The sequence below is a fragment of the Actinophytocola sp. genome (genome assembly GCF_009379765.1).
Taxonomy (GTDB): domain Bacteria; phylum Actinomycetota; class Actinomycetes; order Mycobacteriales; family Pseudonocardiaceae; genus Actinophytocola.
Window position 1 is genome coordinate 1 of record NZ_WHTD01000021.1, and the last position, 56139, is coordinate 56139.

Consider the following 56139-nt stretch of genomic DNA (forward strand, 5'->3'; position numbering starts at 1 on the left):
CGGGGCGCCCGGTGCCGTGGCCCGTGCGGCCCCCGGCGTGGTCGTCGTGGTCTCCGGCCACGTGGCGATGGTGTCGTTCACCGAGCATCCCGGGCGGGTCGACCTGGAGACCGTCGAGCGGGCGTTCCCGGACCTGCTGCCCGCGCTGGTCGACCATGCCGGGGTCGGCTTCGTCCTGGTGCGCAGCGCGCGGGGCCCGCTCGTGCTCGGTCGCGACGGGGCACGGCGGCTGGCCGACGACACGGTGTCGGGCACGGACCCGCTCGAGGAGTACGGCGAGCACGCCGCCGACCTGATCCGCCGCACCGACGGGTTCGCGCACTGCCCGGACCTGCTGGTCAACAGCCGCTATTCGAGCGGCACCGACGACGCCTCGCCCTTCGAGCCGCACGTCGGCTCGCACGGCGGTCTGGGCGGCGGCCAGTCCCGCGGCTTCCTCATGCACCCCACCGACCTGCCCGCGCCCGGCGAGATCATCGGCGCCGAGGCACTGCACCGCGTCGTGCGCGGCTGGCTCACCCACCTCGGCCACCCGGAGCCGAAGCCGGCGGAGGCGCCGACACCGTCCACAGGGGACGTCACAGCACGATCCGCGCGGAGCTGATGACGTCGGCACGCCGAGTCGTCCCCCCACATCCCCATGTCGTCCCCCCACATCGCTGAGTCGTCCCCCCACATCGCTGAGTCGTCCCCCCACATCGCTGAGTCGACTTGCTGCGGCATAGCGTGAGCGCGCACGGCACTGCGGAGCCGGCCGCATGGGCACCGCCAGGCGTCGGCATCACCACCGGACGACACGACTACGTGACCGGACGACACGACACCACCACGGGTCGACACGGCGACGTGAGCGGACGACACGGCGACGTGAGGGGGCGACACAGCCGGCCGGTCAGCGCGGGGCGTTGCCGTCATCGGCGCTCGGTGCCTCGCTTGCCGAAGCTCGCGTCGTGCCGGCGCAGCTCGGTCAGCGCCACGGTCCGCTTGTGCACCTCGTCCGGCCCGTCGGCGATCGCCAGCGCCCGCGCCTGGACGAACATGTGCGCCAGCGGGAAGTCCTCGGTCATCCCGCCCGCGCCGTGGACCTGGATGGCGCGGTCGACCACGCGCTGCAGCATGGCCGGCGCGGCGATCTTGATCGCGGCGATCTCCACCCGCGCCTCGCGGTTGCCCACGGTGTCCATCAGCCAGGCCGCCTTCATGGTCAGCAGCCGGGTCCGCTCGATCTCGATGCGCGCCTCCGCGATCCAGTCCTGGACGTTGGACCTGGCCGCGACCGGCCGGCCGAACGTCACCCGGGACAGCGCCCGCTCGCACATCATCGACAGCGCCCGCTCGGCCATCCCGATCGCCCGCATGCAGTGGTGGATGCGGCCGGGGCCGAGCCGGGCCTGGCTGATCATGAACCCGTCGCCCTCCCCCGCCAGCAGGTTCGTGGCCGGCACGCGCACGTCGGTGAAGGTGATCTCGCAGTGCCCGCCGTGCTCCTGGAGGCCGAACACCGGCATGCTGCGCACGACGTGCACGCCCGGGGTGTCGATCGGGACGAGGATCATGCTCTGCTGGCGGTGCGCGGGCGCGTCGGGGTCGGTCTTGCCCATCACGATGAGGATCCGGCAGTTCGGGTGCGCGGCGTTGGTGGCCCACCACTTGTGGCCGTTGAGCACGTAGTCGTCGCCGTCGCGCTCGATACGCATCTCGATGTTGGTGGCGTCGGAGCTCGCCACAGCCGGCTCGGTCATCGCGAACGCGGACCGGATCTCCCCTGCCAGCAACGGTTCCAGCCATTCCTTCTGCTGTTCGGCGGTGCCGAACAGGGTCAGCACCTCCATGTTGCCGGTGTCGGGCGCGGAGCAGTTGCACGCCTCGGCCGCGATCAGGCTGTGGCCGTGGATCTCCGCGAGCGGCGCGTACTCGACGTTGGTGAGGCCGGGGCCCCACTCCGGGTGCGGGTGGAAGAGGTTCCACAACCCGCGGCGCCTCGCCTCCGCCTTGAGCTCCTCCATGACCGGTGGCTGGAAGTTCGGGTCCCCGGCGGCGCGGAGCTGCTCGTCGTACACCGGCTCGGCCGGGAGGACGTGCTCGTCCATGAACGCGAGCAGGCGGTCCCGGTAGTCCTTGGCGCGGTCGGTCGGCGTGAGGTCCACGGTCAGCTCCTCGCTGGTAGGGATTTCCCGAGCATCGCCGAACTTGAATTCGACGTCAAGTACGGTCGCGCAGGTCCTCGATCTGCTCGAGGGCGGCCCGGAGCTGCGCGGCGGTCTCGTCGAGCGCGCGGCGCCGCCCGTCGGGCGCCTCGGTCGTCCGGGGGACCCGCAGCGCGTTGACCCACAGCGTGGTGAGCGTCGTGACGAGGTCGTCGAAGTCGACGGCCGGGCGCAGCCCGAGCGCGAAGGTCATGTACGCGTCGCGCGAGACCATGCAGGACAGCGCGTCCGCGACCAGCTCCGGGTCGAGCGTCGGGTCGGCCTTGCCCTCTCGTTGCAGCCGGCGGATGCCGCGCACGTTGCGCTCCTCGAACGCCCGCGCGCGCCGCAGCCGCAGCTCGCGGAACCGCTCGTCGATCACCGACACCTGCTCGAAGACCCGCATCAGGGCGGCGTTGTCGCGGTAGGACTCCAGGTAGGCGCGGGTGGCCTCCTCGATGACCGCCACCGGGTCGGAGTGGTCGAGGTGCGCGTCCTGGATGCCCGGATGCAGCATCTCCTCCTGCAACTCCTGGTACAGCGCCACGAAGATCTCGTACTTGTCGGTGAAGTGCGTGTAGAACGAGCCGTTCGCGACGCCGGCCGACTTGGCGATGCTGGTGGTCGTGGTGGCGATGAAGCCGTCGCGGGCGAAGACCGCACGGGCCGCGGCGAGCAGGGCCGCCCGCGTCTGGCGGCCCCGCTCGGTGTGCGGGAGCGGTCGCTCCGGGGTCGAGGTGTCGCTGCTCATGCGCCCATCCTAATTGAAGTTGGATTCAAGTTCGGATAAGGTCCGACCATGAGTCGCAACCGGCAGGTCCGGCTCGGCGCACGCCCCGTCGGGCAGCCGAAGCCGGAGGACTGGCAGCACGTGACCGAGGCCGTGCCGGAGCCGGCCGACGGCCGGTTCCTGGTGCGCACCGAGTACATCTCGCTCGACCCCGCCATGCGCGGGTGGATGAACGATGTCCGGTCCTACATCCGGCCGGTGCGGATCGGCGAGGTGATGCGCGCCGCGGCGCTCGGTCGCGTGGTCGCCTCGAAGCACCCCGACTTCGCCGAGGGCGACCACGTCACCGGCACCTTCGGCGTGCAGGAGTACGCGGTGTCCGACGGCCGCGGCGTGCTGCGGGCCGACCCGGCGCGCGCGCCGCTCACCGCCTATCTCGGCGTCCTCGGCCTCACCGGGCTGACCGCCTACTTCGGACTGATCGACGTCGGGAAGCCGCGCGAGGGCGACACGGTCGTCGTGTCCGGCGCCGCGGGCGCGGTCGGCTCCGTGGTGGGCCAGATCGCCAAGCATCTGGGCTGCCGGGTGGTCGGGATCGCCGGCGGCGCCGAGAAGTGCCGGCTGCTCACCGAGGATCTCGACTTCGACGCGGCGATCGACTACCGGGGCCAGGACGTCCGGGCCGGACTGCGGGAGCACGCGCCCGACGGCGTCGACGTCTACTTCGACAACGTGGGCGGCGAGATCCTCGACACCGTGCTCGCCCGCCTGACGCTCGGCGCGCGGGTCGTGGTCTGCGGCGCCATCTCCCAGTACAACGCGACACAACGGTCGCCGGGGCCGGCGAACTACCTGTCGCTGCTGGTGAACCGCGCCTCGATGACCGGCATGCTGGTCTTCGACTACGAGCCCCGCTACGCCGAGGGCATCGCCGCGCTGGCCGACTGGCTGGCGGCGGGCGTGGTGACCCCGCGCGAGACCGTCGTCGACGGCACGGTCGACGACTTCCCCGAGGTGCTGCGGAAGCTCTTCACCGGCGAGAACGTCGGCAAGCTCGTCCTGCGCGTCTCCGGCTGATGCTCGACGTAGGCCGGTCCGACCTGCGCACCACCCGGCTGGTGAGTGGCGAGCCACCCGCGCCGCTTCTCGGACACCGACCCGCTGTACGACGCCGAGCACGAGGACGAGCTGTTGCTGTTCCTGCCGGTGTTCGTACTGTCGTTCCTGCTCGACGCGTTCCTGGCCGAGCAGCGGTTGTTCGGCGCGCGCACGGTGATCGTCACCAGCGCGTCGAGCAAGGCGTCGCTCGGCATCGCCCGCCTGCTCGCCGCCCGGGGCGTCGACGTGACCGCACTCACCTCGCCGCGCAACGCCGCGTTCGTCGAGAGTGTCGGCTCGTATGCCGGGACGGTCACCTACGACCCAGGTCGCCGCGCTTCCCATGGCGCCAGCGGTTTTCGTCGACGTCGCCGGTGACGTGGCGCTCCGGCGGGCGGTCCATACGCGACTCGGCGACCAGCTCCGGTACAGCGCGATCGTCGGCGCCACGCACCGGGGCGCGCCGGCAGACAGCACATGCGGGACCGGATCGGCAGCTGGGGCGCCGCCGAGTTCGACCGCCGGTTCGGCGTGGCGCTGCGCGGGTTCGCCGGGTGGGCAAGGGAATGGCTGACGATCGTCCACTCGGCCGGCGCCGACGCGATGCGCTCGACCTATCTCGAGGTTCTGGCCGGCGCCGCGAAGCCCGCGGAGGCCCACATCCTGGTGCCGGAATAATCGGCGGGCCGGAGCGCGTTGGTCACGTAGAATGAGTGGGTGGCGCGCGCGTTGCGCTTCCGCTCGTTCCTCTTCTGCGTCCTCGGTGTGAGGCGCAGCCCACCGAGAAGTCGCTCGCAGGTTCATTCCTGCGCGCGCCCGACCATGCCCCGATCGGAGGCGGCACCTGATGAACGACAACACGATCAGCGACTGGCGGCACCACGCCGCCTGCCGGGACGAGGACCCCGAACTGTTCTTCCCGGTGTCCGACATCGGCCCCGGCGCACGGCAGGTGGCCGAGGCCAAGGCGGTGTGCGCCCGCTGCCCGGTACGCGCGCAGTGCCTGGACTACGCGATGACCAACCTCCTCACCGACGGAATCTTCGGCGGCACGACGGAAACCGAACGCCGGGAGCTGTCCCGCCGCTCGCACGCCGCCTGAGTCGCACAGGAAAGATGCCCTCGCGTCGCACGCACGCGAGGGCATCTCCCGTAGTCCGCGGTGCTGACGCTGATGGGCAGGTGCGCGGCGATCTCCGGGTCGGTCGCCCGTCCCGCGCGAGCGTCGCCACCGTCGTCTCCCGCGGGATGAGGTTCGTCGCCGGCCCGCGCGACCAGAGTGTGGGCGCCGTTGACACCGACCCGGCCGGTCGGGTCCGATGAGTCCGTGCCTCCCGCCGGGCTGACCAAGCGGCGCCACGTGAACCACGCGCTCGTGGCGGCCCAGGGTTGTGCCGGTTCCCGCCATCAGGTCGATCCCCCGAACCAGGCGAGGAACCCATGCTGTCCTACCCGCGACCGGCTCCCGCCCGGCTCGTCGTCCAGCTGACCATCGACCTCCCCGACACACCGGCGGCGGTCATCGCGCTCGCCGCGGTGCTGCACACGGTCGCGGCGCTCCCCGACGCCACCGTGCCGGTACCCGAGCTGCTCCCCCGACCTCGGGTGTCCACACAGGACGTACAGGAAGACCTGCTGGATCGTTGTCCAGGGCGCACTTCGAGGAGGCCGACAAGGATCGACCGGACACCGGCCGGGGCACCGTGCCGACCGGTGTCGCGGTGTTCGCCGACGACTTCCTGTCCATCCGCCGGTTCGCCGAGCGCGACCACAACGTCGTGCACTGGCCGGAGTTCGACCGCGGCGGGCACTTCTCCGGCACCGACGCCGCAGACCTGCTCACCGGCGACCTGCGGGCGTTCTTCTGGGCGTGACTTCGGAAGCTTGTGTTGAATGGTGCGGGCCGCGCTCTCGTCGGGTTCGGCGGGCTCGAACGGGCGGACCTCCAGGTGGTTCACCGGAGCGTGGCGGTGAAGGTCCGCCCGTACGCGTGGCGGGTGTCCGCCTTGACCAACGTGCCGCCGGGGACCCGGCTCACCTGAACGCCGTCGTCGGCCGAGACCAACCTGACCGGCGCTCCCCGGATGATGACGGAGACCTGGTCGCGGCCCATGGTCGGGTCGGACACGGCGACGGTCACCACCCCGTCCGGCCGCGTCCGCAGGATCGCGGAAGCCGGTCCGTGAACGGCCAGCCGTGCGGCGCGCTGCCAGCCGTCGGCGAACACGTTGGCGGCGGTCAGCCCCAGCCCTGCGTGGTCGACCGCCTGGACCCGGCTGTTGTTCGCCAGCACGGTCAGCGGTCCTCCCGCGTACGCCCTCAGCTGCTCGTCGCCGGCGTTCGGCACGAGCGCGTACGCCAGCGCACCCTGCCCGTCCCGGGCAGGGTGCTCGCGCGAGACACCGAAGACGTTCCTGGTCACCGCGGTGTCCGGGTTCGAGGTTCGGACGACCCGCCGGCTGCGGGTCACCTCGTCCAGCCCGACCGTCACCGCTTGCGTGCCGAAGAACGCGTAGCCCACCGCCGTACCCTCACCACGGTTCGCGTAGCGCAGCCAGCGCAGGTCGGCGGAGCCGGTGCCCGACCAGCTCGCGCCGTCGCACCGGGCACCCGTGATCACGACCTCGTCCGACGGCGCGGCGATTCGACTGTCGATGGTGGTGACGACGTCCCGCCCGGCCGGATCCGAGATTCCCGCGGCCAGCACCACGATCTCGTCGTCGAGCATGAACCAGGACTTGGTCGACCGCGCGTTCTGGTACACGACGAAGTCGTCCGGCAGCACCCCGGCCTGCTTGTCGACATAGGGGACGTCGTCGGACTGGACCATTCCGGCCGCACCGTACGCCCCCAGGGTGGCGCCGCCGGAGAACTCGTTGGTGCCGCGCGGGAAGTAGACGTAAGTGTTCTGCGACTCCGACGAGGAGGTGAACCCGAGCGGGTGGCCGGGGTTCTCGTACCAGAACCTCCCGTACAGCTCGGGAATCGTCTGCCGCTGCGTCACCGGCGAGGTGACCCCGGCGAGCCCATAGGGCGACACCGTCGTGTAGTGGTCCACGCCGAAAGCCTTGGTCTGGTCCTGCCCGGACAGGTAGAGGTGGTACGCCCCGTCGCCCTGGAACCACGGCATCAGGTTCTCGCCGTTCATGTACTCGTACTTGCTGATCCGACTGGAGCTGCGGGCCAGGGCGAAGGCGTAGCCCGGCCGCAGGTGCACGGACCTGTCCATCGCGTTGAAGGCGACGCAACGCTCCGCCGGGTTCAGGTCGCCGGCCGGGATGGAACCGTCGGCCACGATGTCGGCGTACCGCACCACGCTCGCCGGCGAGACGAAGCCGGCCGGGTCGAGTGTCTCCCGCGAGGTCGACCTGATGAACTTGACATATCCCTTCAGCGCAACGGCATCCGCGGCCCCGACGTAGTCCGCGAGGTCGACGACCGCCTCCACCACCACCGCCACGTCGGCGTACCCGGTGGTGGTCCGCGACACGGCCCGTCCCTTGACGATCTCCATCATCCAGCCTTCGAAGATCAGCGGCGCGAACCCGTTCACCACCCAGCCCCGCACCACGTCGACGAGCTCGGCACCGCCGCCGTAGGAGGTGCCGTCGAGGATCTTGACCGCCTGAACCACCCGGGTCAGCAGGGCTTTCCCGTACGAGCCGGTGTAGGCGACCGAGTGGTGCTGGATGAACGACCCGTCCGCGTAGTAGCCGTCGGTCACACCGTGGTTGAGGTGGTAGGGATCGATCGTGGCGAACACGGTGCCCTGGTCGGCGACCGCCTTGCCGATACGCGTGTCGTCCGCGAGCAGCGCCCCCTGGAGCACCCGGTTGGTGGTGACGTCCGCCAGGTTCGCGCCGGTGTGGAACCGGGAGTCGAGGTCGACGTCGCCGTCCTTGCCGTTGCGCAGGTAGGCGTCCATCGAGGCGACATAGGTCCCGGTCAGCTCCGGCCGGTACGCCTCGAGTTGCTGGGCCAGCAGCACCAGCGTCTTGCTGACATGGGTGGAGATGCCGATCTCCCAGTTGAACCAGTTGCCGTAGTAGCCCGCGCCCTGGTCGCCGTAGTAGTGCTCGTGCAGCCGGACCAGCCCGTCGATCACCCGGCGCTGCACGGCGACGTCGTCGACGAGGTCCGACTCGACTCCCGGTGTGCGGGTCGCCAGCGCGATCTCGTACAGGTTCTGGTAGGACCGCGTGAGGTTCGGGTCGCTGGTACCCAGCGGCAGACCGGCGAAGAGCTCGCCGTCGCCTGCGGTGTCCATGGCCGCCAACCGGTCCCGCGCGGTCCGGTCGATCACGGCCAGCTTGCCGGCGGCCTCGGGGCGCGCGTTCGACTCGGCGGTGCCGGCGAAGATCGCCTCGGTGTTGGCCAGCAGCCGGACGAGGTCGGTGCCGGTATCAGCGCCGGCCAACGCCGGCCTGGCCATCGCGAGCACGCCCGCGGCGGGTATCAGTGACAACGCTCGACGACGGGAGAGCTCCACCTTGCGACTCCTCGAACGGCGCGATGGATCGACGTCACGATTCAAACATGCCTCCGGGTGTTCTGGTCAGCGGTCACAGGTCTGGATGGCCGGGATCCAGCGGCAGGCGGTCGCGGCGAAGCCGCCGTCGGCCACGACGGGGATCCGCAGGGTGTCGCGGGTGACCACGCGCCGGTCCCGGACCAGGCCGTTCGGCCCGTCGCTGATCGTCTCCACCAGCCAGCGACCGGGCAGGAACTCGAGCGGCACCTCCAGCGTGCGGGCGGCACCGGACACGCCACCGCCCACGAACCAGCGGTCGCCATTTCGGCGGGCCAGCACGACGCTCTCGCCGGGACCGCCGGCCAGCAACCGGGTGTCGTCCCACACGGTCGGCACCTGCTCCAGGAACCGCACTGCCTCCGGCCGCTCGTCGTAGGACGCCGGCGTGCCGGCCAGGTTCTGCAGCCCCGACTCGAACGTCACCGCGAGCCCCAGCTCGTGCGCATCGGACGTCGGGCGACCCGCCCGGTGGAACCCCATCGGGGTGTAGTCCATCGAGCCGACCATGTTCCGGGTGAACGGCAGCGTCGTGATGTGGCTCGTGGCGACCTCGCGCTTCTCCGCGCCGTGCACGCCTTCCATGGTCATCACGTGCGGCCAGGTGCGGTGGATGCCCTTCGGGATGTTCGAGCCGTGGAAGTTGACCAGCAGCTCGTTCGCCGCGGTCGCCGGCAGGATCTCGTCGTACCAGCGCAGCCGCTCCTGTGCCTCGGAGTCCATGAAGTCGACCTTGACGCCCTTGACGCCCCACCGGTGCGGCGTCGGCAGCCACCGGTCGCGCTCCTCCTCGGTGTCGAGGTCCCGGAAGTGGATCCACACCAGGATGTCCACGCCGCGGGCGTCGCCGTAGGTCACGAGCTGTGGCATCCAGCTGTTGGTCTGCCAGTTCGGGTCGGTCACGTCCCACTGCTGGGGATCGAAGTACCAGCCGGCGTCCACCGCGACGTAGGGCCAGCCGCGCGCCGAGGCGTAGTCCACGTACCCCTTCTGCATCTCCAAGCTCTGCCCTGCCGGCCGGCCGCCGGCGAGCCAGGTCCACAGCACCTGACCCGGCCGGATCCACGACCGGTCGGCGACCCTCGACCGGGGCGCCAGGTCGTCCACGAAGGTCGATTCGGTGACCGTCGCGAGGTCACCGACGACCATCGCACGCCATGGGGTGGCGAGCGGGCCGTCCACCTGAACGGCCGCGTCCCACAGGCCGATCCGGTAGGTGCCGGTGCCGGTCTCGTGCACCAGCCGCGAGCCGGAGTACCGGCCGTCCACATCGGACTCGGCGACCGCGAGGTAGCTCTCGCCGACCCGGAACAGCGCCAGGGTCTGGAACTCCGCGGTCGGCGCGCTCGCCGCGGTATAGGGCAGGAACGGGTTCTCGTAGTCGCGCCGGTGCCGGGCGAGCCAGGCCGGCGCGTCGGCCGGCACGGTGAACTCGGACGCCTCGCCGAGCACCGCGCCGAGATCGTCCGGCAGAACGTACCGGTACGCCACCCCGTCCGGGGAGGCGCGAACCACCAGGTCGAGCCGGGCGCCGCCGGCGCCGGCGAACCGGAACCGGGACTCGGTCATCGCCACCGCGCGGACCCGCCGCTTGCCGACGGTGGTGGTGTAGAAGCCGTGGATCCGGTGTTGGGAGCGGCCGAGGTATGCGAGGCCGGTGGTCAGGTCGGCCCGCTCGGTTCGGATGCCGACCTGGCTCGTTCCAGGACCGTCTCCCTGCCGCGGGTCACCGACACCGACACGGTGCCGCCTCAGCCGGCCGAACGTGCGCCACCGGGTCGCGGGCCGCGGTGCCAACCGTCCACTCGCGACTTTCGGCGGTCGCGGTGGCCGGCGCCGTCAGAGCCCCCGCGAGCAGGGCGCCGACCATCAACAGGGCGCTCCTCATCGGTGGTCCTCCCTGCCGATCCGGGCGCGCAGCTGTGCCTCGTAGAGGTTCGCCGGCAGCACCTGCTCGTCCAGCGCGTCGACCACTGTGGACAGCTCGCCGGTGAAGTCCTTCGGGTGGTCGGTGGGGGCCAGAGGTCCCCCGGATGCCGACCATCGCGCTGTACGGGGCGTGCTCCTCCAGCCGGATGCCGTGCGCGCGGCCGCCGAGCACGTCGATGTTCCAGTGGCAGAACCGGGCACCCCAGCGCGGTCCGGCGTCGCCCGCACCGCCGGTGACGCCGTTGTTGGTGACCGTGATCGCGGTGCGCACGCTGTCGAACGGCAGCGCCCGGTGCGAGTCGAACGTGCCCTCCATGACCCCGTTCGACCACACGTTGCCCGAGCCGAAGCCCTCGGTGTTGAGGCCGTGATGGGCCGCGCCGGTCGCGACCGGTGTGGTGGCCTTCGGGATCTCGAAGTCCTCCACCAGCATGTCGTGCGACTGGACGCGGCAGATGAACGTGTGGTGCCGGGCCCGGCCGCCGACCCGCACACCGGTGAGCGTGACGCCCTTCGACGTGGTCAGGCCGAACCCGTTGTCGCTGTGCCACAGGTCCACGTCGCGCACCCAGCAGTTCAGCGCGGCCTGGAAGTGCGGGCCGTTGAAGCCGGGATCGAGATGATGCGGGGTCTGCTTTCCTGGCCTTCGGGGCGGCCCGCTCACCCGTTCGGGCCGCTCGACCGAATCCGTCCGGCCGGAGTGCGGGAGTGTCGGAGGGGGGAGACCCGCGTGCGCAAGCACGTCCACCCGAGTCCCAGAAGGACGCCAACCGCGCCCACGCCCAACTCAAGACCTGGCGCGTGCTCCGCAAAGCTCAGGTCGGCCACCGACCTCGCTCCCGCGGATCGGGTGGGAGGTTCGGAAGCACGCTCACGTCGGTGCGACCGGCGATGACGAGCGGCGGGCGGCCCATCCGTGGCCCGGCCGCGAACCCGCCGCCGCCTCGGACAGCAGGTGTGCCATGTCCCGCCGGTCTGCCGGGGCGTAGGTGATCCAGGTGGCGCCGCCGCCCTGCCCGGTCCTGCTGTAGCAGACGTAGCGGCCACGATCGGTGTCGAACCAGTTCAAGTCGAAGGGCACCGCCCGCGAGCCGCTGACGGACAGTCGACCGAACGCCGTCCTCGGGCGGGTGAGACAGGACCTGGCGAGTGCCTTCTCGGACCGCGCTCCGGGGCCGGTGGAGATCGTGACCGACTGCCCGATCCCGCGGCGGATGTCCGGCAGCAACCCGAGGAGCGCCTCGACCAGGTTGCTCGGCCGCGGGTGGTCGATCGACAGGTGCTGCCCGTCCTGCACGGCGAGTACGGCTCGCTCGTGGGTGGACACGGCCAGCGCCAGCAGCTCCCGGCCGGCCGCCATGCCGATCGCGCTCACCGACACATCGGGCGCGGCCATCGTCGTGAAGGCCGCCGCGACCCGCGGTTCGACCCGACCATCCCGCGCGAGCCCCCGCCGCGCCAGGTCGTCGAGCACCGCGGCGCGGATCGCGGCGTGCTCGTCGTGGGCGATGCCGCTGCGCGGGACGTCCAGCGGGTACACCGGCACCCCGAGCCCGAGGTCCTCCCAGATCACGTCGACCGCGGCCAGGGACAACGTGAACGGCGTCGTCATGACTCACCGATGACGGGCCGGACCGTCTGCTCGTGCACGCCGAAGAGCCCGTCCGGATCCGGCTCCACCAGGTAGTCCGCCGTCTGATGCTCCTCGTCCTCCTCCGCCGCGCGGCGGCTCCCCGGAGGCATGCCGCCGTCCGGTGCACCGGCTCCCCGCGCACCCAGCCGGCCAGGCACGGGACCCGCGCTGCCGGCGGGTGCCGGCGCTGTGCCGGGCGTGGCGGCAGCGAAGGGATCCGCGTTCGGTGCCGCGTGGGGCGTCGCGTACCGGCTCCCGCCCCCGCCGGCACCGCCTGCCGGTCCGCCGCCGGTGGCGACCTGCCCCTGGTTTGCGGTCGTCGCCTGCTGGCCGGTGGTCAGCTCGGTCGGCCCGATCGGGTCGACCGTCGGTGCCGACGGACCCGGTGTCGGGCCGGACGGACGTGGTCGGCCGGGCCCGCGCGGGTCCACCCCGGGGCCCTGGGACACGGTGGCCGGCCCAGCGTGCTGATCGGTCCCGGACACCGCGGACCAGCCGGTGGGCGACCCGTCCGCGGCACCGGGTGGTGGTGGCGGCGGGTCGAACGCCGGCATCGTGGCGCCGTACTCCGCCATCCGCCGGTCGTACTGCTCGACGATCATGGCGGCTTGGTGGTGCGCGTCGCGTCTGGCCCGGTCCCGCGACTCGACGGCGCCCATCGCCGCCGGGAAGGCCAGCGGGTCCGTCTGCTGGCCCGCCGCCTGGAGCTCGGTCAGCCGGTCCGACCCGACCGGCTCCGGCATCGTGTCGCGGGCCCACGCGGCCACCTCCGCCTGCCCTGCCAGCCGGTTGCCCGCCAACTGCGCGTGCCGGCCCGCCGACGCGAACCATGTGCCGACGTCGGCGGTGACCGCGCGCGCCCGGTCGGCGGTCGCGCCCGTCCAGTGTTGTCGGCTCGCGAGCAACGCCTTCCACAGCGCGGCGTCGAACTCGACGAAGCTGGCGCCGACATCGTGCCAGGCCGACCCCAGCTCACCGACCTGGCCGGGATCGTTGCGCTGCTCGACCATCGACTTCAGCTCCTCGTGGGAGAACGCGAGATAGCGCGGGCTCGGCATCTCGGGCATGTCCATGAAGGTGGCCTGCACCTGCAGCCACTCCCCTTGCGCGTCGACGAAGCCGGGGTCGCCGCCCTGCTGCGTCGCGGCGTTGACGTCCACCTCGACGACGGGGATGACGTTGCCGTTCGAGTCGAGGTGCGCGCCGGGGCCGGTGGGCACCGCGTTGCCGTCGACGTCGAGCTGTGGTGAGTCGTCAGCCGTCATGGCGCGCCGCCCCCCTGATGTCCTGTTCGACGCGACGATCGGTGTCCTGGTAGGCGGCCATCCCGTCGCGGACTGCGAGCTCGATGTGGTCGAGCACCACCTCGGCCTGCGCCAGCACGGTGAGCAGCGACCGCGGATCGCCGGCCGCGACCCGCCGGGCGTGCCGGGAGAGGAACTCCGCACCCGGTGAGCTGCCGAGCATGGGCGGCTGGGTGAGTGTGTCGAGGGAACCGCGACGCTCGGCGAGCTCGGTCCGGAAGCCCGCGATGATGTTCATGACCTGCCTGCCGCCGGTCTCGTCGACGAAGAAGCCGTCAGCCATGTCTCTTTCCCCATTTCTCCATAGAATTAGGCCGTGCCAGAGCCGATTCCCGTCGACGCCCTCCGGCGTGCCGCCCAGCTGCCGGGCGCGCCGGCGCGCCTGACGAACGTCGCCGACGGGGTGCTCGAAGGCAGGTTCACATGGGCGGAGGTGGCCAGCGGCCGGTGCTCGCATCCGCTGGCCCAGGCGCTGTACACCCCACGGGCACAACGTCTACTGGCGCCGATTCTCGAGCATCTGGTGCGGACGCGCGAGGTTCCGGAGGTGCCGGCGGACCCCGCGCCCATCCCGGGACCGTCACCGCGGCGCCGGGCCGCAACCGACGATCGCGACTTCTCCGACGACGACAACGTCCGCCACGACGTGTTCGAGACCCCGGGCGAGGTGCGCAGGCCGCCACCGATCCGGCGCCGTTGACCGGTCAGTCGTGGCCTTCCGTCTCGCCCTCGGACGGCGGCGTGATCGCACTGGTGTCGATCGAGCCCGAGGCGTGGATCGCGTCGAACTCCGGGCAGTCGTCCGGCGCGAACTCGCCCGGATCGAAGTCGGCCCCTGGCCGGACCACGCCCGCGGCGACCTCGGGCGGGACATTCTCCGCGAGATTGTTGATGATCTCGGTGAAGGCGTCGACGAACTTCGGCGCGTCCTGATCGAGCGTCTGATAGATCTTCTCCAGCGCCGCGGCACACGAATCCACCAGCTCCTGTAGTTTTCCGCCCCCGATGAAGACCCAGTCGACCCCCTCATTGACGATCTTGCCAAGTGCCGCGACCAGCATGAGCGGATTCTTCGTCCCGGCGTCGATCGCCGATGCGACCGCGTCGAATATGTTGAGCGTCCGCCTGATCCCGGTGATCTCGTTTTCTTCCCCGTACTGCGTCAATACCGCCATGGCGTCGTCGATCACGTTGTACGCGTCGGCGCGGGCCGCGGCGAGCATGGCCGAATAACCTTCGAGGCAGCGCGCCAGTTCCGCCGCGCCCGCCTCGTAGAGCGACAGCGCCGTACCGACCTTGCCCCGGTAGGTGGCGAAGCGAACGGCGGCGTCGCCTTCCCACTCGACGAGCTGGTTCTCGGTCTCCTCCATCAGGTCCAGGTTGAGTGTCAGTGCGGCCACGACGTCGCGGAGCTCGTCGGCGTCCTTCGTGAGGGCCACGGGGTTGCCGCTGATGATGGCGGGGAGCCAGGAGGTGCTCACGGCAATCGGGACCGTGATCGCCTCGTGGGGCAGAGTGACCTGGTTCGTGTCGCCGGGAAGAACCTGAAAGGAATTGTCCTCGTCCTTGAGCCGGCTCGCCTTGTCCACCATCTCGTGCCAGTAGTCGGTGATTTCCTGTGGTGTCGGCGCGTCCATGTCGTTCCTCGGTCAGATCTGGTTGAGCTGTTGGATGGTGGCCCGCTCTGCCGCCAGGTAGCGGTTGTGCACCTCCTGCAGGACGAGGCCGCAGTTCTCGACCGACTCGAGCAGCGCCTGCAATCCCTCCGCGAGGCTGTTCTTGGCCTTGAGGAACTTGACGCCCTGGGGTGCGTTGAGCTCGCCGGAGAACTCACCGAAGTCCTCACTCGCGACAGCTTTCGTGTCGTCGAGGATCGGCTGGAGATCGCCCACCGCGTTCGGGATGTGTGTCGTGACAACCTTCTGCAAATCCGCCAGGTTCGCGGCGAAGCCCTCTGCCAAGGAACAACCTCCCTGTCTGTGTGTGGACACCGTCGGGCAACCGGCTGACAAGTCCCTGACGAGTGGCTGACGATGATCACCACCGTGATCCACAACGGACCGGTATGCGGCGGGAACTCAGCGCTACCGTTACCGTCCAACGAACACGTGCACGCGTCAGCCTGGGGAGGTGCCGGTCTTGTTCCGAGTACTCGGAGCGGTGGAGGCCGACGCCGCGGCAGCTGGGCTCGGTGGGCCGAGGCAGCGGTGCCTTCTCGGTCTGCTGCTGCTCGAGGCCGGCCGGGTGGTTCCGGCTGGCCGGATAGCCGAGGCCATCTGGGGTGACGATCCGCCGGCGAACTCGCGCAACTCGATCCAGGCGACCGTGTCCCGGCTGCGCCGGGTGCTCACCGGCGTCGGGCTGGTGGCCCGCGGCGACGGCTACGCGCTGGAGATCGATCCTCGGCAGGTCGACCTGCACCGGTTCCGCGAGCTGGTCGGCCTCGCCCGCGAGGCCGCCGAGTCGGACGGCGAACGTGCCGCCGCGCTCTACGAGCAGGCGCTGGCGCTGTGGCGGGGTGCTCCGCTCGCCGACGTGAGCAGCGACCTGGTCCGGCAGCGGCTCGCGCCGGCACTGGAGCGGGAGCGGCTGGCCGCGCGCCTCGACCAGCACGACGTACTCCTGGCGCTCGGCCGGGCGGCCGAGCTGGCGTCGGTCCTGCTCGAGCTGGTCGATGAGCATCCCTTCGAGCAACGGTTGTGCGGCCAGCTGATGCGGACACTTGCCGCGGTCGGTCGACCGACCGAGGGGTTGGCCGCCTATCAGGCGCTGCGCGCCCGGCTGGCCGACGAGCTCGGGCTGGATCCCGCCGAGGAGCTTCGCGAGCTGGAGGTGGCCATCCTGCGCGGGGAGCCACAGCCCGGCGGCAGACAGGTCGTCCCGCCCGCGCAGCCGCCACCGGCCGCCACCGACTCGCCGGAGCCGCGGCCAACCCCGGCCCAGCTGCCGGCGGACGTCGCGGACTTCACCGGGCGCGCGGCGGTCGTGTCGAGCATGCGGGCTCTGCTGACCGAACCGGCCGCGGCCAGCCGCGTCCTGGTCATCAGTGGCCCCGGCGGCATCGGCAAGAGCGCGTTGGCACACCATGTCGCGCACCAGGTCCGCGGCCACTACCCCGACGGACAGCTGCACGCGACGCTGCGCGGGGCGACCGCAACGCCGGTGGACACCGGCGAGGTCATGGCGGGATTCCTCCGTGCCCTGCGGGTGTCCGATATTCCCCAGGACCTGTCCGAGCGGGAGTCGCTCTACCGATCCGTGCTCGCGGACCGGCGGGTGCTGATCGTGCTCGACGACGCTCGGGACGCCGCCCAGGTGCGTCCGCTGTTGCCCGGCGCCACCGCGTGCGCGGTGCTGGTCACCACCCGGCCGAGCATGGCGAATCTCGTCGAGGCCAAGCACGTTCCGCTCAGCCCGCTCACCCCCGGCGAGACGACCGCGCTGTTCGCGAGCATCACCGGGGCGCCGAGGGTGGCGGCCGAGCCGGCGGCCGCGGACGAGGTGGCGGCCGCGTGCGGCGGCCTGCCGCTGGCGGTCCGGGTCGCGGCGGGTCGGCTCGTCGCCCGGCCCGCGTGGGGCGTGGCGACGCTCGCGACGCGGCTGCGAAACCGCCGGCACCTGCTCGACGAGCTCCGGCTCGGCGACCTCCAGGTGCGCGTCACCTTCCAGGTGAGCTACCAGGTGCTGCCGGAACCCACCGCACGCGCCTTCCGCACCCTCGGTGTGCTCGACCATCCCGAACAGGACCTGCCCGCCGTCGCCGCGCTGCTGGGCCTGGACCTCAGCACGGCGGAGACAGTGCTGGAGGAGCTTGTCGACACCTGTCTCCTCGACTGCCCGGCGCCCAGCCGGTACCGGCTCCACGACCTGCTGCACGCCTTCGCCCGCGAGCTCGCCGAGCAACGGCTGTCGGCCGAGGAGCGCGCGGACGCCCTGCATCGAGTGGCGGACTTCGCCACGGCCACGGCGCTCAACGCGAACCGGGTGCTCCGGCCGCTGGCGGCGGCGCGGCTGCACGTGCGGCCCCCGGAAAGCCCCGTCGCACCAGACTTCGCCACCCGTGACTCGGCGATGAGCTGGTACCGCTCCTCATGGACCGCACTCCTGTCGTTCGGCGAGCAGTGCCTCGGTGCCCGGGCGGTGCCGAGCCTGGCGATCGCCCAACTGTTCCTCGCTGTGTCGGAATTTCCCTTTCTCGAGGGAAACTGGACCGGCGCCGAGCTCGTGGCCCGCGCCGCGTTGCGGACCGCCGAGGCGGCGGACGAGCCGGTACTCGTCGCGCACGCCAACGACTTCCTGGCGCGCAGCCTGATCGGCCAGCGGCGCGACGCCGAGTCGACGCCACACCACGAGGCCTGCCTACGGGAGTACCGGTCCCGCGACCTGGCGGCGCTCGAAGCCAATGTCCTCAACAACATGTCCGTGCGGCTCATGAACGAGCGCAAGCATGAGCTGGCCAAGGACCATGCGAAGCGATCGGTCGAGCTTGCCGCGGCGGTCGACGACGAGGAGATCGAGGCGTCCGCGATGGGCAACCTCGGCCTCGCGTTCCAGATGATGGGCCACTACCAGGAGGCGAACGAGCTGTACCAACGCGCCCTCGTCCGTTACACCGACCTCGGCGATACCCGCGCCAAGGCCAACGTCTTGAACAACTGCGGCAACGTCATGCTCGCGCAGGGCGACTTCGAGAGCGCAGTCGCCTACCAGACCGAGGCACTCGACCACGCAAGGGCCACCGGGCAGCGGGACTACAGCGCCGAGGCACTCCTCGATCTCGCCACCGCGTACCGGCTGCTGGGCCGGCTCGACGACGCGGCGCAGGCCGCACTCGAAGCACTGGCCGAGCGCCGGGACATGCGCGGTCGACACGGGGAAGGGCTCGCCCTACTTGAGCTGGGCAAGGTGTCCGTGGACCAGGGCGACACCGACCGGGCGTGGACGCACTGGACCCACGCGAAGGAGATCTTCGTCGCGATCAGCGCACCGGAGGCCGCCGACACCACCGCACTACTGGCCGGTCTCCCCAAGATGCCCCGGACGGACGTTGGCGCGGCACCCTAGAAAACTGTTCCGACATACGCGGTATTCATGGTGAGCCGCACCTGTGCGGATTTCAGACAACGCTCCTGTTCAGCTCTCAGCCGCCAACTGACCGCACGCAGCGGCGATCTGTCCGCGTAGTACCTGGCGGCCTCCAGTACCTCGTCCACCCGACCACCGCGGTGCCGTTACGGCACATGCCGGCCCGACGGTGCTGACGATGATCGTCAGCCGCTTGTCAGCGGCTCAGGACAACGTATGGCTGACGTCGGCTGCCTGGCTGACGAATACAGGAGGTGGCCGGTGGCCCAGCTGAACCCCGAGTCCGAGCCGGTAGCCGGCTTGGGGACACCCGAGCTTTTCAACAACACTGTGCGGTTCCAGGACTTCTTCCGGCGCCTGGTGCCCATGCTCGTGATGTTGTTCCTGTTCTCGACGCTGATCTGCGGGCTCGTCCTCGGCTACACCGGGATGGGTGCCATTCGCTGGTTGTTGGCCGCCCTTGTGGCGGCGGGTTTCAGCTATTTCCTGTATCGCGGGAAGAAGCGGCAGTTCGAGGCCACCTGGCCGAAGTCCACATTGGAGCTGTCACCGCACGGCGCGGTCTCGGTCAGCGGGGGTGTCCGCATTGACCTGCCGTGGTCCCGGATCCATGAGATCGGGAAGTCGGACATCATGGGGCCCCTTCGGGTAGGCGTTGGCAGCGAGCTGGCGACGCTGGCCGCGTCCGCCGCCGCGGCGTCCGTGCGCCGGTCGGAGGACGCGCTGATCGGCGCGGGCACTCTCACGCTGAGCCCGGAAACGTCTGCCATAGTGCGGGCGCAGGTAGCCCAGCACGACAAGGGGCAACAGATCCACCCGGAAACCGGTCAGCCTACCCGCGCCATCATCCTGTCCCACTTCGACAACGACTGGCGTAGCAGCCGAATTGGACAATGGATCACGGCATACCGCCCTGACCTGACTTCCTGAGTGAGGTTGTCAGCCGTGTTCCGCATTGTGTACTGGCAAGTAACCGCCACAGGGATCGGAGAGGTGCGATGACCGACGGGTTCGAGGTTCAACTGGACGAGCTGACACAGGTGGCCACGGTGCTCCTACCGGCCATTGTGGACGGAGATGGTCAGACGGGCGGGCTGGTGCAGGCGTTGGACGACCTCGGCTCGGTGGCCGGCGGCGACAACTCGATCGCGTTCACGGGCGGGCTGTACACGCCGAGCGGTGAGCTGGTCAATGAAGCCACCTCGCTGATGCGCACCAAGGTGGCGGTTCTCGTCGACTCGCTGGAGGCGGCCAGTTCGGCGCTGAAGGAAGTGCGGGACCGGTACCTGGCCGCCGACCAAGCCTTCCAGTGACACGCCAGCAAGCCACGACGACAGGGACGACATGTCAGACATTTACGCGGACTGGAACACGCTCCGCGACCGGTTCACCGGATTCCAGATCGACTCGGATTGGATGGCGACCACTGCCGACACAATCCAGCAGATCGGTTGCACTGATAACCAAGTGAATACGCCTTACACAATCGAGGAATACGCCAGGCGACTCGCCAATGCGGCCGCCGTTCTAGCTTCGTACGGCGAATCGGATACCGCTGACGGACTGCAGTCCCAGTTCGCGGTCGCCGCGTTGACACTTGCCGACTGGCAGGGCTCCGCCGCGGACGGCTTTGCCGCGTACCTGGCCGGCGCCACCGAGATGTCCACCGTGCTGTGGCAGGCATCGGGTGAGCTTGCCGCATTGCTCGCGGCCTACCAGGCCATGATCGATGAGGCGACGCGAGGTGTCTCCGATGTGATCGCCGCCGCCAACCATGCGCTGGACCTGCTGGACTCCGGAGAGATGTCCCAGGATGTGATCCGGGGGACGGTCTCCCTCGCGACAAAGCTGCTGGAGCGCCTCGACTCGATCAAGGCGGTCCCGCAGTTCAAGTACGCCAGGATCGTGGTCAGCGCGAGCGCCGCGGTCGTCGACTGGCTGGTCGGTGGCCCGGACGGGCGGCCGATCTTCGACAGCTTCTGCGACGGCATCGGCAAGGTGCACACCGAAATGGTCGGCCTTATCCACGGGGCATTCCTGCCGGACTTCAACGCGATCATCGCCGCGGTCGAGGCGGTCGCGCCGCCGTCGGTCAACGCCGCCGGCCCCGATCTTGCCACCGCGGCCAGCTTCAACTACGAGACCTTCGCCCCGAGCGCCGACATCGCCGGCCTGCTCGATCCGGCGAGCATCTCCACGGCGCCGCTGACCGAGGACGTCGCCCAACCGACCGAGCCGGTGCCGGCCGGGCAGACAACGGAACCCTCCCCGGACAGCGTCAGTGACGGCTCGAACTCCGCGATCGCGATCTAGGGAGGCCTGACCAAGGACGGCCGCTGTTCTGCGCCCGCCGCGGCTCGTGACCCGTACTTGGCCGGTGCCGGTCGCCTTCGGAGTGCTCGGGCCGGTCCGTGTGGTACTCGACGGAACCCAGGTGAAGCTCGGCGGGCTCGGCAGCGGTGCGCGCTGGGAGTGCTCGCGCTGGAGCCAGGCCGGATCGTGCCGGCGGACCGGCTCGTCGAGGCCGTTGTGGGGCACCGCGATGCCCGCAGGCACGGGAAACGCCTTTCAGGCGGTGATCTCCCGACCGCGGCGCGCCCTGGTCGATCTTGCCGAGGTCCAGTCGCTTCTCGATGACCTCGGCGGGTGACAATGGCTCGGGGACCACGCCGGACGTTGCGCATCGCTCGGGATTCGCCTGCGTCGTGGGGCGGCCCAACACCGGGAAGTCCAAGCTGACCAACGCGCTCGTCGGCGCCAACGTCGTGGGGCCAGCTGGTCCGAAGTGGACATCGCGGGCCGCTGCGTCCCGGCGAAACGACAGTGACCAGTTACCGATGCCCTATCTGCATACGGCTCACGATGAACACCACGCGAACGACCACCGTCGGGCGCCGGTCCAACCCTCCGCGGCGAGCTGACCGCACGCGGCGGCGATCTCCTGCCCCCCTCGTGTCGGTGACCGTGCCCACCGTCGACACCGTCACCGAACGCTGCGAAATACCCAGACCCGACGGCGCCGGCTCAGTGATCCGGCGAACCGCCTCCACCACACGCTTGTAGTTGGCCCGCGGCTCACCCCTGGCAACAGACTTACAACTCGCTAGAGTGACAGCGTTCCTTACGCCTGAGAGCAAGGAATGCCGCTCGTAGGTGTAAGCTTTGCTGCATGGAGATGGTCCGAGCGCTTGAACTGCTCAGTGGGTACACCGCTGACCAGTGGGGCCTGGTGACCACTCGGCAGGCACTGCTGCTCGGAGTCGACGATGTCACGCTGCACCGCCTCAAGGCGGCGGGCCTGCTGGAGACAGTCCGGCGCGGAGTACACGCAGTAACCTCGTCCGTCGCGTCCGAAGCGCGCCCAGAACAAGCAGCCTGGCTGAGCCTGCGCCCCGAGATCGCGGCCTGGGAACGCCCAAAACTCGATCGAAACGGCGGCGTAATCTCTCACCAGTCAGCCGCCCGACTACATGGCCTTGGCGACCTGCCGAACACTCGCGTCGAGATGACGATTCCACGCAGACGCACGATGCGCGATCCAGGCGTCTGGCTGCGCATGGCGGAACTGACGGAGCCCGAGGTTACGGTGCTCGACGGGTTACCGGTCACCACCCCCATGCGCACGATCTGCGATCTGCTCGACCGGCATAGTGATACAAGCCACGTCGCGACCATCATCAGGCAGGCCGTGGAAGCTGGTCTGGTCCAACTCGACGAGCTACCCAAACGGATCTCACCTTATGCGCGAGGCTACGGAGCCACGCCTGGAGATGGGCCGGAACTTCTGGCCCAGCTTCTCGCACAGATCGGGCTTTCTATCCACGACCTCGCGATACGGCCTTCGGGAGTTGCTTGGGGACAGCTGAGCAAGCTCAAATGGGCAGATCTCGAGAACATGAACGTCACGTGGGGGCAACTTGCCAACGCCTCACCAGAGCTCGCTCAACGGCTGCTGCGCAGCGTGGCCGAGCAGGAACCTGCTGCCGAACCGAACGACGGAACATGACACCGAAACCGCCGCTCAATCCACAGGCTTTCACCAGTTCGCTGAAAGCTCGTGCTGCCAATACATCGAAGATCACCGGTGTTCCTACCGGCGAACTCCTGGAGCGCTACCACCATCGTCGCTTGTTGGCCCGGGTCTTCCACGCCGACAACGAGAGCTGGGTCCTCAAAGGTGGCCAAGCTCTGTTGGTGCGGTGGCCCAAGGCCCGGTACTCAACGGACATCGATCTGTTGCGAACTGTCGATGAAGCCACCGTTGACGAAGCCGTGTCCGCATTGATCACTGCGGTCTCGATGGACTGCGACGACCATTTGCGCTTCGACCACCACGACACGTCCCGCGAAACGGCTGCGAACAGACCTTCCCGGAAAGTGCGATTCAAGGTCATGTTCGGCCTCAAGCAACTGTCCATGGTGAGCGTCGACGTCGTGGTGGCCGGACTTCAGCCTCAGGGAGAAACCCTCGTCGAGCAACTAACCCCACCATTCACGTCGACTCCGGGCCGTGGCCGACGGTGCGCATATGGCCGTTGGAAGATCACGTCGCAGACAAAGTCGCGGCGATGTACGAACGCCATGGCGAGCGACTACTCCCGTCGACCAGATTCAAGGACCTGGTCGACCTGGTGCTCATCGCGAACAAGTCCTCGTTGAACGGCGCGACTACCCACGCAGCACTGCATGCGGAGGTGCGCCGACGAGAAGCCGCCGGCACTCACCTGATCCTTCCCGAAATCTTCGTCGTCCCCAGTCCCGCCTGGCCGGCCGGATATCGCGCCGAAGCCGCCAAAGCTCATGAACTACCTGTTCACTACCGGACTCTGGACGGTGCGACCACGTTGGCCAACGCATTCATCAGTCCGCTACTGCGACAAGACAGCCCTCCGGGAACGTGGGAGTTCGAGCGACGCGAGTGGAGTTGAGCTCGATTCAGCCCTCGGCGGCGAGTTGACCGCAGGCGGCGGCGATCTCCTGGCCACGGGTGTCGCGGACCGTGCACGCCACGCCGCCCTCGTTCACCCGGCGAACGAACTCCCGCTCCACCGGCTTCGGCGCAGCGTCCCACTGCGAACCCGGCGTCGGGTTCAGCGGGATCACGTTCACGTGCACCAACTGGCCCAGGTGCTTCCGCAGCCGCTTCGCCAGCAGACCCGCCCGCCACGGCTGATCATTGATATCCCTGATCAGCGCATACTCGATCGACACCCGACGCCCCGACGTGTCCGCGTAGTACCGCGCCGCCTCCAGAACCTCGTCCACCGACCAACGGTTGTTCACCGGCACCAGCGTGTTCCGCAGCTCGTCGTCCGGAGTGTGCAACGACACCGCCAGCCGCACCTGCATCTTCTCGTCCGCCAGCTTGCGGATCGCGGGAGCGAGACCCACCGTCGACACCGTCACCGAACGCTGCGAAATCCCCAGACCATTCGGCGCGGGCTCGGTGATCCGCCGAACCGCCTCCACCACACGCTTGTAGTTGGCCAGCGGCTCACCCATGCCCATGAACACGATGTTCGACAGTCGGCCCGGCTCGCCGAGGTCGCCGTCGCGCATGGCGGCCGCCGCGGCGCGGACCTGGTCGACGATCTCGGCCGTCGAGAGGTTGCGTTGCAGGCCGCCCTGGCCCGTCGCGCAGAACGGGCACGCCATGCCGCAGCCGGCCTGGCTCGACACGCACAGCGTCACCCGGTCCGGGTAGCGCATGAGCACGCTCTCGAGCAGCGTGCCGTCGTGCGCGCGCCACAGGGTCTTGCGCGTGGCGTCGTCGTCGCAGCTGATGTGGCGGACCGGCGACAGCAGCGGCGGCAGCAGGGTCTCGGCGAGCCGGCCCCGGCTGGCGGCCGGGATGTCGGTCATCAGGTCCGGGTCGGCGGTCAGCCGGGCGAAGTAGTGGTGGGAGAGCTGGTTGGCGCGGAACGGCTTCTCCCCCAGCTCGGTCACCGCCGCACGCCGCTCATCGGCGGACATGTCGGCGAGGTGGCGAGGCGGGAGGCCGCGGCGCGGCGCGTCGAAGACGAGGGGAAGTGCGGTCATAACCCGTTCATTCTCCCATGCCGCCGATTGAGGGAATGCCGTTGCATCGCGATACGTTCCGATATATCGTCAACGTATCGCGATACCACGCGATGCCCACAGGGAGGAACTGATCATGCGTCCATCATTCGGACATCGAGAACATCACCATCGCGGGCGGCCCGACTTCGGCGCCCCGCACGAGGCCTTCGGGCCGGAGGACCTCGGGGCCTTCACCCCGCCGCAGGCACACGGGCCGTTCCCGCCGCCACCGCCGCAACCGCCGTTCGGGCCCTGGCCCGGCATGCCGGGGTTTCCCGGCTTCCCTGGCGGACCGGCCGGACGCCGCGGCGGGGGTCGGCGGCGCGGCGGCCCCGGGGGTGGCCGGCGCAGCAGGCGCGGCGACGTCCGGGCGGCGATCCTCGCCCTGCTCGCCGAACGGCCGATGCACGGCTACGAGATGATCCAGGAGATCACCGAGCGCAGCGGCCAGATCTGGCGTCCCAGCCCCGGCTCGGTCTACCCGACGCTACAGCTGCTCGCCGACGAGGGCCTTGTCTCCAGCACCGAGGGCAGCGGCGGCAAACGTCGCTTCGAGCTCACCGAGGAAGGCCGCGCGGCCGCCGAGAAGCACGCCACCGCGCCGCCCTGGGAGGAGATCGCCCAGGACATCGACCCGCACGACGTGAGTCTGCACAACGCGATCGGCCAGCTCATGGGCGCCACGATGCAGGTCGCGCACGCGGCCACGGACAGCCAGAAGCAGCGCGCGATCGAGGTGCTCAACGAGGCTCGCCGGGAGGTCTACGCCATCCTCGGCGAGGTCGAGCCGCCCGCCGTCCCCGACGACGAGGAGGAAGAAGAGGACTGATCAGGGCCTGAGCAGTCCGGTCGGCTTGCGCCGGTGCAACACCCGGTAGCCGACCGGCAGGCTCAGGCCCACCACCTCGGCGATCGCCCGCGCGGCGACCCGCGCGGAGAACTCGATCCGCAGCACCGCGGCCAGGTCGGCGCGGTCGGCGAACCGCCAGACCGTCTCGACCTGCCGGGCGGTGAACCCCGTGAGGTCGAAGAACGTGTCGACCTCGACGGTGTCGTAGCCGGGCATGTCCGCGCGCATCCAGTCGCCGTAGGGCTTGTGCCGCACGTCGAGATCGACGATCACCAGCAACCCGCCGGGGCGCAGCACCCGGTCCGCCTCGGCGAGCCCCGGCTCACAACCGGGGCCGAAGAAGTACGCGGTCCGCGCGTGCACGAGGTCCACGCTCGCGTCCGGAAGTGGCAGCCGCTGCGCCGAACCGGTCAGCACCTCGACGGTGGCCAGCTCGAGCACCCGGGCGCGAGCGCGGCGGACCAGCGGCAGGTGCGGCTCGACGCCGACGACCCGGCGCGCGGTCGCGGCGAAGCGAGGCAGGTGGAAGCCGTCACCGCAGCCGATGTCGACCACGTCCTGGCCGGTCCAGTCGACGAGCCCGGCGAGCATCCGCCAGACGTCGCCGTCCACGTCCTGCGCCGTGTTCTCGATCTCGTAGACGTCGGGCCAGTGCCAGATGTTCGGGCTCGGCAGCGTGTCCACCCCGCGCCGGACCGCGGCGAGCCGCTCGCGCGCCCGCGACATCATTCCCACATCCACCAGCAAACCAGGCTCAGTGCGGCACGAACAGGCGCAACAGCAGCCAGGACACCACCGCGGACGGCAGCAGCGAGTCGAGCCGGTCCATGAGCCCGCCGTGGCCGGGCAGCAGGTGGCCCATGTCCTTGATCTTGAGGTCGCGTTTGACCAACGACTCGACCAGGTCGCCGCTGGTGGCGGTGCACACCAGCGCGGCGCCGAACAGCGCGCCGTGCCACCACTGCCCGTCCAGCAGGAGCGTGACCGACAGGACGCCGGCGGCGATGCCCGCGACCATCGACCCGGCGAAGCCCTCCCAGGACTTCTTCGGGCTGATGACCTTGGCCATCGGGTGCTTGCCGAACCACACGCCCGCAGCGAACCCGCCGGTGTCCGAGCAGACCACCAGGATCATGAAGCACAGCACCCGCGCCGCGCCGTCCTCGGGCACCACGAGCATCGCCGCGAACGACGCCATCAGCGGCACGTACGCCGCCGAGAGCACCGACGCGCCGAGGTCGCGCACGTAGTCCTCGACGCCGCCACGAAAGCGCCACACCATGCACGCGAGCACCGTGAGCACGAACGCGGCGATCAGCCCGTTGCGCCCGAACGGCCAGGACAGCCACACCATCGCCTGCCCGCCGACCAGCACCGGCGGCAGCGTGACCCGGATGTCCGCCGCCCGCTTGAGCGCGCCGGCCAGCTCGTAGGTGCCGATCGCGACGGCCACCGCGACCACGCCGACGAAGATCTGCCGCACGGTCAGCAACGACACAAGTACGGCGGCGCCGAGCACCAGGGCGACGGCGATCGAGACCGGCACGTTGCGCCCGGCGCGCGAAGGCGCCACGGCGGCGCCACCGGTCGTCACACTGCTCCCCTCGGTCGGCTCAGGCTGTTCCGCGGCCGCACCGGCCACGTCACCGGGTAGGTCACTGGGCATGTCGCTCGTCACTTGGTCGAACGTCTCAGACGTCGAGCAGCTCGGCTTCCTTGTGCTTGACCAGCTCCTCGACCTGCGTGACGTACTTGTCGGTGACGTGCTGGAGCTCCTTCTCCGCGCGGCCGACCTCGTCCTCGCCCGCCTCGCCGTCCTTGGCGATGCGGTGCAGCTCCTCGTTGGCCTTGCGGCGCACGTTGCGGATGGAGATCTTGGCGTCCTCGCCCTTGTTCTTGGCCACCTTGACCATCTCGCGGCGGCGTTCCTCGGACAGCTGCGGGATCACCACGCGGATGATCGTGCCGTCGTTGGACGGGTTGACCCCCAGGTCGGAGTCGCGGATCGCCCGCTCGATCGCGTTCAGCTGGCTCATGTCGTAGGGCTTGACGATCGCCATCCTGGCCTCGGGGATGCTGACCCCGGCGACCTGGTTGAGCGGCGTCGAGGCGCCGTAGTAGTCGACGACGATGCGCGAGAACATCCCCGGGTTCGCGCGGCCGGTGCGAACCGTGCCGAGCTCCTCCTTGGCCACCGACACGGCCTTTTCCATCTTCTCCTCGGCGTCGAGGAGTGTCTCGTCGATCAAAGCTGCTCCTGTTGTTGTCTCCCCGGCCGCTGTCAGGGAGTGCTGACGACCGTGCCGATCCTCTCACCACGCACCGCACGCGCGATGTTCCCCTCGACCAACAGGTTGAAGACGATGATCGGCATGTTGTTGTCCATGCACAGGCTGAACGCCGTCGCGTCGGCGACCGCCAGGCCCCGCTCGAGCACCTCGCGGTGGGTGATGCGCTCGAACTTCTTCGCGTCCGGGGTCGTCTTGGGGTCGGCGGTGTAGACCCCGTCGACCGACTTGGCCATGAGCACGACCTCGCAGCCGATCTCCAGCGCGCGCTGGGCGGCGGCGGTGTCGGTGGAGAAGTAGGGCATGCCGACGCCGCCGGCGAAGATGACGACCCGCCCCTTCTCCAGGTGCCGCTCGGCGCGCCGCGGGATGTAGGGCTCGGCGACCTGGCCCATCGTGATCGCGGTCTGGACCCGGGTGTCGATGCCGAGCTTCTCGAGGAAGTCCTGCAGCGCCAGGCAGTTCATGACGGTACCGAGCATGGCCATGTAGTCGGCCCGGTCGCGGTCCATGCCCCGCTGGGAGAGCTCCGCGCCGCGGAAGAAGTTGCCGCCGCCGATGACGACGGACACCTGCACGCCGTCGCGCACGACCTCGGCGATCTGGCGGGCCACGGTCTGCACCACGTCGGGGTCGACGCCCACCTCGCCGCCACCGAACATCTCGCCACCGAGCTTGAGCAACACTCTGCGGAACCCGTGTCCAGGGCCTTCCATCACGACGTTCTCCCTCGCGTGCTGTGACTACAGGACTGTGCCCCGCCCTCGGCGATAGCGAGGGCGGGGCACCGCCTGGGATCCGGGTTCCGGGATCAGGACTGGCCGATCTCGAACCTGGCGAACCGGGTGACCGTGACGCCAGCACCGTCGAGCAGGGCCTTGACGGTCTTCTTGGAGTCCTGCACGGAGGACTGCTCGAGGAGCACGGCGTCCTTGTAGAAGCCGTTGACCCGACCCTCGACGATCCTGGGCAGCGCCTGCTCCGGCTTGCCCTCCTCGCGTGCGGTCTCCTCGGCGATCCGCCGCTCGGTGGCGATGACGTCCTCGGGGATCTCGTCCCGGGTGACGTAACGCGGCTTCATCGCGGCGATCTGCATGGCCGCCCCGCGCGCCGCCTCGGCAGTGGCATCGGCAGTGGCATCGGAGCCGTCGCCGGTGAACTCGACCAGCACACCGACGGTGGGCGGCAGGTCGGGGTCGCGGCGGTGCAGGTAGGTGGCGACCGGTCCGTCGTACGCGACCACCCTGCGCAGCTCCAGCTTCTCACCGATCTTGGCGGACAGCTCCTGCACGGCGTCGGTGACCGTCTTGCCGTCCAGGTCGGCGTTCGCCAGCGCGTCGACATCGGCCGGCTTGACGGCCTTGGCGACCTCGATGACCTGGTTGGCAAGGCCCTGGAAGTCGGCGTTCTTGGCGACGAAGTCGGTCTCGCAGTTCAGCTCGACCATGACGCCGCCGTCCGCGGCGACCAGGCCGTTGGCCGTGGTGCGCTCGGCCCGCTTGCCGACATCCTTGGCGCCCTTGATACGCAAGATCTCGACCGCCTTGTCGAAGTCGCCGTCGGCCTCGTCGAGGGCCTTCTTGCAGGCCATCATGCCGGCGCCGGTGAGCTCACGGATCCGCTTGACGTCGGCCGTGGTGTAGTTAGCCATCGTGGCTCTATCCATCCTTCTTTCGGTATGTGCGCGCTTGGTTCAGGACTCGCTCGGCGCCTCGGCCGGCTTGGCCGGAGCCTCGGCGCCACCACCGGCGGGGGCGTTCTGCCCGACCAGCAGCTCCTGCTCCCACTCGGGCAGCGGCTCGGCGGTGGCGACGGCCGGCTTGTCCTCGCCGTCCGGCACACCGTTGCGCACGCCGGCGCGGGCCATCAGACCGGCGGCCGCGGCCTCGGCCACGACCTTGGTCAGCAGTGCGGCGGAGCGGATCGCGTCGTCGTTGCCCGGGATCGGGTAGTCGACCTCGTCCGGGTCGCAGTTGGTGTCGAGGATCGCGACGACCGGGATGTTGAGCTTGCGCGCCTCGCCGACGGCGATGTGCTCCTTCTTGGTGTCGACGATCCACACCGCGGAAGGGACCTTCGCCATGTCGCGGATACCGCCCAGGGTCCGCTCGAGCTTGTCCTTCTCGCGGGTGAGCATCAGGATCTCCTTCTTGGTGAGACCCTGGAAGCCACCGGTCTGCTCCATCGACTCCAGCTCCTTGAGGCGCTGGAGACGCTTGTGCACGGTGGAGAAGTTGGTGAGCATGCCGCCCAGCCAGCGCTGGTTGACGAAGGGCATCCCGACCCGGAGCGCCTCGTTGGCGATCGCTTCCTGGGCCTGCTTCTTGGTGCCCACGAACAGGATCGAGCCACCGTGCGCGACGGTCTCCTTGATGAACTCGTACGCGCGCCCGATGTAGGACAGCGTCTGCTCGAGGTCGATGATGTAGATGCCGTTGCGCTCGGTGAGGATGTAGCGCTTCATCTTCGGGTTCCACCGGCGGGTCTGGTGCCCGAAGTGCACACCGGAGTCGAGCAACTGCTTCATGGTGACGACGGCCATGGCCTGCTTCGCACCTCTTCTGTCTGCGCGCCGGGTGTCCGCCTCGACGCGATGTCGGTTGTCGCTCCCTCTGCGTTTTGCGAGGTCGCCCTGGTGTCAGTGCCGACAGCCGGACCCAACACAACGTCGTTGCCTCAGGACCGCCGGATGCCGCTGATCGCCGCTCTCGCCGCGACTGGTGCACTGGCACGCGAAGTCGATCCGTGTTCCCACGGACCGCGTCTGGCAGTCTACGCTGTTCGGGGCGCCTGCCTTCGACCAGGCCACCCCTGCGCTGCCAGTTATCCACAACCCATCCGGTTGTCCACAGATTCCCCTCGCCTCGCACCCGCCACGGGCCCCTCCCGGCAGGGTTGACGGCATGCACCCGCACCCACCCGCTCCCCCGAGTCCCCGCATGTCCACCGTCGTGCTCGCCCTGGTCGCGGGCTTCGCGTCGGTTGTCGCGCCACCGCTGTTCGGCGTGGCCTCCGCGCCGACCCGCCCTGCCGTGGCCTTGCCGGGCACCTCACCGGAGCCGGCGCGAGGCTCGGCCGGGTCGGCCGACGCCGCGGTGAGCTCAGCCGGGTCGGTCGCGGTGGCCGAGGCGAGCTCCGCGGTACCGCGGGCCGGACCGCCGGCTCCGTCGGCTTCTTCGGCGCGGCAGCCGAACACGCCGGCCGAGCGGTTCGGGTGGCCGCTCGCGCCACCGCACCCGGTGGTGCGCCCGTTCCAGGCGCCGTCCTCGCCGTACGGGCCCGGCCATCGCGGCGTCGACCTCGGCGGGTCGACGGGCGAGCCGGTGCTGGCCGCGGCGGCCGGCGTGGTGGTGTTCGCGGGCGACCTCGCCGGGCGGGGCGTGGTGTCGGTCGACCATCCGAACGGCCTGCGCACCACCTACGAGCCGGTGGCTCCCGCGGTCGAGGCCGGTCAGCGGGTGGCGGCCGGCGCGGTGCTCGGCCACCTGCGCCCGGGCCATCTCGGGTGCACGGGTGCGCCGGCGTGCCTGCACTGGGGTGTGCGACGCGGCGAGGAGTACCTGGACCCGCTCGCGCTGGTGTCCACCACGGGACGAGTGCGGCTACTGCCGTGGAAGGAGGAGAGCTAGACCAACAAGTCCCAACTGGTCAGTGGTGGTCGTAGGCGAGCGGTGAGCGGGTGATGGGATGGCCGGTGGCGCGGTTGTGTCAGATCGCGGCAGTCAGGGTGAGCAGGCGTTGGGCGATCGGCGAGGTGGGCGTCGGGCTCCGCAGCCGTTGTCGGTGCTGATCAGCCGGGCGTGGGTGCTCGAGCAGGACGGACGGGTCGTGGTCGAGGGTCGTCATGATGACGTGGCGTTCGTCGGGTTCGGGGTGGCCGGTGCCCAGGTGATCGGGAGCCCGGCCGGGGTGCGGATCGGGCGCGGGCGCAGGTCCCCGGAGGCAGCGTGCGTGGCTGGCGCGGTAGCCGTAGCCGGCCCGGCCGGCGAGTTCGGATCGCGTGGCGGCTTCGCGGGAACGACCGCATTGGACCGGGGTGGAGTCGACCACCCGGGATCGGCGCCGGGGTAGATGACGGGGCAGGAACGGCGAGGGTTCGTCCTCAGGCACCCACCCAGACTTGGGACTTACTCGTCCAGGAGGAGCTGACGGATCAGACCTCGGTCTTCTCGAGCAGCTTCGCGCGCAGCCGCAGCACCGCCCTGGTGTGCAGCTGGCAGACCCGCGACTCGGTGACCCCGAGGACCCGGCCGATCTCCGCGAGGGTCAGGTTCTCGAAGTAGTACAGGGTCACCACGACCCGGTCCCGCTCGGTGAGGTGCGCGATCGCCTCGGCGAGCTGGCGGCGGTTGTCCTGGTCGACCAGCAGCGCGACGGGGTCGAGCGCCTCCGGGTCCTCGAGGATGTCGGCGAGCGGGGTGGAGCCGCGCCCGGCCGCGGCCAGCTCGTCCAGCGCGACCACGCTGGTGAGCTGCAGCTGGGCGTAGACCTCGCTGAGCTCGGCGACACTCAGGCCGAGCTCGTCGGCCAGCTCGGCGTCGGTGGGTGTGCGGCGCAGCTGGGCACCGAGGCGCTCCAGCGCGCGCTCGACCTCGCGGGCCCGGCCACGGACCGATCGCGGCACCCAGTCCTGGGCACGCAGGTCGTCGAGGATGGCGCCGCGGATGCGCTGCATCGCGTAGGTCTCGAACTTGAGGCCGCGCTCGGGCTCGAACTTCTCGATGGCGTCGACCAGGCCGAAGATGCCCGACTGGATCAGGTCGGCCACCTCGACGTGTGCCGGCAGACCCGTGCCGACCCGCCCGGCGACGTACTTGACCAGCGGCGCGTAGTGCAGCACGAGGCGGTCGCGCAGCCGCTGCTCGCGCCGCTCGCCGAAGGTGCGCCACAACGCGACGATGCCCGCCTCGACGTCGTCGAAGGTGCGCTGGTCACCGGGAAGCACGCCGGCGGTCTCGCCGACACCGAACGTCACGGCATGCCCGTTGGTCACCGCTGCCGGCGTGCCGGTGGGCGGCCCCGGTTTCCCCGATCCTTCTCCAGGATCATCGGGAGCGTGGGTGGGCTCGGTCATGGATTGCCTTCAGCCGTTCGACGGTCACGTGTGTGTATAGCTGGGTGGTAGCGAGCGTAGCGTGACCAAGAAGTTCCTGGACGCTGCGAAGATCCGCACCACCTTCGAGCAAATGCGTCGCGGCGGAGTGACGCAGCCCATGTGGCCCCATGACGGGAGCACCCGGAACCGCACCCAGCGCTCCGTGCACGATACGTCGAACGCTGGCGGGTTGGAACCGGCCACCGCGCGCACCCAGCAGGAGTGCAGGTGGCGACATCGGTCGCGCCAGTGCCGGTCTACCGTGCGCCAACCACTCCCGCACGGCCCGCGCGGCCGGCTCGCCGAACGGCACGGTGCGCTCCTTGGCGCCCTTGCCGAGCACCACCACGACCCTCCGGTCAAGGTCGACATCGGCCACGTCGAGCCCGCTCAGCTCGGACACCCGTACCCCGGTCGCGTACAGCAGTTCGAGCAACGCGTGGTCACGCAGAGCAATCGCGTCCTGCTCCTTGGCGCCCGACTCGGACGCCTGCAGCAGATCGCTCGCCTGGTCCTGCCGAAGCACCGACGGCAACGTCCGGTGCGGCCGCGGCGACGCCAGCCGCGCGCCCGGGTCGGTGGCCAGGTGTCCGCGCCGGTGCGCCCAGGCGGTGAACGTGCGCGCCGCCGCCGACCGGCGCGCGAGCGTGGTCCGGCTGACCCCACCGGTCCGCAGCGCGGCGAGCCACGCCCGCAGCACCTGGAGGTCCAGCGCCTCGAGCCCGCGCCCGCTGCCCGAGCCGCCCGCGCCGCTTGTGCCCGCGGTGTTCGAGGCCGCACGACTCGAGGCCGCGCCGCTCGTGCCGGCGCTGTTCGAGGCGTCGACGGTGTCGATGACCGGGAGTCCGTGCAGGAACCCGAGCACGGACACGACATCGCCCACGTAGGCCCGCACGGTGTGCGGGGACAGGCCACGTTCGAGCGCGAGGTGCCGTTCGTAGGCGAGCACGACCTCGCGGACCAATGGCGGCAGCTCGTCCCGGACCCGGTGGAGATCGACCCGTTTCCGGCGAGCGGCGGAGTGACCAGGCACGTCCGCGACGCTGCGCCATGACAGGGGACCGAGTCAAGCACCGCCACGCCGCGTTGTTCCCCCGCGGAATCATGAGCCCGGCGCTTGGCGCCATCCCTCCTCACATCGTTCGGCGAGCCCGGTGAGCTCCAGTTCGGGCAGGAGCGCGCGAACCCGATCGAGCGACACCCCGGACTCGACGGCGACCTGGGCGGTGCTCCGCGCCGCCCGCCGGTGGAGGGCCTCGTAGACGCGGAGGGCGGCTTCGCCGAGCCCGTCGGTATGGCGGCGTGGTCCGTCGGGCCGGTCGACCAGGTGCTCGCCGACAGGGCCGACGGCTTCGAGAATCTCGGCCACCGAGCCGGCGAGGAGCGCGCCACCGGTGCGGAGGAGGTCGTGGCAGCCGACGGACATCGCGGACGTGATCGGCCCCGGCACGGCGAGCACGACCTTGCCGAGGCCGGCTGCCGTGGTGGCCGTGTTGCGCGCGCCGCTTCGCACGCCGGCCTCGACCACGACGGTGCCCGAGGAGAGGGCCGCGATCAGCCGGTTGCGTACCAGGAAGCGGTACTTGGCCGGTGTTGTGCCGGGTGGGTACTCGCTGAGCACGAGGCCGCGGTCGGCGATCCTGTCGAGCAGCGTCGTGTGGCCGGCCGGGTACGCGTGGTCGACACCGCAACCGAGGACCGCGACGGTGACCCCGTCGGCACTGAGCGCGCCGCGGTGAGCCGAGCCGTCGATGCCGTACGCGGCCCCCGACACGACGGTCATGCCCGCGGCGGCCAGCCCGTACCCGACCTCGGTGGCCACGTGCTCGCCGTAGCTGGTGGCCGACCGTGCCCCGACGACCGACACCGCGCGGTCGAACATGTCCGCCATCGAGGCCGTGCCGCGCGCCCAGAGCCCGAGCGCGGAGCCGGCCCACCGCTGCCCGCGGTCGGACGCGGCGGACAGGCACAGCAACTGCCAGCCCGGCCACTCCTCGTCCTCGGGGATGACCAGCCGCGCACCCAAGTGCGCGGCGTCTGCCAAGTCGCTCTCGGCGAGATCGAGATGCCGCCGCGAGGATGTCTCGGCAAGCACCGCGGAGGAGACCTCGGCGGCACGCACCCTCGCCGCGGCGGCCACCGGCCCGACCGTGTCCACGAAGCCGAGCAGCGCCGTGGCCGGCGGCTCGGCGACCCGCATGAGGTAGGCCCTGGCGAGCCGGAGCTCCTCGCCGAAGGGCTGGGTCGCGTCGGGCGCCGCGGTCGGCTCCGACGGCCGGGAGGTCGAGCTCGTGACGCCGCCCGGCTCGCCGGGCCCGCCGTCCGCGGGACCGGGCACCGGCGGCTGGCCGGTGACGGCGCATCGGGTGGCCAGGACGTGCTCCGCGACACCGGCGGCGGACCGGGCACCGGGGCTGGGCGCTCGCGGCTCCTCGGAGTGTGCCGCGGCGGTCGCTTCGACCGACGTCTCCCCCATGGGCGACTCGGGTGGGGTGCGTACGGCGCAACAGGTGGTGCGGAGGTGCTCGGCGGTCGTGGTCGGGGTGGGGTCGGTGGTGGTCATGCGGCTCTCCGGTCGCGGAACTCGAGGGCGGCGGCAAGGTGGTCGGCTTCTGGGTGGTCCGCCTCTGCGAGGTCGCTCAGGGTCCAGGCGACTCGGAGGCACCGGTCGGCGCCCCGCGCGGTGACGGCACCGGTGTCGAGGCCGTGGTCGAGCAGGGCGGTTGCCTTGCGGGGTAACGCGAACTCGCGGCGGAGGATCGGGCCCGGGGCCTGGGCGTTGGTGTGCCAGCCGTACTCGTGCCACCGTTCCGCCGCTCGCTGCCGGGCCTTGTCGACCCTGGCGCGGACCTCCGCGGTGGACTCCGGGGTGACGATGTCGGCGCGCGACATCGCGGTGATCGGGCGCGTGCGGACTCTCAGGTCGACGCGGTCGAGGAGCGGACCGGACAGGCGGTTCATGTATCGGCGCTTCTCATACGGGGAGCACGTGCAGTCGAACTCGCGCGCGGGCGCGCACGGACACGGGTTGGTGGCCATGACGAGTTGGAAGTTGGCCGGGTAGCGGGCCACCCCGTCCCTTCTGGCGAGCCTGATCTCTCCCTCCTCGAGCGCGGTTCGCAGTGCTTCCAAGCGGCTGACCGAAAACTCGGAGACTTCATCCATGAACAGCACGCCGTGGTGGGCGTGGCTTATCGCGCCCGGCTTGGCCATCCCCGCGCCACCACCGATGAGGCCGGGCACCGACGTGGAGTGGTGCGGCGCCACGAACGGGGCGGTGGTGATCAATGGGGAGTCCTGCGCCAACGAACCGGCGATCGAGTGGATCGCGGTGACCTCCAGCGCCTGTTCGTCGGTCAGCGGGGGCAGGAGGCCGGGGAGGCGCCTGGCCAGCATCGTCTTGCCCGTACCCGGTGGGCCGGTGAGCAGCAGGTGATGTCCGCCCGCCGCCGCCACCTCGAGCGCCCAACGGGCTTCCGGCTGACCTATGACGTCGATCAGGTCGGGGATCTCGGCGGCGGTGGAGGCTTGGCGGGATCCGGGATGCCGGCGCAGGTCGGACCCGCCCCGGAGCCACGACAGGACGTCGAGGAGGGTGTCCGCCGCGCGCACCTCCACGCCGGTGACCAACGCCGCCTCGGGCAATGCCTGGACCGGGACCACCGCGCGGCGCAGGCCGGCGCGGCGGGCCGCGAGAAGGCCCGGAAGCACGCCGCGAACCGGGCGGATGCGGCCGTCGAGAGCAAGCTCGCCGAGGAGTGCCAAGCCCGCCAGGACGTCCGGCGGTACGCGGTTGGCCGCGGCCAGCACGGCGCATGCCAGCGCCAGGTCGTAGCCGGAGCCGCCCTTGGGCAGGGCAGCCGGGGACAGCGCGAGGGTCACGAGCTCGCCGGGCCATTCCTCGTGGCTGTTGCGGATGGCGGCGCGGACGCGTTCCTTGGCCTCGTTGAGGGAGGCGTCGGGGAGGCCGACGATCTGGGTGCGTGGCCGGCCGCCGCCGATGTCGGCCTCGATCTCGACGGCCACACCGTCGACGCCGAACAGGGCGACCGACCACGCACGGGCCAGCGGCATCAGAACGCACCCTTCAGGTGCTGGATGCGCGGTACCTCGCCGCGGGGCCAGACGATCGAGATGATGTCGAAGCGTTCTCGGCACCAGCCGATGTGGTGCGTCGTTCGCCAGCGTCTCGACAGGCGGCGGATTCGGTTGGCCTTCTCGTCGGTCACCGCTTCCGTGGGGTGGCCGTAGTTGGTGCTGGTGCGGGTCTTGACCTCGCAGACGATCAAGGTTCGGCGGTCCGTGGCGATGAGGTCCAGCTCGCCTTCCGGGCAGCGCCAGTTGCGTGCCAGGACCACCAGGCCTTGGCTCTCCAGGTAGCGCGCCGCCAGCGTCTCGCCGCGATCGCCCGTGCGTAGGTGCGGGGCCGTCGGGTGTGGGGTCGGGTCAGCCGTCATGGCTTCGACGTTCCCGGGTGGGGGCGGGGGGTGCCACCGGGAGGGCGCCAACTGTGGACAGGTGGGCGAGTTGTGGACAACCGGGGGCGAGGGGTGCGCTGTCGGCAGGGACTGTCGGATGGGCGTGGTATCAGGCGCCGAACGGGCCCTCTTCGGGCAGCCGGAGCTCCGGCTTGTCGAGCTCCTCGACGTTGACGTCCTTGAACGTGATCACCCTGACGTTCTTGACGAACCGCGCCGGCCGGTACATGTCCCAGACCCAGGCGTCGGACATCCGCACCTCGAAGTACACCTCGCCGTCGGAGTCGCGCACCTGCACGTCGACCCCGTTGGCCAGGTAGAACCGGCGCTCGGTCTCCACCACGTAGGAGAACTGGCTGACGATGTCGCGATACTCGCGATAGAGCTGGAGCTCCATCTCGGTCTCGTACTTCTCGAGATCCTCCGCACTCATGACTCCCCCTCGCAGGCTCGGTCGAGCCGCTCGCGGTCGCCCTGTGTCATTGACTCGCTCGCAAGCTCGCTCATGCGGTAACGCGTTCCTCGGGATCGACGGGGGTGGATCCCCCATTCTGAACCACGGCGGCCGCGGCCACACTCAAGGCCACCGGATGTGGTGCGCGCAGCCCGTGCGCCAGCCCCGCCGCGGCCACGTTCACGAACGACCACCGGTGCACGTCACTCGGCCCGTGGTCGGCCAGCGCGGCACTGTGCACGCCGGTGCAGTAGCCCTTGTGCTCGTCGAACCCGTACATCGGCAGGTCCTCGTGCAGCCCGGTCATGATCCGGTCCCGGGTGACCTTGGCGAGCACGGACGCCGCCGCCACGCAGGCCACCGCCTGGTCGCCCTTGATCACCGGCATGCTCGGCGCCGTGAGGCCCGGCACGCGGAAACCGTCCACCAGCACGTACCCAGGATGCGTCGTCAACCGGGCGACCGCACGTCGCATGCCCTCGATGTTGGCCACGTGCACGCCCCTGAGGTCGACCTCCTCGACCGGCACGACGACCACCGCGTAGTCGACGGCCCGGCGGACGACCAGGTCGAACATCCGGTCCCGGGCGGCGGCGGTGAGCAGCTTGGAGTCGGTGAGACCCTCGAACCGGGCGGCGTCACCCGGCTTCAGCACGCACGACGCGACGACCAACGGCCCGGCACAGGCACCGCGACCGGCCTCGTCGACGCCGGCCACCGGGCCGAGGCCGCGCCTGTCGAGCGCGGACTGCAGGCCCCATTTGCCCGAGTCACGCCGCACCACCGCCCGCGGCGGCCGGGACTCCAGCCAGTCGAGTTGGGCCGACGTCACGGTTTGTCTCCCGCGGATCTCGCAGCACCGGTGGACCTCAGCGCGGTACGCACCCGCCTGCCCAGCCACAACGCCGGCCACGCGGCCACGAGCCCCACACCGAGCGGCGTGCCGTACCGGACCGCCGCCGCCACCGCCGCGGCGGTCTGCGGGTCGTGGTCGCCGACGCCCTGCCACCGCGACGGTGGCAGCACGATGACGCGCACCTTGCCGATGACATTGTCCACCGGCACGAGGCCGTTGACGCCGCCCCCACCCTGGTATCGCGAGTCGCTCGAGTTGTTCCGGTTGTCCCCCATCACGAACATCATCCCGTCCGGCACGGTGATAGGCGCGAACGGGGCCTGGGTCGGCGGCATGGTGGGCGTCCAGTAGACGTAGGGCTCGTCGAGTGGCTTGCCGTCGACCAGCACATGGTCGTCGTCGCAGCACTCGACGCGCTGGCCGCCGACCGCGATGATCCGCTTCACCACGTCGTCCTCGTCGGGCGAAGCGAGGCCGAACGCGGCGCCGACACCCTGCAGCCACGACACGAACCCGTTGCTGGACCGGTTGGACTGGAACTCCGACTGGTTCCAGGTGCCCGGCCGCTCGAACACCACGACCTCGCCCGGCTCCGGGTCGCCGAAGGTGTAGACGAGCTTGTCGACCAGCACGCGGTCGCCGTAGCAGCCGGAGCAGCCGTGCAGCGTCTGCTCCATCGACTCGGACGGGATCACGAACACCCGGGCGAGGAAGGTCTGGATGAGCAGCGCGAGGAGCAGCGCGACCCCGATGAGGATCGGCAGTTCCTTCCAGAACGACCGCGGCTTCTTGGCCTTCTTGCGGGACTTCCGGGAGGACCCGGACTCGGTGTCGGCGCCCGACTCGGCGCCGGAGTCCGCGGGCCCGGAGTCCGCGGGCTCGGTGGCGGACCCCGCCGTGGCGTCCGCGTCGCCGTCCTTCTGCTCGGTAGGCCGGTCCCCTTCGTCCTCGTTGTCTTTGCTGCTTCCGGAATGTGCGACGTCGACCACGCGTGCACACTACCCGTGCACGATCGGTGGATCGTCGCCCCGCGTCCCGCGTGGCGGGCGGATCACCCACCTGATCCGGCGGCTCAGCCACAGCACCGGCCAGGCGGCCACGAGGCCGACGCCGGCGGGCAGGCCCTGCTGCCACGAGGGTGCGCCGAGCGCCATCGGAATGCCGCCCTGCGGGTTGTGGTCGCCGACGCCCTGCCACCGCGACGGCGGCAGCACGATGTACCGCGCCTTGCCGATGACCTTGTCCAGGGGGACGACACCGCGGATGCCGCCGCCACCCTGACAGCGGGAGTCGCACGAGTCGCTGCGGTTGTCCCCCATCACCCACAGCGTGCCCTCGGGCACGAGCACCGGGTCGAAGCGCTGCTGGGCGTCCGGTTTGCCGTTCTGCCAGTAGATGTAGGGCTCGTCGAGGGGCCTGCCGTCGACGAGCACGCGGAACTTGTCGTCACAGCACTGGACGGTCTGTCCGCCGACCGCGACGACCCGCTTGACGAAGTCGCGCTCGTCCGGCGGGGCGAGCCCCACCAGGGCGCCGACCGTCTGGAGCGCGTTGACGAGGAAGTTGCCCGAGGGCGGTTCCTGGACGTCGTTCTCGGTCCACGCGTCCGGACCCTCGAACACGACCACGTCGCCGGGCTCGGGGTCGGAGAAGTTGTAGACGAGCTTGTCCACCAGCACGCGGTCATTCGTGCACCCGGCGCAGCCGTGCAGGGTGAGCTCCATCGACCCGGACGGGATCGAGTACACCCGACCCAGGAAGTGCTGGATGAGGAACGTGAGCAGCAGCGCGACCGCGAACAGGGTGAGCAGCTCACGCCACAGCGGCTGTTTCTTGGCCGGCCGGCGGTGTTTGCCCCGCTTGGTCTTGGCCCCGGCGTCGGCGTCGTCACCATCCGGATCGTCCCCGGTCCGGTCGACGCCGCCCCGCTCCTCACCGGAACGGGCGGCCCGGTGGCGCTCGCGTTCGCGGTCGCTCACGGGATGCGCCGGAGGCGGCATCTCGTGCCAGGTCGACGGCTCTGTGAAGTCGTCGACCTTGGGGATCAGCTCGGTGCGCTCCGGATCATCCTCCGGCGACTGTGCGTGCACAGGGGTGACCACAAGGCCAGGCTACGGGAGGTAGCGCAGGACGGTGTGAGGTCGCCGGTCAGGAAGTCGGCGCGGTCTCGCGCTTCTCCTTGATCTTCGCGGCCTTTCCGCGCAGCTCACGGAGGTAGTACAGCTTCGCGCGCCGGACGTCACCACGGCGGTCGACCTCGATCTGGGCGATGTTCGGCGAGTGCACCGGGAAGGTGCGCTCGACGCCGACGCCGAAGGAGATCTTGCGGACCGTGAAAGTCTCCCGGATGCCACCGCCCTGACGGCGGATGACGACGCCCTTGAAGACCTGAACCCGCTCGCGGGAGCCCTCGATGACGCGGACGTGGACCTTCAGCGTGTCGCCCGGGCGGAAGTCCGGGATGTCGGAGCGCAGCGACTTGGCGTCCAGGGCATCCAGGGTGTTCATCGGTGTATCCGTCCTCGTGTCGTTCGTGCGTCCCAGGCGGGCGCGGCAATCGGCCACAGTCCTTGGTCAACCTGGGGAGTCAACGTCGAGTGCGCCGAGGCGCCACCCGGTCGCAACAACTGGTCAAGTATGTCAGACGGTCGTGCGCAACCCGAAATCGGGGATCACCCTCCGCCGCGCAACCGCTCCAACTGGGCGCGGTCGTGCTTGTCCAAGGCACTGTCCGCCAGCGCGTCGAGCAGGTCGGGGCGGCGGTGGAACGTCCGCTCCAGCGCCTGGTCGCGGCGCCACCGGTCGATGGCGCCGTGGTTGCCGGAGCGCAGCACGTCGGGCACCGCGAGATCGCGCCAGACGTCCGGCCGGGTGTAGCTGGGCCCCTCGAGCAGGCCGTCGGAGAACGAGTCCTGCTCGGCCGACGCCGGGTTGCCGAGCACCCCGGGCAGCAGCCGCACGACCGCCTCGACCATCACCATGACCGCGACCTCGCCGCCGACCAGCACGTAGTCGCCGATGGAGACCTCGTCGACCGGCATCCGGCGGGCCGCGTCGTCGAGCACCCGCTGGTCGATGCCCTCGTAGCGGCCGCAAGCGAACATCAGCCACTCCTCCCCCGCGTACTCGCGGGCGAGGGCCTGGGTGAACGGCCGGCCGGCCGGCGTCGGCACGACCAGGCGGGGGCTGCCGGACGCGCACAGCTCGTCGATGGCCTCGCCCCAGACCTGCGGCTTCATCACCATGCCGGGACCGCCGCCGTACGGGCTGTCGTCAACCGCCTTGTGCACGTCGTGGGTCCAGCGCCGCAGGTCGTGCACGTCGACGCCGAGCAGGCCGCGCTCGACCGCCCGGCCCAGCAGCGCCGCACGCAGCGGGTCGAGGTACTCCGGGAAGATCGTGACGACGTCGATTCGCATCTAGGGTCCCCCGCCGGAAGTCTGTTGCCTGAGTCGCCGAGTCCAGGTTTCTGCTGGCAAGGCGCCGGTTCGTCCTCGTACCGGGTTGTACTCGGGCGGACCGGCAACGCCGCCAGCAGGAAGCCGGGCCGGCGAATCAAGTGACGAACTTCCGGCGGGGGACACTAAAGAAGCCCTTCGGGCGGGTCGAGGACCACGCGGCCGCCCTTGACGTCGACCTCGGGCACGATCTCGCGGACGAACGGGACCAGCGCCTCGGTGCCGTCGGGAAGGACGAGCACCAGCAGCTCGCCGCCGGGGCTCCGGGCGATCTCGCGGACCGTGCCGACCTCGGTGCCGTCGGTCAGCACCGCGACCAGGCCTTCGAGCTCGTGGTCGTAGAACGCGTCGGGATCCTCGCTGGGCGGCATGTCCGCCGCGGACACGAGGAGCTGGGCGCCGCGCAGGGTCTCGGCGACGGTTCGATCCGGCACCTCGTCGAAGCGGACCAGCAGCCGAGTGGCGTGCGCCCGGACGGTGGACACCGTCAGCGTGCGGACGGTGCGGTCCCGGAGCCGCGCGTTGAGCACGGCCCCGGGCGCGAACCGTTCGTCCGGAGCGTCGGTGTGCACGTCGACGGCCAGCTCACCGGCGATGCCGTGGGCCTTGGCGATCCTGCCGACCAGGAGAAGCTCGCCGGTGATCGATGGCTCGCTCACTGGTCTGTGTCGACGACGTCCACTCGGATGCCGCGACCACCGATGCCGGCCATGACGGTGCGCAGTGCGGTGGCGGTACGGCCACCGCGACCGATGACCTTGCCGAGGTCCTCCGGGTTGACGTGCAGCTCGAGCGTGCGGCCACGGCGCGTGGTCACCAGTTCGACGCGCACATCGTCCGGGTTGTCGACGATGCCACGCACCAGGTGTTCGAGACCGTCGGCGAGGAAGCTCACGACGCGTCCTTGGCACCCTCATCCGCGGCGGCGTCCTTGGGGGCGTCAGGAGCGGAGTCCTTCTTGGCCTCGGACTTCTTGGCGCCACCCCGCTTCTTGGGGGTGGTGGCCTCGGTGGTGGGCTCCTCGCCCGCCGCCTTGAGAGCGGCGTCGAACAGCTCCTGCTTGCTCGGCTTGGGCTCGGCGTGCTTCAGCGTGCCCTCGGTGCCGGGCAGCCCCTTGAACTTCTGCCAGTCGCCGGTGATCTCCAGGATCCGCTGGACCGACTCGGTCGGCTTGGCGCCGACACCCAGCCAATACTGCGCGCGGTCGGAGTCGACCTGGATGAAGCTCGGCTCCTCCTTGGGGCGGTACTGGCCGATGGTCTCGATGGCCTTGCCGCTGCGGCGGGTGCGGGCATCCGAGACGACGACGCGGTAGTACGGCGCCCGGATCTTGCCGAGACGCTGCAGCTTGATCTTGACTGCCACTTGTTGTGGTGCTCCTGTCGATGTGGTTCCGGGCGTCGGCGAGCCGCGTGGGGTTGCGGTTCACTGATGCCCCAAGTTCGTTGGCGCCGAGACACGGTGAGAGGGTCCGGTCACGGCAGACAGCCGCACATTCTGCCAGACCTGTTTCCTCAGGCTGGCATGACCCCGAGCGCGACCAGCAGCACGGCGAGCGCGGGCAGGAAGTTGTTGACCTGGTGGGTCACGATGCTGGCGCCGAGCCGGCCGGTGAACAGCCGCGCGAGGCCGATCGGGATGCCGATGACGAGCAGCAGCGAGGTCCGCAGCGGCTCGAGGTGACTGACCGCGAAGATGACCGTGGTCAGGCCGAACACCGCCCACCGGCCCCACGCCAGGCGCTCCAGTGCGCCCCAGAGCAGGCCGCGGTAGATGACCTCCTCGCAGATCGGCCCGACCAGCCAGACGAACAGGAACATGGCGATCGCGGCGGAGATCGGCATCCGCTCGTTCTCCACCAGCTGGCTGACGGCGGAGGAGGCGTTCTCCTCACCGACGACGTTGGTCCAGACGACCGCCGCGACCGTGGTGCAGACCAGGCCGAGCGCGCCGAACTTGAACCCGGCCCGGACGTCCTCGCGGGTGAACGACCAGCGCAGGTCGACGGCCGGGCCGTTGCCGCGCAGCTTGGTGACCAGCAGCGCGACGACCGTGGCCAGGACGGTGGGGACGATCGTGCCGACCAGCGCGACGGTGGCCGAGTTGGTCGACTCGGGCGCCACCGTGCCGACGATCGCGCCGATGACGACGGCCGAGAGAACGAACACGGCGAAGACGAAGAGGAAGGCGCCGAACCCCCACCGGTGCGTGCGGACCGGGGGGCCGGCGAGCTGTGACCCGGAGGTCTCGGTCGCTTCCCGTTCGGTCGTCATCCACCTGAGAGTAGTCCGTTCGCCCCTGACCAACCGGACAAGCGGGGCCGACCTACCGGATCACGCGGCCGCGCAGGACCATCCGCCTCGGTGCGCGGAGCGCGTTCAGGTCGGCCCGGGGGTCGGTGTCGTAGGCGATGACGTCGGCCGCCGAGGACTCCTGGATGCCGGACCAGCCGAGCCAGCCGCGGGCGTCCCAGGAGGCGGCGCCGAGGGCCTGCTCGGTGGTCATGCCCGTCTCGTGCAGGGCGATCACCTCGTCGACGATGCGGCCGTGCGCGATACCGCCGCCCGCGTCGGTGCCGGCGTACACGGGGATGCCGGCCTCGATCGCGGCGCCGGCGGTCCGCCGGACGCGGGCGTAGAGCTCGAGCACCTGCCCGGCGTAGCGCGGGTACCTGCTGGCGCCGGCCGCGATGCCGGGGAACGTCTCGATGTTGATCAGCGTGGGGACGAGTGCGGTGCCGTGCTCGACCATCGCGGCGATCGTGTCGTCGGTGAGGCCGGTGCCGTGCTCGATGCAGTCGATGCCGGCCCCGATCAGGCCGGGCAGCGCGGCCGCGCCGAAGACGTGCGCGGTGACCCGGGCGCCGGCCTCGTGGGCGACGTCGATGGCTTCCTTCAGGACGTCGTCCGGCCAGAGCGGGGCGAGCTCGCCGAGGTCGCGGTCGATGTAGTCGCCGACGAGCTTGACCCAGCCGTCGCCCGCGGCGGCCTGCGCGGCGACGGCCGTGGGGAGGTCGGTCGGGTCGATCTCCTCGGCGAGGTCGCGGATGTAGCGCTTGGGGCGGGCGATGTGCTTGCCGGCTCGGACGATGCGCGGGAGCTCGAGGCGTTCCTGGAGCGGGCTGGTGTCGAGCGGGGCGCCGCAGTCGCGGAGGAGGAGGGTGCCGGCGTCGCGGTCGGTGACGGCTTGCTCGGCGGCGCCGTCGAGGTCCTCGGCGGCGAGGCCGACGTGGCAGTGCGCGTCGACGAGGCCGGGGAGGAGGAAGCCACCGTCCACAATGGTCTCGGCACCGGGGACGGGCCGGGTCCTGATCCGCCCGTTCACGATCCAGAGGTCGCGCTCCTCGCCTTCGGGAAGCACGACACCGCGCATGTGCAACGCCGTCATGAGGCCCGATTGTGCCTCACCGGACCCGGACGATCATGCCCGGCGGTCGCGACGCCCTGAACGACGCGCTCGGGGCACTGAGCGTCCTGAGCGACGCGTTCAGGGCATGGGGCACCCGGCGGGGGACACTAGTTCTCCTTGCCCTTGTCCTTCGGGAGCTTGAACTTCTTCGGGTCGAAGCCTGGGGGGAACTGGCCCAGGCCGGACAGGCCCGGGGGCAGCTCGTTCAGGCCCGGGGGCATCTTCGACAGGTCGGGCATGCCGCCCGGCATCATGCCGGGGAGGCCGCCGCGCACCTTGGGCGGCGTGGGGCCGCGGCCCTTGCCCTTCTTGCCCTTCTTGCCCTTGCGCGTCTTGCTGACCCGGTTCGAGCCCGGCAGGCCGAAGCGGCCGGCCATCTGCTGCATCATCTTGCGGGCCTCATAGAACCGGTTGACCAGCTCGTTGACCTCGCGGATCGCGACGCCCGACCCGCGGGCGATGCGCTGGCGGCGCGAGGCGTTGATGATCTTGGGGTCGTGGCGTTCGGCGGGGGTCATGCCGCGGATGATCGCCTGCAGGCGGTCCAGGTGCTTGTCGTCGACCTGGGCGAGCTGGTCCTTCATCTGGCCGGCGCCTGGGAGCATGCCGAGCAGGTTGGCGATCGGGCCCATCTTGCGGACCGCCAGCATCTGCTCGAGGAAGTCCTCCAGCGTCAGCTCGCCGGTGCCGATCTTGGCCGCGGCGGCCTCTGCCTGGTCCTGGTCGAAGACCTGCTCGGCCTGCTCGATGAGGGTGAGCACGTCGCCCATACCGAGGATGCGCGACGCCATCCGGTCCGGGTGGAAGGTGTCGAAGTCCTCGAGCTTCTCGCCGTTGGACGCGAACATGATCGGCTGGCCGGTGACCTCGCGGACCGACAGCGCGGCACCACCGCGGGCGTCGCCGTCGAGCTTGGTCAGCACCACCCCGGTGAAGCCGACGCCGTCGCGGAAGGCCTCGGCGGTCGTGACCGCGTCCTGGCCGATCATCGCGTCGACGACGAACAGGACCTCGTCGGGCTGGACGGCCTCGCGAATGTCCGCGGCCTGGCGCATCATCACCTCGTCGACACCCAGCCGGCCCGCGGTGTCGACGATGACGACGTCGTGCTGCGCGCGCTTGGCCTCGTCGATCGAGCGGCGGGCCACGTCCACCGGGTCGCCGACGCCGTTGCCCGGCTCGGGCGCGAACGTGGGCACGCCGGCCCGCTCGCCGACCACCTGCAGCTGGGTCACCGCGTTCGGCCGCTGGAGGTCACACGCCACCAGCAGCGGGGTGTGGCCCTGCCCGCCCAGGTGCCTGGCGAGCTTGCCGGCCAGGGTCGTCTTACCGGAACCCTGCAGACCCGCGAGCATGATCACGGTCGGCGGCGTCTTCGCGAGGGTGAGTCTCCTCGTCTCGCCGCCGAGGATCGCGACGAGCTCCTCGTTGACGATCTTGACGACCTGCTGCGCCGGGTTCAGCGCACCGGAGACCTCCGCACCCTTGGCGCGCTCCTTGACGTTCGCGATGAACGTGCGCACCACGGGCAGCGCGACATCCGCCTCCAGCAGCGCGATCCTGATCTCGCGCGCGGTGGCGTCGATGTCGGCGTCGGACAGCCGGCCCCGGCCGCGCAGGTTCTGCAGGACCGAGGTGAGCCGATCGGAGAGAGTGTCAAACACGACATCGAGAGTAGTCGTTCCCGCTCGGGCGCAGTGCCGGACGGGTGCCGGAACGGGTGCCGGACGGCGGGATGAGCTCGACCCCTCGACGATCTCACCCCGCGCCCGCACACACCTCCCTGGTGTGCGGGACCAAGCATCGCGGCCATGAGACGGTGCCGGGAGCGTGATCACCCCCGGTTCGCGCTGGGGGAAACTACTCAACAGGCGCCGAGCACGGCCTTCTCGATCTCCCGCCGCCAGTCGGGGCTGCCGTGCGTGGGTGAGGTCGAGGCGAGGCTGAACGACGCTATCGCGGTCCCGCCGACCTGCATGGCCCGCGCCCACAGCACGTCCGCGCCGCACCTCTCCAGTGCGGCGGCCACGTCGTGCAGCAGGCCCAGCCGGTCGGCCGCACGCAGCTCCAGCACCACGTCGGCCGACTCCGCGCCGCCGTCGGCCTCGTCGTCGAACCACAGCACCCGCGCCAGCGGCGGGTCGTCCGGCACGTCCGCGTAGTCGCGTTCCTTCGCCGCCAGCTTCTCCGCGAGCGGCAGCGACCCCGACAGCACGCGGGTGAACTGCTCGCGCAGCAACGCCTCGTCCGGCAGCGACCCGAACCGCGGGGACACATGGAACGTGTCGACCGCGACGCCGACGTGTGCGCGCAGCTCGGCGGCGTGGACCTTCAGCGAGTGCAGCGCGAGCACGCCGGCGGCCTGGGACAGCAGGCCCGGGTGGTCGGGCGCGACCAGGGTGATCGTCGCGACCGGTCCGGTGTCGACGATGACGTCCGGCTTTCCCGACGCCGCAACGGACTCGGCGAGCGCGCGCTGGGCGTCGTCGAGCGGTTTGGGGCCCTCCGGCCGCTCGCCGGCCATCGCCTGCCGGCAGCGCGCGACGAGGTCGGCGACGAGCGCGGCCTTCCAGTCCGACCACACGCCGGGTCCGGTCGCGAGCGAGTCGGCCTCGGCGAGCCCGTGCAGCAGCTCCAGCAGCACCGGGTCGCCGTCGAGCGTGTCGACCACCCGGCGCACGGTGGCCTCGTCGGAGATGTTGCGGCGGGTCGCGGTGTGCGGCAGCAGCAGATGGTGGCGCACCATCGCGGACAGCGTCGCCACGTCCTTGTCCGGCAGCCCCAGCCGCTCGCCGACCTGGGTGGCGAGCGCGGCGCCGACGATCGAGTGGTCGGTCCCCCTCCCCTTGCCGATGTCGTGCAGCACGGTGCCGATCAGCAGCAGGTCCGGCCGGGACACGGTGGTCACCAGGCGCGCCGCGTAGGCGGTCGCCTGCACCAGGTGCCGGTCGACGGTCCACACATGCGCGGCGTCGCGCGGCGGCAGGTCGCGCACCGCGCCCCACTCCGGGAAGAGCCGCGCCCACAGGCCGGTCCGGTCGAGCGCCTCGACCACGTCGATGAGGCCCTCACCGGCGCCGAGCAGCGATACGAGCTCCTGGCGGACCTCGGCGGGCCACGGAGCGCGCGGCTCCGGTGCGGACTCGCCGAGCCGGATGAGCGCGCCCGGCGCGATCGCCCGGCCGGTCCGCGCGGCCGCGGCGGCCACCCGCAGCAACAGCCCGGGGTCCTTGCTCGGGTCGACGTCGCGCGCGAGCGTCACCTCGTCGCCGTGCAGCACCACGCCCTCGGCCAGCGGCCGGCGCGTGGGGGTGCGGCGCAGCACGCCGAGCACCTTGCGCGGGCCCGGCTGCCCGGTCCGCAGCGCCACGTCCAGCGCGTAGGCCACCGCACGCCCGGCCCCGGACAACGCCCTGGCCAGCGCGAACCTGTCGCCGATGCCCAGCACGGCGGCGATCTCGTCGCCGTCCTGGGGCATCAGGACGTCCCGCGGGCGGCCGGCGATGCGACGGAGCTCGGTGCGCGAGTCGAGCAGGAGCTTGCGGGCCTGGGAGACCTCGCCGGAAGGCCGGTCGACCAGCTGGGCCAGCGCGAGCGCATCGAGCATCGCGAGGTCCCGCAGGCCGCCACGGCCGTGCTTGAGGTCGGGCTCCACCCAGTGCGCGACCTCGCCGCTGCGCTGCCAGCGTCGCCGCGCGGAGCTCACCATCTCGTCGAAGCGCTTGCGCACACCGGTCCGCCACGCGTCGCGCGCCCCGCCGGCGAGCTGCTTGGTGAGTGCCTGGTCGCCCGCGACGTGCCGGGCGTCGAGCAGGCCGAGCGCGGTGCGCAGGTCGCGGCCGGCGACGTCGAGCGCCTCGTCGACCGTGCGGACCGAGTGGTCGAGCCCGACGCCGGAGTTCCACAGCGGGTACCAGAGCTGCTCGGCCGCGGTGTCGACGTCCCTGCCGATCCCCTTGTGGCCCGCGTGCACCAGCACGAGGTCGAGGTCGGAGTACGGGACCAGCTCGCGCCGGCCGAGCCCGCCGACGGCGACCAGCGCGATGCCCTCGCTGTCCGAGCGGACGCCGGCCTGCGCGGCGTGCACGGTCAGCCAGAACTCGTGGAGGTCGGTGAGCGCCTCACGCAACGCCTCGGGCGCGAGCCGCCCGGCCTGGTGCACGCCACCGCGATCGCCGAGCAGGCGATCGCGGGCGAGCACGAGGTCCGCGGCGGTAGGGGCGGCCGGCACCGGCCTTTCGGCTGGCCGACTGTCGTTGCCGGCCGCCCCGTCCCCCTGAGCTCCCATCAGAGCGCGTCGGAGCCGCGCTCCCCGGTGCGCACCCTGACCACGGTGTCCACCGGTGTTACCCAGACCTTGCCGTCACCGATCTTGCCGGTCCGCGCGGCCTCGACCACGGCCTCCACCACCTTGTCCCCGAGGGTGTCGTCGACCAGGACCTCGATCCGCACCTTCGGCACGAAGTCGACCGAGTACTCCGCGCCGCGGTAGACCTCGGTGTGGCCCTTCTGCCGGCCGTAGCCCTGGACCTCGCTGACCGTCATGCCGAGCACACCGACCTGCTCCAGCGCCGCCTTCACGTCGTCGAGCGTGAACGGCTTGATGATCGCCGTGACCAACTTCATGGCGTCAGCCTTCCTTTTGCGCTTGCCGGGACCTTGCCGGCCAAGGCGTTGGCCGCGTTGGTGATCGACGAGGAACCGCTGCGCAGCCCGGAGAACTCGTAGGCGGCCTCCGCGTGCTCGGCCTCGTCGATGCCGACGGCCTCGGCCTCCGCGCTGATCCGGCCGCCGCGGAAGACGGCCTTGACGATCAGGCCGAGGATGGTGGCGACCACCAATGAGTAGATCATCACCGAGAAGGCACCGACCGCCTGCTTGCCGAGCTGGGTGAGCCCGCCGCCGTAGAACAGGCCGTCCGCGCCGCCGTCGTTGACGCCGGAGGTGCCGACGAAGCCGATCATCAGCGTGCCGATCAGGCCGCCGATCAGGTGCACGGCGACCACGTCGAGCGAGTCGTCGAGGCCGAGGCGGTACTTGATGCTGACCGCCAGGGCGCAGACCACACCGGCGATGACACCGATGGCCAGCGCGCCCCAGGTGTCGACGAAGGCACACGCCGGGGTGATCGCGACCAGGCCGGCCACGACGCCGGACGCGGCGCCCAGGCTCGTCGGCTTGCCGTCGCGGACGCGCTCCAGCAGCAGCCAGCCGAGCATGCCGGCACAGGTCGCGGTGAATGTGTTGATGAACGCCGTGCCGGCGATGTTGTCGGCGGCCAGCGCCGAGCCGGCGTTGAAGCCGAACCAGCCGAACCACAGCAGGCCGGCGCCCAGCATCACCAGCGGCAGGTTGTGCGGCTTCATCGGCTCCTTCGGCCAGCCGGCCCGCTTGCCGAGCACGAGCGCGAGGCCGAGCGCCGCGGCACCGGCGTTGATGTGCACCGCGGTTCCACCGGCGAAGTCCTCGACACCGAGGTCGTAGATCCAGCCGCCTTCGGCCCACACCCAGTGCGCTACCGGGAAGTACACGATCGTGGCCCACAGGCCGGCGAACAGCAGCCAAGCGCCGAACCGGACCCGGTCCGCGATCGCGCCGGCGATCAGCGCGACGGTGATAACCGCGAACATGCCCTGGAACGCGACGAACGCGGTGCCGGACAGCGCCTCGCCGCCCATCAGGCCGCTGAGGCCGATGTATTCGAACGGGTCACCGACGATGCTGCCCTTGTCCGGGCCGAACGCCATGGAGAACCCGTAGATCACCCACAGCACGCCGATGAGCCCGATCGCACCGAAACACATCATCAGCATGTTGAGGACACTCTTGGTGCGCACCATGCCGCCGTAGAAGAACGCCAGCCCCGGCGTCATCAACAGCACCAGGGCGGCACTGGTGAGCAACCAGGCCGTATTCCCTTCCATGCTTACTCCTCCTCTTGCCTGCAACCTTGCGGAGGAGCATCGGGAAACGCTGTTTCGCAGGATCGCGCCGCACGTTTCGCCCCGGTGAACTGTGCGAGCGTTCGTGTTACGAGCACGTTTCCCCACCGGACATCGCTACCCTCGGGTCATCGCCGAACTGATCCCCGTGCCCGCCGCGTCGGTCACCGACCCGTCGTGGCTGGCCGACCAGCTGGCCGCCGCCGCGCGCCGCTACCGGATGTCCCGGGACGCCTCCGTCGGGGTGTTGTGGTGGTACTCGGCCAGCTCGGTGCTGCTCGGCCCGCCGGTCTCCTCGCTCGTCTCGTCGCGCGTCTCGCCGGCCGTGCGCGGGGGGTCGGTGGCCGATCCCGCGCTGGCGTCGATGACGCTGTTCCTGCATCCGGACGGGCGGGTGCTCGACGCGCGGTCGTCGGGCGTCGTTCCAGCCTCCATGCTGGGGAAAGGGCTGGCCGCGGCGCTGTCGTCGGCGGTGGCCGCGGTGGCCGCCGCGAGCGGCGCGCCCGAGCCCGCGCTGTGGGCGATCGCCACCGACTCGTTGGCGAACCAGGTGCTGTGGGCCGGCGGCACGCCGCCGGTGGCGGTGTCGCTGGCCGCGTCCGTGGGTGGCGCGCTACCGGTGCCGCGGTACGTGTCGGTGGGCGGCCGCCACGCGGTGCGGCGGGCGTCGTGCTGTCTCATCTACCAGGCGCCCGGGGAGCAGAAGTGCGTGAGCTGCCCCCGCCAGCACCCGGACGATCGGTACCGACGGTTGCGGGCGGCACTTGGCGGCTAGGCGCCGGCTAGGCGGGCGGGACGACCCGGTAGACGGTGAGGGCGCCGGGGCGGGAGCGGAAGGTGAACCGGCGGCCGGGTGGGCCGACCTCGCCGTCGGTGGCGATGCGACGTCGGCCGTCCAGGACCCGGATCTCGGTCTCGGTGGCGTCGAAGTGCTTGTAGACGTGGCTGGTCCGCAGGGTGCCGGTGAGTGCGGCGAGGACGAAGCGGGCGCGGGAGTAGGGGATGTCGGCCCGCAGGTAGCGGACGTCGAGGCGGCCGGAGGCCATCGTGGGGCGGCGGGCGGCGCCGAAGCCCTTCGGCTCGTAGGAGCCGTTGCCGACGAACAGCATCCACACGAGCCGGTGGGAACCGTCGAGCAGGATCGGGACCGGTTGGGCCCGGCCGAGGACGCGGGTCGTCGCGAGCGCGGCAGCGAGCCACTTCGGGCGGTTGGCCTCGAGCTTCTCCCGTAACCGCACCATTTCCGGGTAGCCGCCGAGGCTCGCGGTGTTGATGAACCGGACCCGCTCGGACTCGCCGTCCTGGTCCTCGACGACCACCTCCGCGACGTCGACCTCGACGGCCGAGCCGACCTGGGTGGCGTCCGCGGTGTCCTGGAGGCCCTCGACACCGAGGTCGCGGGCGAAGTGGTCGAGCGTTCCGGCCGGGACGACGACGAGCGGCAGCCCGTGCCTGACGGCGACGTCCGCGACGCAGGTGACGGTGCCGTCGCCACCGGCCGCGCCGACCGCGCGGATGTCGCCGATCCGCTCCTCGAGAGCGGCGACCGGGTCGGTGCCCGGCTCGATGCGGATGAGCTCCGCCTTGGGCCACATGGCCAGGATCTGGTCGGAGGGGTCGACGTCGTCGGTGCCGGAGCTCGGGTTGAGCACGACCGTGAGACCGTCGCCGTCGCCGAGCTCCTCGGCGTCGACGGCCGGCTCGCGCTGCTCGGGCAGGCCGGCGCCGTGCGGCCACCAGTGCCGGGTGGCGTAGGCGGCGCCGACCCCGATGGCGGCGCCCGCGGCGACGTCGCTGGGCCAGTGGACGCCGACGTGCACGCGGGAGTACCCGACGAGCACGGCCACCGGGAGGATGACGGCGCCGGCCTTGCGGTGCTCCATGGTGACCGCGGAGGCGAACGCGAACGCCGACGCCGCGTGGCCCGACGGGAACGACGAGGAGCGCGGCCGTCTCGTCAGCCGGCGCGGCGCCGGGAGCAGTTCGGCGGCCGGCCGGCGGCGGGGGAAGAGCCGCTTGCCGACGAGGCTCGCGGACATGCTGGCCCCGGCGATGGCCGCGACGCCGCGGAACCCCGCGCGCCGGGTGGCGCCCTTCCTCGCGGCCAGCACGGCGGCGATGACGAACCAGAGCTTGCTGTGGTCGGCGGCCCGGCCGATGTGGCGGCACACGCGGTCGAAGGCACTGGGCGGCATCGTGCCGCTGCGCCGGACGAGCTCGGCATCGATGCGGCTGACCCGGTGGTAGGACCGGCGAATGCGGCTGATCACACGGCAACGCTAGCGATCCGCGCTGGAAGTCTGTTGCTTATATCGCCGGATCCAGGTTTCTGCTGGCCTTGCCAGCCACCACGCGGATCACCGGATCTGGCGCCGAACTTCCGACTCAGGACACTAGTTCAGCCGGGCCCATCCCACCGATCAGCTACCGCGCAGGCCCGCCGGCACGGAGTCGAGCGGGCGGTCGCGCACGGTCGCCTCGATGTCCACTTCGGACACTCCGGCGGCCTGGAGTACGGCTCGGGCCTGGCTCGCGGGGAGCAGGTTGAGCCAGCGGAGCGTGAGCGCGTCGCGACCCGCCGCGGTCAGCGCGCCGTGCACGCGCAGCCGTGCCATGCCGCCGTCCGGGAACACGTCCATCCGCACCTCACGCACCTCGGGCGCGGCCGGCAGCACGAGGCGGTGCCGGGTGTCGGGTTGCAGGCGGGTCCGCCCCAGCAGCGGCACCCACGCGCCGTCGGCCGACACGCCGGTCAGCGACGCCCAGCCGGGGGCGTTTCCCTTGAAGTGGCTCGTGTCCAGCTCCACCAGGCGCGGCACGCCGGGCGCCGCCAGGCGGACCGACACCCAGTCGTTCCCGCCGTCGCGGCGGCGCGCGGTCTCCCAGCCCTCCCCCATCACCGCGGCGAAGCCCGGGGAGATCAGGTTCGCCGGGGACGAGTAGAACATGTTGCTGCAGCCCGAGATCGACGCGCCGTTCTCCAGTGCCGCGAGGTCCATGGCCGACAGGTCCAGGAACCTGGGGTCGGCCACCGGCTCGCCGTGGACGCGCAGCCGGGCCACGCCGCCGTCCGGGTCGATGGTGAGGCGGACGTGGGTGTATCGGCACGGATCCGTTACCACGAAAGGGTTCTTGGTGTCGCCGGCCAGCGGGGACCGGGCGACGAGCGGCGTCCAGTCCTGGGCGGCGAGCTCGGCCGGGGACGGGTAGCCCTCGACCGCGCAGGCCTCCACCGAGCAGAACGGCGGGTAGTTGCCGGTGAAGAACGCCGTGTCCACCACCACGCCGCGGACCACGCCGGGCAGGCCCAGGCGCACCACGGCCCGGTCGACCCCGGGCTCGCGCCGCCGGCGGGTCTCCCACCCGTCATAGGCCTGGCCCTTGTGGCCGAACGTGGCGGGCTGGAACACCGGCTCCGCCGGGCGGATCAGGTTCTCCCGCTCGGCGAACAGCTCGTCGGTGGCCCACAGGACGCCGCCGCCCAGCCGCCGCGACGCCAGGTCCGGCAACGTATCCCAGGTCATGGCGCCCCCTGAATGTCGATGATTCGCTCCGCAAGCTCCGCTCATGCCAACCCCCTTACCAGAAGGCGGCCGCGTGGCTCGCCGGTGATCTCGTGGCCGCGCAACCATGTCGAGTGGACCACGCCGGTGAGCGACCGGCCGTCGTAGGCCGAGACCGGGTTGCGGTGGTGCAGCTCGGCGGCACGCACGGTGAAAGTGTCCTCGGGCGCGAACACGCACAGGTCCGCGTCGTTGCCGACCTGGATGCGGCCCTTGCGGCGCAGGCCGACAAGGTCCGCGGGGGCCGAGGACATCCAGCGCACGACCGATGTCAACGGCACGCCACGGGACGCGGCCTCGGTCCACACGGCGGGCAGACCCAGCTGCAGGCCGGCGATCCCGCCCCACGCCTCGCCGAAGTCGCCCGTGTCCAGCCGTTTCAGTGCCGGCGTGGCGGGCGAGTGGTCGCTGACGACGCAGTCGATCGTGCCGTCGGACACGGCCTGCCACAGCAGGTCCTGGTTCGCCGACTCGCGGATGGGCGGGCAGCACTTGAACTGCGTCGCGCCGTCGGGGATGTCCTCGGCTCGCAGCGTCAGGTAGTGCGGGCACGTCTCGGCGCTGATCCGGACCCCGGACCGGCGCGCGGCGGCGACCGCGGGCACGGCGTCCGAAGAGGACAGATGCAGGACGTGCACCCGGGCGTCGGCGCGGCGGGCCAGGTCGATCACCGTCTCGACGGCCGTGTTCTCCGCGGCGCGCGGGCGGGACGCGAGGAAGTCCGCATACCGGCGGCCGGCCGCCGGTGGCGCGCCGGAGATGACGGCCGGGTCCTCGGCGTGCACGATCATCAGCGCGCCGATCCCGTGCAGCAGCCGCAACGCGTCGGCCAGCTCCGCCGGGCTCAGGTGGCCGAACTCGTCGACGCCGGAGGGCGGCAGGAAGCACTTGAAGCCGAACACGCCGGCCTCGTGCAGTGCCACCAGGTCGCCGAGGTTTCCCGGCACCGCGCCACCCCAGAAGCCGACGTCGACGTGGATCCGGTCGCGCGCGGTGGCTCGTTTCAGTGCCAGCGCCGCCAGGTCGGTGGTCGGCGGGACGCTGTTCAGCGGCATGTCGACCACCGTCGTCACGCCGCCCGCGGCGGCCGCGCGGGTGGCGGTCGCGAAGCCCTCCCACTCGGTGCGGCCGGGTTCGTTGACGTGCACGTGCGTGTCGACGAGGCCCGGCAGCAGGACCTCGTCGCCGGCCAGC

At 70.9% G+C, this 56139-nt stretch carries 56 protein-coding genes and 5 pseudogenes (1 of these 61 only partly in view); 19 read left to right on the plus strand and 42 right to left on the minus strand.

Annotated features, from left to right (window positions below):
- A pseudogene (locus tag GEV28_RS08895) lies at nt 1-604 on the plus strand (phage holin family protein); the annotation flags it as partial.
- Between the two features lie 307 nt (nt 605-911).
- Here the strand turns inward: GEV28_RS08895 and GEV28_RS08900 are convergent.
- A complete protein-coding gene (locus GEV28_RS08900; protein WP_291410550.1) occupies nt 912-2147 on the minus strand; it encodes an acyl-CoA dehydrogenase family protein in 1236 nt (411 codons plus the stop codon).
- A 55-nt stretch (nt 2148-2202) separates the two neighbouring features.
- On the minus strand, nt 2203-2937 hold the full coding sequence (locus tag GEV28_RS08905; protein ID WP_291410552.1) for a TetR/AcrR family transcriptional regulator: 735 nt from the start codon (nt 2935-2937) through the stop codon (nt 2203-2205).
- 48 nt (nt 2938-2985) lie between these two features.
- Here GEV28_RS08905 and GEV28_RS08910 point away from each other — a divergent pair, with 48 nt between their 5' ends.
- The 5 genes from GEV28_RS08910 (at nt 2986) to GEV28_RS08930 (ending at nt 5888) form a co-directional block, all read left to right on the plus strand.
- Nucleotides 2986-3993, plus strand: coding sequence for an NADP-dependent oxidoreductase (locus GEV28_RS08910; RefSeq protein ID WP_291410554.1), 1008 nt, complete (start codon nt 2986-2988; stop codon nt 3991-3993).
- 45 nt (nt 3994-4038) lie between these two features.
- On the plus strand, nt 4039-4392 hold the full coding sequence (locus GEV28_RS08915) for a DUF2855 family protein (protein WP_291410555.1): 354 nt from the start codon (nt 4039-4041) through the stop codon (nt 4390-4392).
- A 99-nt stretch (nt 4393-4491) separates the two neighbouring features.
- Nucleotides 4492-4692: a hypothetical protein gene (locus GEV28_RS08920; RefSeq protein WP_291410558.1), complete on the plus strand. Its 201-nt coding sequence runs from the start codon at nt 4492-4494 to the stop codon at nt 4690-4692.
- 169 nt (nt 4693-4861) lie between these two features.
- Nucleotides 4862-5116, plus strand: a complete 255-nt coding sequence (locus GEV28_RS08925; protein ID WP_291410560.1) for a WhiB family transcriptional regulator — start codon at nt 4862-4864, stop codon at nt 5114-5116.
- A gap of 541 nt (nt 5117-5657) precedes the next feature.
- Nucleotides 5658-5888, plus strand: a complete 231-nt coding sequence (locus GEV28_RS08930; protein ID WP_291410562.1) for a hypothetical protein — start codon at nt 5658-5660, stop codon at nt 5886-5888.
- Nucleotides 5889-5968: 80 nt separating this feature from the next.
- Here the strand turns inward: GEV28_RS08930 and GEV28_RS08935 are convergent, their stop codons facing one another.
- The 6 genes from GEV28_RS08935 to GEV28_RS08960 form a co-directional block, all read right to left on the minus strand.
- Complete coding sequence (locus GEV28_RS08935) at nt 5969-8503, minus strand: polysaccharide lyase family 8 super-sandwich domain-containing protein (protein WP_291410564.1); 2535 nt, start codon at nt 8501-8503, stop codon at nt 5969-5971.
- A gap of 66 nt (nt 8504-8569) precedes the next feature.
- Nucleotides 8570-10339 (minus strand): glycoside hydrolase family 97 protein, encoded by a 1770-nt coding sequence (locus GEV28_RS08940; protein ID WP_291410566.1) that lies wholly within the window; start codon nt 10337-10339, stop codon nt 8570-8572.
- Complete coding sequence (locus GEV28_RS08945) at nt 10269-11135, minus strand: hypothetical protein (protein ID WP_291410568.1); 867 nt, start codon at nt 11133-11135, stop codon at nt 10269-10271. Before GEV28_RS08945 ends, GEV28_RS08940 begins: the two co-directional genes overlap by 71 nt.
- Nucleotides 11136-11342: 207 nt before the next feature.
- Nucleotides 11343-12083 (minus strand): ESX secretion-associated protein EspG, encoded by a 741-nt coding sequence (locus tag GEV28_RS08950; protein ID WP_291410570.1) that lies wholly within the window; start codon nt 12081-12083, stop codon nt 11343-11345.
- The gene (locus GEV28_RS08955) at nt 12080-13369 is read right to left on the minus strand and encodes a hypothetical protein (protein WP_291410572.1); all 1290 of its coding nucleotides are present in this window, start codon (nt 13367-13369) and stop codon (nt 12080-12082) included. Before GEV28_RS08955 ends, GEV28_RS08950 begins: the two co-directional genes overlap by 4 nt.
- Nucleotides 13359-13691 carry a hypothetical protein gene (locus GEV28_RS08960; RefSeq protein WP_291410574.1) on the minus strand — a complete coding sequence of 111 codons (333 nt, stop codon included), beginning with the start codon at nt 13689-13691 and terminating at the stop codon, nt 13359-13361. Before GEV28_RS08960 ends, GEV28_RS08955 begins: the two co-directional genes overlap by 11 nt.
- A 33-nt stretch (nt 13692-13724) precedes the next feature.
- On the opposite strand from GEV28_RS08960, the gene GEV28_RS08965 reads away from it, so the two are divergent.
- Nucleotides 13725-14108, plus strand: coding sequence for a hypothetical protein (locus GEV28_RS08965; protein ID WP_291410576.1), 384 nt, complete (start codon nt 13725-13727; stop codon nt 14106-14108).
- A gap of 4 nt (nt 14109-14112) precedes the next feature.
- On the opposite strand, the gene GEV28_RS08970 is transcribed toward GEV28_RS08965, so the two are convergent.
- Together GEV28_RS08970 and GEV28_RS08975 are read right to left on the minus strand one after the other, a co-directional pair.
- The gene (locus GEV28_RS08970; protein WP_291410578.1) at nt 14113-15045 is read right to left on the minus strand and encodes a hypothetical protein; all 933 of its coding nucleotides are present in this window, start codon (nt 15043-15045) and stop codon (nt 14113-14115) included.
- A 12-nt stretch (nt 15046-15057) separates the two neighbouring features.
- A complete protein-coding gene (locus GEV28_RS08975) occupies nt 15058-15369 on the minus strand; it encodes a hypothetical protein (protein ID WP_291410580.1) in 312 nt (103 codons plus the stop codon).
- A gap of 178 nt (nt 15370-15547) precedes the next feature.
- Here GEV28_RS08975 and GEV28_RS08980 point away from each other — a divergent pair, with 178 nt between their 5' ends.
- From GEV28_RS08980 to GEV28_RS09005, 6 genes and pseudogenes are all read left to right on the plus strand, one after another.
- Nucleotides 15548-18472 (plus strand): BTAD domain-containing putative transcriptional regulator, encoded by a 2925-nt coding sequence (locus GEV28_RS08980; protein WP_291410582.1) that lies wholly within the window; start codon nt 15548-15550, stop codon nt 18470-18472.
- Between the two features lie 282 nt (nt 18473-18754).
- Nucleotides 18755-19423 carry a hypothetical protein gene (locus tag GEV28_RS08985; RefSeq protein ID WP_291410584.1) on the plus strand — a complete coding sequence of 223 codons (669 nt, stop codon included), beginning with the start codon at nt 18755-18757 and terminating at the stop codon, nt 19421-19423.
- A 68-nt stretch (nt 19424-19491) separates the two neighbouring features.
- A complete protein-coding gene (locus tag GEV28_RS08990) occupies nt 19492-19806 on the plus strand; it encodes a hypothetical protein (protein ID WP_291410586.1) in 315 nt (104 codons plus the stop codon).
- A 31-nt stretch (nt 19807-19837) separates the two neighbouring features.
- Nucleotides 19838-20806 (plus strand): hypothetical protein, encoded by a 969-nt coding sequence (locus GEV28_RS08995; RefSeq protein WP_291410587.1) that lies wholly within the window; start codon nt 19838-19840, stop codon nt 20804-20806.
- Nucleotides 20807-20870: 64 nt separating this feature from the next.
- Entirely contained in the window at nt 20871-21143 is a 273-nt protein-coding gene (locus tag GEV28_RS09000) for a hypothetical protein (protein WP_291410589.1), read from the plus strand.
- Nucleotides 21127-21258: pseudogene (locus GEV28_RS09005) on the plus strand (GTPase); the annotation flags it as partial. The gene GEV28_RS09000 and the pseudogene GEV28_RS09005, both read left to right, overlap by 17 nt.
- A gap of 201 nt (nt 21259-21459) precedes the next feature.
- On the opposite strand, the pseudogene GEV28_RS09010 reads toward GEV28_RS09005, so the two are convergent.
- Nucleotides 21460-21573, minus strand: a pseudogene (locus GEV28_RS09010) (23S rRNA (adenine(2503)-C(2))-methyltransferase RlmN); the annotation flags it as partial.
- Between the two features lie 89 nt (nt 21574-21662).
- Between GEV28_RS09010 and GEV28_RS09015 the strand changes: the two are divergent.
- The 3 genes and pseudogenes from GEV28_RS09015 (at nt 21663) to GEV28_RS09025 (ending at nt 23421) form a co-directional block, all read left to right on the plus strand.
- Nucleotides 21663-22499: a type IV toxin-antitoxin system AbiEi family antitoxin domain-containing protein gene (locus GEV28_RS09015; RefSeq protein WP_291410591.1), complete on the plus strand. Its 837-nt coding sequence runs from the start codon at nt 21663-21665 to the stop codon at nt 22497-22499.
- A pseudogene (locus GEV28_RS09020) lies at nt 22496-22882 on the plus strand (nucleotidyl transferase AbiEii/AbiGii toxin family protein); the annotation flags it as partial. The gene GEV28_RS09015 and the pseudogene GEV28_RS09020, both read left to right, overlap by 4 nt.
- Before the next feature lie 131 nt (nt 22883-23013).
- The gene (locus tag GEV28_RS09025) at nt 23014-23421 is read left to right on the plus strand and encodes a nucleotidyl transferase AbiEii/AbiGii toxin family protein (RefSeq protein WP_291410593.1); all 408 of its coding nucleotides are present in this window, start codon (nt 23014-23016) and stop codon (nt 23419-23421) included.
- Nucleotides 23422-23428: 7 nt separating this feature from the next.
- On the opposite strand, the gene rlmN is transcribed toward GEV28_RS09025, so the two are convergent.
- Complete coding sequence (gene rlmN / locus GEV28_RS09030; RefSeq protein ID WP_291410595.1) at nt 23429-24532, minus strand: 23S rRNA (adenine(2503)-C(2))-methyltransferase RlmN; 1104 nt, start codon at nt 24530-24532, stop codon at nt 23429-23431.
- A 115-nt stretch (nt 24533-24647) separates the two neighbouring features.
- Between rlmN and GEV28_RS09035 the strand changes: the two genes are divergently transcribed.
- Nucleotides 24648-25382: a PadR family transcriptional regulator gene (locus GEV28_RS09035; protein WP_291410597.1), complete on the plus strand. Its 735-nt coding sequence runs from the start codon at nt 24648-24650 to the stop codon at nt 25380-25382.
- On the opposite strand, the gene GEV28_RS09040 is transcribed toward GEV28_RS09035, so the two are convergent.
- The 6 genes from GEV28_RS09040 to rpsB form a co-directional block, all read right to left on the minus strand.
- Entirely contained in the window at nt 25383-26129 is a 747-nt protein-coding gene (locus tag GEV28_RS09040; protein WP_291410678.1) for a class I SAM-dependent methyltransferase, read from the minus strand.
- Nucleotides 26130-26157: 28 nt separating this feature from the next.
- The gene (locus GEV28_RS09045) at nt 26158-27069 is read right to left on the minus strand and encodes a phosphatidate cytidylyltransferase (RefSeq protein ID WP_291410600.1); all 912 of its coding nucleotides are present in this window, start codon (nt 27067-27069) and stop codon (nt 26158-26160) included.
- A 25-nt stretch (nt 27070-27094) separates the two neighbouring features.
- Nucleotides 27095-27652: a ribosome recycling factor gene (gene frr, locus GEV28_RS09050; protein ID WP_291410602.1), complete on the minus strand. Its 558-nt coding sequence runs from the start codon at nt 27650-27652 to the stop codon at nt 27095-27097.
- A 32-nt stretch (nt 27653-27684) separates the two neighbouring features.
- Nucleotides 27685-28407, minus strand: a complete 723-nt coding sequence (gene pyrH / locus GEV28_RS09055) for a UMP kinase (protein ID WP_291410680.1) — start codon at nt 28405-28407, stop codon at nt 27685-27687.
- Nucleotides 28408-28502: 95 nt separating this feature from the next.
- Complete coding sequence (gene tsf / locus GEV28_RS09060; protein ID WP_291410603.1) at nt 28503-29342, minus strand: translation elongation factor Ts; 840 nt, start codon at nt 29340-29342, stop codon at nt 28503-28505.
- A 42-nt stretch (nt 29343-29384) separates the two neighbouring features.
- Nucleotides 29385-30233 (minus strand): 30S ribosomal protein S2, encoded by an 849-nt coding sequence (gene rpsB / locus GEV28_RS09065; RefSeq protein ID WP_291410605.1) that lies wholly within the window; start codon nt 30231-30233, stop codon nt 29385-29387.
- A gap of 397 nt (nt 30234-30630) precedes the next feature.
- Between rpsB and GEV28_RS09070 the strand changes: the two genes are divergently transcribed.
- Entirely contained in the window at nt 30631-31320 is a 690-nt protein-coding gene (locus GEV28_RS09070) for a M23 family metallopeptidase (RefSeq protein ID WP_367115058.1), read from the plus strand.
- Nucleotides 31321-31636: 316 nt separating this feature from the next.
- Here the strand turns inward: GEV28_RS09070 and GEV28_RS09075 are convergent.
- The 21 genes and pseudogenes from GEV28_RS09075 to GEV28_RS09175 all read right to left on the minus strand — a co-directional run.
- Nucleotides 31637-31744, minus strand: a pseudogene (locus GEV28_RS09075) (IS982 family transposase); the annotation flags it as partial.
- A gap of 100 nt (nt 31745-31844) precedes the next feature.
- Nucleotides 31845-32684: a FliA/WhiG family RNA polymerase sigma factor gene (locus GEV28_RS09080; protein WP_291410608.1), complete on the minus strand. Its 840-nt coding sequence runs from the start codon at nt 32682-32684 to the stop codon at nt 31845-31847.
- Between the two features lie 52 nt (nt 32685-32736).
- Nucleotides 32737-33819 (minus strand): tyrosine recombinase XerC, encoded by a 1083-nt coding sequence (locus GEV28_RS09085; RefSeq protein ID WP_291410610.1) that lies wholly within the window; start codon nt 33817-33819, stop codon nt 32737-32739.
- Between the two features lie 69 nt (nt 33820-33888).
- Entirely contained in the window at nt 33889-34986 is a 1098-nt protein-coding gene (gene dprA / locus GEV28_RS09090; protein WP_291410683.1) for a DNA-processing protein DprA, read from the minus strand.
- 359 nt (nt 34987-35345) lie between these two features.
- The gene (locus GEV28_RS09095) at nt 35346-36860 is read right to left on the minus strand and encodes a YifB family Mg chelatase-like AAA ATPase (RefSeq protein ID WP_291410612.1); all 1515 of its coding nucleotides are present in this window, start codon (nt 36858-36860) and stop codon (nt 35346-35348) included.
- Nucleotides 36860-37243, minus strand: a complete 384-nt coding sequence (locus GEV28_RS09100; protein WP_291410614.1) for a YraN family protein — start codon at nt 37241-37243, stop codon at nt 36860-36862. Before GEV28_RS09100 ends, GEV28_RS09095 begins: the two co-directional genes overlap by 1 nt.
- A 130-nt stretch (nt 37244-37373) precedes the next feature.
- Nucleotides 37374-37697: a DUF2469 domain-containing protein gene (locus GEV28_RS09105; protein WP_291410615.1), complete on the minus strand. Its 324-nt coding sequence runs from the start codon at nt 37695-37697 to the stop codon at nt 37374-37376.
- A gap of 70 nt (nt 37698-37767) precedes the next feature.
- The gene (locus tag GEV28_RS09110) at nt 37768-38550 is read right to left on the minus strand and encodes a ribonuclease HII (protein ID WP_291410617.1); all 783 of its coding nucleotides are present in this window, start codon (nt 38548-38550) and stop codon (nt 37768-37770) included.
- Nucleotides 38547-39563, minus strand: a complete 1017-nt coding sequence (gene lepB, locus GEV28_RS09115; RefSeq protein ID WP_291410620.1) for a signal peptidase I — start codon at nt 39561-39563, stop codon at nt 38547-38549. The genes GEV28_RS09110 and lepB (GEV28_RS09115) overlap by 4 nt, the downstream gene beginning before the upstream one ends.
- 9 nt (nt 39564-39572) lie before the next feature.
- A complete protein-coding gene (gene lepB / locus GEV28_RS09120; RefSeq protein WP_291410622.1) occupies nt 39573-40676 on the minus strand; it encodes a signal peptidase I in 1104 nt (367 codons plus the stop codon).
- A 46-nt stretch (nt 40677-40722) separates the two neighbouring features.
- Nucleotides 40723-41082 carry a 50S ribosomal protein L19 gene (gene rplS / locus GEV28_RS09125; RefSeq protein WP_291410623.1) on the minus strand — a complete coding sequence of 120 codons (360 nt, stop codon included), beginning with the start codon at nt 41080-41082 and terminating at the stop codon, nt 40723-40725.
- Between the two features lie 164 nt (nt 41083-41246).
- Nucleotides 41247-41993 (minus strand): tRNA (guanosine(37)-N1)-methyltransferase TrmD, encoded by a 747-nt coding sequence (gene trmD, locus GEV28_RS09130; protein ID WP_291410625.1) that lies wholly within the window; start codon nt 41991-41993, stop codon nt 41247-41249.
- Between the two features lie 164 nt (nt 41994-42157).
- Nucleotides 42158-42691 carry a ribosome maturation factor RimM gene (gene rimM / locus GEV28_RS09135; RefSeq protein ID WP_291410627.1) on the minus strand — a complete coding sequence of 178 codons (534 nt, stop codon included), beginning with the start codon at nt 42689-42691 and terminating at the stop codon, nt 42158-42160.
- Nucleotides 42688-42927, minus strand: coding sequence for an RNA-binding protein (locus GEV28_RS09140; RefSeq protein WP_291410629.1), 240 nt, complete (start codon nt 42925-42927; stop codon nt 42688-42690). Before GEV28_RS09140 ends, rimM begins: the two co-directional genes overlap by 4 nt.
- Nucleotides 42924-43397 carry a 30S ribosomal protein S16 gene (gene rpsP / locus GEV28_RS09145; protein WP_291410631.1) on the minus strand — a complete coding sequence of 158 codons (474 nt, stop codon included), beginning with the start codon at nt 43395-43397 and terminating at the stop codon, nt 42924-42926. The genes GEV28_RS09140 and rpsP overlap by 4 nt, the downstream gene beginning before the upstream one ends.
- A 149-nt stretch (nt 43398-43546) precedes the next feature.
- A complete protein-coding gene (locus tag GEV28_RS09150; protein ID WP_291410633.1) occupies nt 43547-44305 on the minus strand; it encodes a type II CAAX endopeptidase family protein in 759 nt (252 codons plus the stop codon).
- 52 nt (nt 44306-44357) lie between these two features.
- Nucleotides 44358-45419 carry an amidohydrolase family protein gene (locus GEV28_RS09155; RefSeq protein ID WP_291410635.1) on the minus strand — a complete coding sequence of 354 codons (1062 nt, stop codon included), beginning with the start codon at nt 45417-45419 and terminating at the stop codon, nt 44358-44360.
- A 128-nt stretch (nt 45420-45547) separates the two neighbouring features.
- Nucleotides 45548-47104, minus strand: a complete 1557-nt coding sequence (gene ffh / locus GEV28_RS09160; protein WP_291410637.1) for a signal recognition particle protein — start codon at nt 47102-47104, stop codon at nt 45548-45550.
- A 200-nt stretch (nt 47105-47304) separates the two neighbouring features.
- Nucleotides 47305-49641, minus strand: a complete 2337-nt coding sequence (locus GEV28_RS09165) for a [protein-PII] uridylyltransferase (RefSeq protein ID WP_291410685.1) — start codon at nt 49639-49641, stop codon at nt 47305-47307.
- Nucleotides 49642-49727: 86 nt separating this feature from the next.
- Nucleotides 49728-50066 carry a P-II family nitrogen regulator gene (locus GEV28_RS09170; RefSeq protein ID WP_291410639.1) on the minus strand — a complete coding sequence of 113 codons (339 nt, stop codon included), beginning with the start codon at nt 50064-50066 and terminating at the stop codon, nt 49728-49730.
- Nucleotides 50063-51364 (minus strand): ammonium transporter, encoded by a 1302-nt coding sequence (locus GEV28_RS09175; RefSeq protein ID WP_291410641.1) that lies wholly within the window; start codon nt 51362-51364, stop codon nt 50063-50065. Before GEV28_RS09175 ends, GEV28_RS09170 begins: the two co-directional genes overlap by 4 nt.
- Before the next feature lie 103 nt (nt 51365-51467).
- On the opposite strand from GEV28_RS09175, the gene GEV28_RS09180 reads away from it, so the two are divergent.
- The gene (locus tag GEV28_RS09180; protein WP_291410643.1) at nt 51468-52157 is read left to right on the plus strand and encodes a (2Fe-2S)-binding protein; all 690 of its coding nucleotides are present in this window, start codon (nt 51468-51470) and stop codon (nt 52155-52157) included.
- Nucleotides 52158-52164: 7 nt separating this feature from the next.
- On the opposite strand, the gene GEV28_RS09185 is transcribed toward GEV28_RS09180, so the two are convergent.
- From GEV28_RS09185 to allB, 3 genes are all read right to left on the minus strand, one after another.
- Complete coding sequence (locus GEV28_RS09185; protein ID WP_291410645.1) at nt 52165-53652, minus strand: bifunctional phosphatase PAP2/diacylglycerol kinase family protein; 1488 nt, start codon at nt 53650-53652, stop codon at nt 52165-52167.
- Nucleotides 53653-53802: 150 nt separating this feature from the next.
- Nucleotides 53803-54906: an allantoicase gene (gene alc, locus GEV28_RS09190; RefSeq protein WP_291410647.1), complete on the minus strand. Its 1104-nt coding sequence runs from the start codon at nt 54904-54906 to the stop codon at nt 53803-53805.
- 41 nt (nt 54907-54947) lie between these two features.
- A protein-coding gene (allB, locus tag GEV28_RS09195) for an allantoinase AllB (RefSeq protein WP_291410650.1) crosses the window boundary here: on the minus strand, nt 54948-56139 show its 3' portion. The gene runs 134 nt beyond the window's last position; only the last 1192 of its 1326 coding nucleotides appear in the window; its start codon lies beyond the right edge, outside the window; its stop codon occupies nt 54948-54950.

Coding starts and splice junctions, on each gene's coding strand:
- GEV28_RS09150 (WP_291410633.1), bottom strand. CDS start 44,305: ATGACGACCGAACGGGAAGCGACCGAGACCTCCGGGTCACAGCTCGCC.
- GEV28_RS09100 (WP_291410614.1), bottom strand. CDS start 37,243: ATGACGGCTGACCCGACCCCACACCCGACGGCCCCGCACCTACGCACG.
- GEV28_RS08990 (WP_291410586.1), top strand. CDS start 19,492: ATGACCGACGGGTTCGAGGTTCAACTGGACGAGCTGACACAGGTGGCC.
- rlmN (WP_291410595.1), bottom strand. CDS start 24,532: ATGACCGCACTTCCCCTCGTCTTCGACGCGCCGCGCCGCGGCCTCCCG.
- GEV28_RS09105 (WP_291410615.1), bottom strand. CDS start 37,697: ATGAGTGCGGAGGATCTCGAGAAGTACGAGACCGAGATGGAGCTCCAG.
- GEV28_RS09170 (WP_291410639.1), bottom strand. CDS start 50,066: ATGAAGTTGGTCACGGCGATCATCAAGCCGTTCACGCTCGACGACGTG.
- GEV28_RS09155 (WP_291410635.1), bottom strand. CDS start 45,419: ATGACGGCGTTGCACATGCGCGGTGTCGTGCTTCCCGAAGGCGAGGAG.
- GEV28_RS08995 (WP_291410587.1), top strand. CDS start 19,838: ATGTCAGACATTTACGCGGACTGGAACACGCTCCGCGACCGGTTCACC.
- GEV28_RS09175 (WP_291410641.1), bottom strand. CDS start 51,364: ATGGAAGGGAATACGGCCTGGTTGCTCACCAGTGCCGCCCTGGTGCTG.
- GEV28_RS08955 (WP_291410572.1), bottom strand. CDS start 13,369: ATGACGGCTGACGACTCACCACAGCTCGACGTCGACGGCAACGCGGTG.
- GEV28_RS08970 (WP_291410578.1), bottom strand. CDS start 15,045: ATGGACGCGCCGACACCACAGGAAATCACCGACTACTGGCACGAGATG.
- alc (WP_291410647.1), bottom strand. CDS start 54,906: ATGACCTGGGATACGTTGCCGGACCTGGCGTCGCGGCGGCTGGGCGGC.
- rpsB (WP_291410605.1), bottom strand. CDS start 30,233: ATGGCCGTCGTCACCATGAAGCAGTTGCTCGACTCCGGTGTGCACTTC.
- GEV28_RS09095 (WP_291410612.1), bottom strand. CDS start 36,860: ATGCCGCTGGCCCGTGCGTGGTCGGTCGCCCTGTTCGGCGTCGACGGT.
- pyrH (WP_291410680.1), bottom strand. CDS start 28,407: ATGGAAGGCCCTGGACACGGGTTCCGCAGAGTGTTGCTCAAGCTCGGT.
- GEV28_RS08950 (WP_291410570.1), bottom strand. CDS start 12,083: ATGACGACGCCGTTCACGTTGTCCCTGGCCGCGGTCGACGTGATCTGG.
- GEV28_RS08920 (WP_291410558.1), top strand. CDS start 4,492: ATGCGGGACCGGATCGGCAGCTGGGGCGCCGCCGAGTTCGACCGCCGG.
- GEV28_RS08925 (WP_291410560.1), top strand. CDS start 4,862: ATGAACGACAACACGATCAGCGACTGGCGGCACCACGCCGCCTGCCGG.
- GEV28_RS09035 (WP_291410597.1), top strand. CDS start 24,648: ATGCGTCCATCATTCGGACATCGAGAACATCACCATCGCGGGCGGCCC.
- GEV28_RS09045 (WP_291410600.1), bottom strand. CDS start 27,069: ATGCCCAGTGACCTACCCGGTGACGTGGCCGGTGCGGCCGCGGAACAG.
- GEV28_RS08905 (WP_291410552.1), bottom strand. CDS start 2,937: ATGAGCAGCGACACCTCGACCCCGGAGCGACCGCTCCCGCACACCGAG.
- GEV28_RS08960 (WP_291410574.1), bottom strand. CDS start 13,691: ATGGCTGACGGCTTCTTCGTCGACGAGACCGGCGGCAGGCAGGTCATG.
- dprA (WP_291410683.1), bottom strand. CDS start 34,986: ATGCGGGTCGCCGAGCCGCCGGCCACGGCGCTGCTCGGCTTCGTGGAC.
- rplS (WP_291410623.1), bottom strand. CDS start 41,082: ATGAACACCCTGGATGCCCTGGACGCCAAGTCGCTGCGCTCCGACATC.
- tsf (WP_291410603.1), bottom strand. CDS start 29,342: ATGGCTAACTACACCACGGCCGACGTCAAGCGGATCCGTGAGCTCACC.
- GEV28_RS09070 (WP_367115058.1), top strand. CDS start 30,631: ATGTCCACCGTCGTGCTCGCCCTGGTCGCGGGCTTCGCGTCGGTTGTC.
- GEV28_RS09040 (WP_291410678.1), bottom strand. CDS start 26,129: ATGTCGCGGGCGCGCGAGCGGCTCGCCGCGGTCCGGCGCGGGGTGGAC.
- trmD (WP_291410625.1), bottom strand. CDS start 41,993: ATGCGAATCGACGTCGTCACGATCTTCCCGGAGTACCTCGACCCGCTG.
- GEV28_RS09015 (WP_291410591.1), top strand. CDS start 21,663: ATGGAGATGGTCCGAGCGCTTGAACTGCTCAGTGGGTACACCGCTGAC.
- GEV28_RS08910 (WP_291410554.1), top strand. CDS start 2,986: ATGAGTCGCAACCGGCAGGTCCGGCTCGGCGCACGCCCCGTCGGGCAG.